Annotated in this window: 56 protein-coding genes and 3 riboswitches (2 of these 59 only partly in view); of the genes, 32 read left to right on the top strand and 24 right to left on the bottom strand. The window is 68.8% G+C overall.

Features of this window, described 5'->3' with window-relative positions; translation table 11 throughout:
* Positions 1-310, bottom strand: partial view of a penicillin-binding protein 1A gene (locus KZX46_RS05975; RefSeq protein WP_226896126.1) — the beginning only. 2105 nt of this gene lie to the left of the window's left edge; only the first 310 of its 2415 coding nucleotides appear in the window; its start codon is at positions 308-310; its stop codon lies off the left edge, out of view.
* A 53-nt stretch (positions 311-363) separates the two neighbouring features.
* Entirely contained in the window at positions 364-879 is a 516-nt protein-coding gene (gene cobU, locus KZX46_RS05970) for a bifunctional adenosylcobinamide kinase/adenosylcobinamide-phosphate guanylyltransferase (protein WP_216709568.1), read from the bottom strand.
* Between the two features lie 30 nt (positions 880-909).
* Positions 910-1111: riboswitch (cobalamin riboswitch) on the top strand.
* A gap of 151 nt (positions 1112-1262) precedes the next feature.
* On the opposite strand from cobU, the gene KZX46_RS05965 reads away from it, so the two are divergent.
* From KZX46_RS05965 to KZX46_RS05920, 10 genes are all read left to right on the top strand, one after another.
* The gene (locus KZX46_RS05965) at positions 1263-3170 is read left to right on the top strand and encodes a TonB-dependent siderophore receptor (RefSeq protein WP_219775879.1); all 1908 of its coding nucleotides are present in this window, start codon (positions 1263-1265) and stop codon (positions 3168-3170) included.
* Between the two features lie 90 nt (positions 3171-3260).
* A complete protein-coding gene (cobO, locus tag KZX46_RS05960; RefSeq protein WP_216709566.1) occupies positions 3261-3872 on the top strand; it encodes a cob(I)yrinic acid a,c-diamide adenosyltransferase in 612 nt (203 codons plus the stop codon).
* A gap of 5 nt (positions 3873-3877) precedes the next feature.
* Positions 3878-4666 carry an ABC transporter substrate-binding protein gene (locus KZX46_RS05955; protein ID WP_226896253.1) on the top strand — a complete coding sequence of 263 codons (789 nt, stop codon included), beginning with the start codon at positions 3878-3880 and terminating at the stop codon, positions 4664-4666.
* Positions 4663-5631 (top strand): iron ABC transporter permease, encoded by a 969-nt coding sequence (locus KZX46_RS05950; RefSeq protein ID WP_219775878.1) that lies wholly within the window; start codon positions 4663-4665, stop codon positions 5629-5631. Before KZX46_RS05955 ends, KZX46_RS05950 begins: the two co-directional genes overlap by 4 nt.
* Positions 5628-6404, top strand: coding sequence for an ABC transporter ATP-binding protein (locus tag KZX46_RS05945; RefSeq protein ID WP_219775877.1), 777 nt, complete (start codon positions 5628-5630; stop codon positions 6402-6404). The genes KZX46_RS05950 and KZX46_RS05945 overlap by 4 nt, the downstream gene beginning before the upstream one ends.
* 16 nt (positions 6405-6420) lie before the next feature.
* A complete protein-coding gene (gene bluB / locus KZX46_RS05940; RefSeq protein WP_219775876.1) occupies positions 6421-7053 on the top strand; it encodes a 5,6-dimethylbenzimidazole synthase in 633 nt (210 codons plus the stop codon).
* Positions 7050-8063 (top strand): nicotinate-nucleotide--dimethylbenzimidazole phosphoribosyltransferase, encoded by a 1014-nt coding sequence (gene cobT, locus KZX46_RS05935; RefSeq protein WP_219775875.1) that lies wholly within the window; start codon positions 7050-7052, stop codon positions 8061-8063. Before bluB ends, cobT begins: the two co-directional genes overlap by 4 nt.
* Positions 8053-8844 carry an adenosylcobinamide-GDP ribazoletransferase gene (locus KZX46_RS05930; RefSeq protein ID WP_226896125.1) on the top strand — a complete coding sequence of 264 codons (792 nt, stop codon included), beginning with the start codon at positions 8053-8055 and terminating at the stop codon, positions 8842-8844. Before cobT ends, KZX46_RS05930 begins: the two co-directional genes overlap by 11 nt.
* Positions 8845-8858: 14 nt before the next feature.
* On the top strand, positions 8859-9410 hold the full coding sequence (locus tag KZX46_RS05925; protein ID WP_255615292.1) for a histidine phosphatase family protein: 552 nt from the start codon (positions 8859-8861) through the stop codon (positions 9408-9410).
* A 98-nt stretch (positions 9411-9508) separates the two neighbouring features.
* Positions 9509-10753: an EAL domain-containing protein gene (locus KZX46_RS05920; protein WP_219775872.1), complete on the top strand. Its 1245-nt coding sequence runs from the start codon at positions 9509-9511 to the stop codon at positions 10751-10753.
* A gap of 85 nt (positions 10754-10838) precedes the next feature.
* Here the strand turns inward: KZX46_RS05920 and KZX46_RS05915 are convergent, their stop codons facing one another.
* The 7 genes from KZX46_RS05915 to KZX46_RS05885 form a co-directional block, all read right to left on the bottom strand.
* The gene (locus tag KZX46_RS05915; RefSeq protein WP_219775871.1) at positions 10839-11603 is read right to left on the bottom strand and encodes a Crp/Fnr family transcriptional regulator; all 765 of its coding nucleotides are present in this window, start codon (positions 11601-11603) and stop codon (positions 10839-10841) included.
* A gap of 296 nt (positions 11604-11899) precedes the next feature.
* Complete coding sequence (gcvPB, locus tag KZX46_RS05910; RefSeq protein WP_219775870.1) at positions 11900-13462, bottom strand: aminomethyl-transferring glycine dehydrogenase subunit GcvPB; 1563 nt, start codon at positions 13460-13462, stop codon at positions 11900-11902.
* Positions 13459-14817: an aminomethyl-transferring glycine dehydrogenase subunit GcvPA gene (gcvPA, locus tag KZX46_RS05905; RefSeq protein WP_219775869.1), complete on the bottom strand. Its 1359-nt coding sequence runs from the start codon at positions 14815-14817 to the stop codon at positions 13459-13461. The genes gcvPB and gcvPA overlap by 4 nt, the downstream gene beginning before the upstream one ends.
* Positions 14818-14826: 9 nt before the next feature.
* On the bottom strand, positions 14827-15597 hold the full coding sequence (locus tag KZX46_RS05900) for a trans-aconitate 2-methyltransferase (RefSeq protein WP_226896124.1): 771 nt from the start codon (positions 15595-15597) through the stop codon (positions 14827-14829).
* Entirely contained in the window at positions 15594-15965 is a 372-nt protein-coding gene (gene gcvH, locus KZX46_RS05895) for a glycine cleavage system protein GcvH (RefSeq protein ID WP_219775868.1), read from the bottom strand. The genes KZX46_RS05900 and gcvH overlap by 4 nt, the downstream gene beginning before the upstream one ends.
* On the bottom strand, positions 15962-17074 hold the full coding sequence (gcvT, locus tag KZX46_RS05890) for a glycine cleavage system aminomethyltransferase GcvT (protein ID WP_219775867.1): 1113 nt from the start codon (positions 17072-17074) through the stop codon (positions 15962-15964). The genes gcvH and gcvT overlap by 4 nt, the downstream gene beginning before the upstream one ends.
* A gap of 43 nt (positions 17075-17117) precedes the next feature.
* Positions 17118-17224, bottom strand: a riboswitch (glycine riboswitch).
* A 1-nt stretch (position 17225) separates the two neighbouring features.
* Positions 17226-17314, bottom strand: a riboswitch (glycine riboswitch).
* A gap of 56 nt (positions 17315-17370) precedes the next feature.
* Positions 17371-18018, bottom strand: coding sequence for a hypothetical protein (locus KZX46_RS05885; protein WP_216709553.1), 648 nt, complete (start codon positions 18016-18018; stop codon positions 17371-17373).
* Between the two features lie 66 nt (positions 18019-18084).
* Between KZX46_RS05885 and ispH the strand changes: the two genes are divergently transcribed.
* Genes ispH through KZX46_RS05865 form a run of 4 tightly spaced genes read left to right on the top strand, consistent with a single transcriptional unit; the run spans position 18085 to position 21412 of the window.
* Positions 18085-19047 (top strand): 4-hydroxy-3-methylbut-2-enyl diphosphate reductase, encoded by a 963-nt coding sequence (gene ispH / locus KZX46_RS05880; RefSeq protein WP_216709552.1) that lies wholly within the window; start codon positions 18085-18087, stop codon positions 19045-19047.
* Between the two features lie 27 nt (positions 19048-19074).
* A complete protein-coding gene (gene thrB / locus KZX46_RS05875; protein WP_219775866.1) occupies positions 19075-20040 on the top strand; it encodes a homoserine kinase in 966 nt (321 codons plus the stop codon).
* A 2-nt stretch (positions 20041-20042) separates the two neighbouring features.
* Positions 20043-20528: a ribonuclease HI gene (rnhA, locus tag KZX46_RS05870; protein ID WP_226896123.1), complete on the top strand. Its 486-nt coding sequence runs from the start codon at positions 20043-20045 to the stop codon at positions 20526-20528.
* A gap of 50 nt (positions 20529-20578) precedes the next feature.
* Positions 20579-21412, top strand: a complete 834-nt coding sequence (locus KZX46_RS05865) for a hypothetical protein (protein WP_219775864.1) — start codon at positions 20579-20581, stop codon at positions 21410-21412.
* Positions 21413-21649: 237 nt separating this feature from the next.
* Here the strand turns inward: KZX46_RS05865 and KZX46_RS05860 are convergent, their stop codons facing one another.
* The 3 genes from KZX46_RS05860 to KZX46_RS05850 are packed head-to-tail and all read right to left on the bottom strand — an operon-like array spanning position 21650 to position 25520.
* The gene (locus tag KZX46_RS05860; protein ID WP_219775863.1) at positions 21650-22924 is read right to left on the bottom strand and encodes an FAD-binding oxidoreductase; all 1275 of its coding nucleotides are present in this window, start codon (positions 22922-22924) and stop codon (positions 21650-21652) included.
* The gene (locus KZX46_RS05855) at positions 22921-23844 is read right to left on the bottom strand and encodes an alpha/beta fold hydrolase (protein WP_219775862.1); all 924 of its coding nucleotides are present in this window, start codon (positions 23842-23844) and stop codon (positions 22921-22923) included. The genes KZX46_RS05860 and KZX46_RS05855 overlap by 4 nt, the downstream gene beginning before the upstream one ends.
* Positions 23841-25520 (bottom strand): MDR family MFS transporter, encoded by a 1680-nt coding sequence (locus tag KZX46_RS05850; protein ID WP_219775861.1) that lies wholly within the window; start codon positions 25518-25520, stop codon positions 23841-23843. The genes KZX46_RS05855 and KZX46_RS05850 overlap by 4 nt, the downstream gene beginning before the upstream one ends.
* Before the next feature lie 108 nt (positions 25521-25628).
* Here KZX46_RS05850 and KZX46_RS05845 point away from each other — a divergent pair, with 108 nt between their 5' ends.
* Positions 25629-26243, top strand: a complete 615-nt coding sequence (locus tag KZX46_RS05845) for a hypothetical protein (RefSeq protein ID WP_219775860.1) — start codon at positions 25629-25631, stop codon at positions 26241-26243.
* A gap of 10 nt (positions 26244-26253) precedes the next feature.
* Here KZX46_RS05845 and hisN read toward each other — a convergent pair whose 3' ends face one another.
* Positions 26254-27012, bottom strand: coding sequence for a histidinol-phosphatase (hisN, locus tag KZX46_RS05840; RefSeq protein WP_219775859.1), 759 nt, complete (start codon positions 27010-27012; stop codon positions 26254-26256).
* On the bottom strand, positions 27009-28187 hold the full coding sequence (locus KZX46_RS05835) for a CaiB/BaiF CoA-transferase family protein (protein ID WP_219775858.1): 1179 nt from the start codon (positions 28185-28187) through the stop codon (positions 27009-27011). Before KZX46_RS05835 ends, hisN begins: the two co-directional genes overlap by 4 nt.
* Positions 28188-28746: 559 nt before the next feature.
* Between KZX46_RS05835 and KZX46_RS05830 the strand changes: the two genes are divergently transcribed.
* From KZX46_RS05830 to KZX46_RS05760, 15 genes are all read left to right on the top strand, one after another.
* Positions 28747-29292, top strand: coding sequence for an FxDxF family PEP-CTERM protein (locus KZX46_RS05830; RefSeq protein WP_216709542.1), 546 nt, complete (start codon positions 28747-28749; stop codon positions 29290-29292).
* A 134-nt stretch (positions 29293-29426) separates the two neighbouring features.
* Positions 29427-29615, top strand: a complete 189-nt coding sequence (locus tag KZX46_RS05825; RefSeq protein WP_219775857.1) for a hypothetical protein — start codon at positions 29427-29429, stop codon at positions 29613-29615.
* Between the two features lie 328 nt (positions 29616-29943).
* Complete coding sequence (locus KZX46_RS05820) at positions 29944-30483, top strand: FxDxF family PEP-CTERM protein (RefSeq protein WP_216709540.1); 540 nt, start codon at positions 29944-29946, stop codon at positions 30481-30483.
* 139 nt (positions 30484-30622) lie between these two features.
* A complete protein-coding gene (locus KZX46_RS05815; RefSeq protein ID WP_219775856.1) occupies positions 30623-32536 on the top strand; it encodes a S9 family peptidase in 1914 nt (637 codons plus the stop codon).
* A 1-nt stretch (position 32537) separates the two neighbouring features.
* The gene (locus KZX46_RS05810; protein ID WP_219775855.1) at positions 32538-33386 is read left to right on the top strand and encodes a glycosyltransferase; all 849 of its coding nucleotides are present in this window, start codon (positions 32538-32540) and stop codon (positions 33384-33386) included.
* Positions 33387-33437: 51 nt separating this feature from the next.
* Positions 33438-34445, top strand: coding sequence for an NAD(P)-dependent alcohol dehydrogenase (locus tag KZX46_RS05805; protein ID WP_219775854.1), 1008 nt, complete (start codon positions 33438-33440; stop codon positions 34443-34445).
* Positions 34446-34573: 128 nt separating this feature from the next.
* Entirely contained in the window at positions 34574-36211 is a 1638-nt protein-coding gene (locus KZX46_RS05800; protein WP_219775853.1) for a TldD/PmbA family protein, read from the top strand.
* A gap of 25 nt (positions 36212-36236) precedes the next feature.
* Positions 36237-37571: a TldD/PmbA family protein gene (locus KZX46_RS05795; RefSeq protein ID WP_219775852.1), complete on the top strand. Its 1335-nt coding sequence runs from the start codon at positions 36237-36239 to the stop codon at positions 37569-37571.
* Positions 37572-37576: 5 nt separating this feature from the next.
* Positions 37577-38293, top strand: a complete 717-nt coding sequence (locus tag KZX46_RS05790; RefSeq protein ID WP_219775851.1) for a DUF4159 domain-containing protein — start codon at positions 37577-37579, stop codon at positions 38291-38293.
* A gap of 22 nt (positions 38294-38315) precedes the next feature.
* The gene (locus KZX46_RS05785) at positions 38316-39305 is read left to right on the top strand and encodes a MoxR family ATPase (protein WP_219775850.1); all 990 of its coding nucleotides are present in this window, start codon (positions 38316-38318) and stop codon (positions 39303-39305) included.
* A gap of 6 nt (positions 39306-39311) precedes the next feature.
* Positions 39312-40202 (top strand): DUF58 domain-containing protein, encoded by an 891-nt coding sequence (locus tag KZX46_RS05780; protein ID WP_219775849.1) that lies wholly within the window; start codon positions 39312-39314, stop codon positions 40200-40202.
* Positions 40199-41341 carry a BatA domain-containing protein gene (locus tag KZX46_RS05775; protein ID WP_219775848.1) on the top strand — a complete coding sequence of 381 codons (1143 nt, stop codon included), beginning with the start codon at positions 40199-40201 and terminating at the stop codon, positions 41339-41341. The genes KZX46_RS05780 and KZX46_RS05775 overlap by 4 nt, the downstream gene beginning before the upstream one ends.
* Positions 41338-43488: a DUF4175 domain-containing protein gene (locus tag KZX46_RS05770; RefSeq protein WP_219775847.1), complete on the top strand. Its 2151-nt coding sequence runs from the start codon at positions 41338-41340 to the stop codon at positions 43486-43488. The genes KZX46_RS05775 and KZX46_RS05770 overlap by 4 nt, the downstream gene beginning before the upstream one ends.
* Before the next feature lie 65 nt (positions 43489-43553).
* Positions 43554-45290, top strand: a complete 1737-nt coding sequence (locus KZX46_RS05765; protein WP_219775846.1) for a carboxypeptidase regulatory-like domain-containing protein — start codon at positions 43554-43556, stop codon at positions 45288-45290.
* 77 nt (positions 45291-45367) lie between these two features.
* Positions 45368-46720, top strand: a complete 1353-nt coding sequence (locus tag KZX46_RS05760) for an MATE family efflux transporter (protein WP_219775845.1) — start codon at positions 45368-45370, stop codon at positions 46718-46720.
* A gap of 36 nt (positions 46721-46756) precedes the next feature.
* Here KZX46_RS05760 and KZX46_RS05755 read toward each other — a convergent pair whose 3' ends face one another.
* The 4 genes from KZX46_RS05755 to KZX46_RS05740 all read right to left on the bottom strand — a co-directional run bounded on the left by KZX46_RS05755 (position 46757) and on the right by KZX46_RS05740 (position 50191).
* Complete coding sequence (locus tag KZX46_RS05755) at positions 46757-47005, bottom strand: antibiotic biosynthesis monooxygenase (protein WP_219775844.1); 249 nt, start codon at positions 47003-47005, stop codon at positions 46757-46759.
* Positions 47002-48129, bottom strand: a complete 1128-nt coding sequence (locus tag KZX46_RS05750; protein ID WP_219775843.1) for an acyl-CoA dehydrogenase family protein — start codon at positions 48127-48129, stop codon at positions 47002-47004. Before KZX46_RS05750 ends, KZX46_RS05755 begins: the two co-directional genes overlap by 4 nt.
* A gap of 148 nt (positions 48130-48277) precedes the next feature.
* Positions 48278-49498, bottom strand: coding sequence for an acyl-CoA dehydrogenase family protein (locus tag KZX46_RS05745; RefSeq protein ID WP_219775842.1), 1221 nt, complete (start codon positions 49496-49498; stop codon positions 48278-48280).
* A 321-nt stretch (positions 49499-49819) separates the two neighbouring features.
* Positions 49820-50191 carry a hypothetical protein gene (locus KZX46_RS05740; RefSeq protein WP_219775841.1) on the bottom strand — a complete coding sequence of 124 codons (372 nt, stop codon included), beginning with the start codon at positions 50189-50191 and terminating at the stop codon, positions 49820-49822.
* A gap of 92 nt (positions 50192-50283) precedes the next feature.
* Here KZX46_RS05740 and KZX46_RS05735 point away from each other — a divergent pair, with 92 nt between their 5' ends.
* Both KZX46_RS05735 and KZX46_RS05730 read left to right on the top strand, forming a co-directional pair.
* Complete coding sequence (locus KZX46_RS05735; RefSeq protein WP_219775840.1) at positions 50284-51276, top strand: adenosine kinase; 993 nt, start codon at positions 50284-50286, stop codon at positions 51274-51276.
* On the top strand, positions 51269-51862 hold the full coding sequence (locus KZX46_RS05730; RefSeq protein WP_219775839.1) for a DUF1003 domain-containing protein: 594 nt from the start codon (positions 51269-51271) through the stop codon (positions 51860-51862). The genes KZX46_RS05735 and KZX46_RS05730 overlap by 8 nt, the downstream gene beginning before the upstream one ends.
* 27 nt (positions 51863-51889) lie before the next feature.
* On the opposite strand, the gene KZX46_RS05725 is transcribed toward KZX46_RS05730, so the two are convergent.
* From KZX46_RS05725 to hisA, 6 genes are all read right to left on the bottom strand, one after another.
* A complete protein-coding gene (locus KZX46_RS05725) occupies positions 51890-53386 on the bottom strand; it encodes an amino acid permease (protein WP_219775838.1) in 1497 nt (498 codons plus the stop codon).
* A 335-nt stretch (positions 53387-53721) separates the two neighbouring features.
* Positions 53722-54123, bottom strand: a complete 402-nt coding sequence (locus KZX46_RS05720; RefSeq protein WP_219775837.1) for a hypothetical protein — start codon at positions 54121-54123, stop codon at positions 53722-53724.
* Positions 54124-54231: 108 nt separating this feature from the next.
* Complete coding sequence (locus KZX46_RS05715) at positions 54232-54609, bottom strand: HIT domain-containing protein (protein ID WP_219775836.1); 378 nt, start codon at positions 54607-54609, stop codon at positions 54232-54234.
* Between the two features lie 39 nt (positions 54610-54648).
* Positions 54649-55011 carry a phosphoribosyl-ATP diphosphatase gene (locus KZX46_RS05710; RefSeq protein WP_219775835.1) on the bottom strand — a complete coding sequence of 121 codons (363 nt, stop codon included), beginning with the start codon at positions 55009-55011 and terminating at the stop codon, positions 54649-54651.
* Positions 55011-55775: an imidazole glycerol phosphate synthase subunit HisF gene (gene hisF / locus KZX46_RS05705; RefSeq protein ID WP_219775834.1), complete on the bottom strand. Its 765-nt coding sequence runs from the start codon at positions 55773-55775 to the stop codon at positions 55011-55013. The genes KZX46_RS05710 and hisF overlap by 1 nt, the downstream gene beginning before the upstream one ends.
* Positions 55776-55875: 100 nt before the next feature.
* Positions 55876-56212, bottom strand: the 3' end of a protein-coding gene (hisA, locus tag KZX46_RS05700) for a 1-(5-phosphoribosyl)-5-[(5-phosphoribosylamino)methylideneamino]imidazole-4-carboxamide isomerase (protein WP_219775833.1). Its footprint extends 389 nt past the window's final position; 337 of the gene's 726 nt are visible here — the last part of the coding sequence; its start codon lies off the right edge, out of view — the gene reads right to left on this strand; the stop codon is at positions 55876-55878.

The following is a 56212-nucleotide window of genomic DNA, read 5'->3' as shown; positions in this document are numbered from 1 at the left end:
TGCCGAGGAAGTCGATTCCGCCGTGGTGGAAGAAGTCCTTGTCCTCGGCCGAGATATACGCCTGGACCAGCCGCGGCGGCAGTTCGTCGTAGCTCAGGTACAGGCGACGCTCGCGGCTGAAGCTCGTTAGGATCGTGCCGTCGTTGCCGCGCACGGTCGACGGCAGCGGCGCGGCGTATTCGGCGAGTTTCGACGCATCGGGCAGCCCGGTCGTCACCCACGCATACAGTCCGACCGCGGCAGCCGCGCCGAGCAGGACGAGCACGCCGAGAATGATTGCGGCGGTGCGGAGACGGCGGGCGGTGGTCACGGGGCGGGGTATAGCATGGCCGCGCGCGGGTGAAAGCGTGGTCTGTCGCGCCGCTATTTCAGTCGCATCGCGATCCCGGCGACGACCAGCCGGACATCGTCGACAGCGGCGGCGACTTGCTGGTTCAGTCGCCCGGCGACGTCGCGGAACTGCCGTGCAAGCGCGTTGTCGGGGACGATTCCCCAGCCGACTTCGTTGGTGACGAGGACGATGATCCCTGCGGAGGACGCGATTGCCGCGACAAGCTCAGCGCCTGCCGCGTCGGCGTCGACCCCGGCAAGCATGGTGTTGCTTGCCCACAAGGTCAGGCAATCGACCAGAAGCGTGCGACCGGCACTCGCCTCGCGGACGATTGCCTCGGGGAGGTCGAGCGGGCTTTCGACCGTGCGCCAGCGGGCATCGCGGTCGCTGCGATGGCGGGCGATGCGGTCGCGCATCTCGTCGTCGAACGCCTGCGCGGTGGCGATGAAGACGAGCTCGCCGCCGGAGGATTCGGCCGCGCGTTGTGCCAGCCGGCTCTTGCCCGAACGCGCGCCGCCGATGAACAAGGTCGATCGTGTCTCGGTCAAACTTGCTTGCCCCCGCCGCCGCGCGCCGATAAGGCGTCGATCGTGACAGGTTCCCAGAGATGGGATGAAAAGGGAACCCGGAAGCAGACAGTCGGTCTGTAATCCGGGGCTGTGCCCGCAACTGTAACCGGCGAGCCTTCGCCCAAGTGCCACTGGAGTTTACGCTCCGGGAAGGCGGGATGAAGGTGCTGACCCGGGAGCCAGGAGACCTGCCTGTCGCGGTCGTACCTTCGCGTGGACGGGGTGTTCCAAGCGATCGAGGTGAAATCCTCGCGTGTCGACGTCGTCGGGGTCGTGCGCGCGGGAAAGCTCCCGTGTCTTCGCGAATGCTGATGCGTGCCACCGGTGCATGCGGCCCCTTGTTGTCGATCAAGGGGATACCAATGCGCTCATTTCATATTCTACTCGCCTCCACCGGCCTCGTCCTGACCGCCGCCGCCCGCGCCGACGATGCGCCCGATACGATCGTCGTCACCGCCGACCGCACGCCCGAGCCGCTGTCGCGGGTCGGCCAGTCGATCACCGTCATCGACGCCGCCGAGATCGCCCGCCGCCAGGACAACACGGTCGTCGATCTGCTCCGCACCGTTCCGGGGGTCAGCTTTGCCCGCAACGGCGGCATCGGCACCGCGACGTCGGTGTTCATCCGCGGCGCTGAAAGCGACCAGACCGTCGCGCTGATCGACGGCATCAAGCTCAACGACCCGTCGGCTCCCGGCGGCGGCTTTAACTTCGGCAACCTTCTCGTCGGCAACATCGCCCGCGTCGAAATCCTGCGTGGCCCGAGTTCGGTGCTGTGGGGCAGCCAGGCGATCGGCGGCGTCGTCAATTTGATCACCGTCCCGCCGACCGACGATCTCCACATCAACGCGCGCGGCGAATACGGCTACCGCAACACCGGGCAGGGCGTCGCCAACGTCTCGGACAAGTTCGGTCCGCTGTCGGCGAGCTTCGGCGGCGGCTATTTCCGCACCGACGGCATTTCGGCGTTCGACGAGCGCAAGGGCGGCAAGGAGAAGGATGGCTATCGCAACTACGGCGCGAACGCCAACTTGAACCTTGCACTGAACGACAACGTGTCGGTCGACCTTCGCGGCTGGTATTCGGATAGCCGCGTTGGGTTCGATGGCTTTCCGCCGCCGAATTTCAGCCTGGGCGACACCACCGACTATGGCACGACGCGCGAGATCGTCGGCTATACCGGGATCAACGCCGCGCTGTTCGACGGGCGGCTCCACAACCGGCTCGGCTTCGCGATCACCGACACCCGCCGTCACAATTATGACGGGACGGCCGCCAACGCCGAGACCTTCGCCGGTAATGGGCGCAACGAGCGCTTCGAATACCAGGGCGTCGCCAACATCGTCACCGGCGTCGATGCGACCTTCGGGGCCGAGCGCGAACGTTCGCACTTCACGACGTCGAGCTTCGGCGGACCGGTGACGATCGGGACGCAGACGTTGACCAGCGGCTACGGCCAGGTCGTCGTGACGCCCATCACCGGCCTTACCGCAACCGGCGGCGCGCGCTACGATAGCCACAGCCGCTTCGGCGGGACGACGACGCTCGCAGGCAGCGGCGTCTACACCCCGAACGACGGCGGCACGACCTTCCGCGCGAGCTATAGCGAGGGGTTCAAGGTGCCGTCGCTCTACCAGTTGCAGAGTGAATACGGGAACCAGCTGCTCCGCCCCGAACGCTCGCGCGGCTGGGACGCCGGGGTCACCCAGCGCGGCCTTGAAGGACGGATCGAGGCGAGCGCGACCTACTTCAGCCGCACCAGCAAGGACCTGATCAACTTCATCTCGTGCAACACGCCGCTGACCGGGATCTGCGTCAACCGCCCGTTCGGGACGTACGACAATGTCGCGCGGGCGGTGAGCAAGGGCGTCGAGCTGACATTGTTGGTCCGACCGATCGATGCGCTGACGCTCCAGGCGAACTACACCTCGCTCGACGCCGAGAACCGCTCGCCCGGCGACGTCAACTTCGGCAAGCAGTTGCTCCGGCGGCCGAGCCAGACCGTCAATGCGCTGCTTGACTATCATTGGAGCTTCGGGCTCGACACCGGCGCGACGGTCACCCACGTCGGACGCAGCTTCGACAATGCGTCGAATACCCGGCGGCTGCAGGGTTATGTCGTCGCCGACCTCCGCGCGGCGTATCCGCTGACGAAGCAGATCGCGGTCACCGCGCGCGTCGAGAACCTGTTCGACGAGAAGTATGAGACGACCTACGGTTATGGGACGACCGGGCGCGCGGCGTACGGCGGTATCCGGCTGAGCTACTAAAGCGATGACCGGACTCGCCGATCATGCCCTGAGTGCAGGTCGGCGGGTCCGGTGGCGTGACGTTGCAATTACCTTGCAGGAGAAGCCGTCGTGACCGAGACGCCCGAGGATCATGCCCGCCACAATGCGCGGATGGCGCGGGTCCAGGCGGCCCGCGCGCGGATGCAGGAGCGGCGGACGCTCGAACGCGGCCTGCTCATCGTCCACACCGGCAACGGCAAGGGCAAGTCGTCGTCGGCATTCGGCATGGCGATCCGCAGCCTCGGCTGGGGGATGAAGGTCGGCATCGTCCAATACGTGAAGGGCGGCTGGGAGACCGGCGAAAAGACCTTTTTCCACGCCTATCCCGACCTGCTGACCTTCGAAGTGATGGGCGAGGGCTTCACCTGGGACACGCAGGACCGCGCCCGCGACATCGCCGCCGCGCGCGCGGCGTGGGAGCGGTCGAAGGAATTGATCCTCGACCCGTCGTACGAGTTCGTCATCCTCGACGAGCTCAATATCGTCCTGCGCCACGACACGCTGCCGATCGCCGAGATCGTCGATTTCTTGCGCGACCGCCCGCTGACCAAGCATATCTGCATCACCGGGCGAAATGCGAAGCCCGAGCTGATCGAGCTCGCCGACCTCGTCACCGAGTTCGAGGAGGTCAAACACCCGTTCAAGGCAGGCTTCAAGGCGCAAAAGGGCGTCGAATATTGATCGGCGTGCTCGCCCTCGCGCTCGCCGCAGCAGCGCCCGGACCCCGGATCGTCTCGCTCAACCCGTGCGTCGACGCGGTGCTGATGCAGGTCGCCGATCCGGCGCAGATCGCCGGGATCAGCCATTATTCGCAGGACCCCGAGGCGACCTCGATTTCGCTCGACCTCGCCCGCCGCTTCAAGGCGACGTCGGGGACCGCCGAGGAGGTCGTCGCGCTCGCGCCCGACCTCGTCATCACCGGGTCGCACGTCGCCCCGTCGACGATCAATGCGCTGCGGCGGATGCACGTGCGGATGCTCAAACTGCCGGTGCCCGAGACGATTGCTGAGAGCGACGCACAGATCCGCACCATCGCCGCCGCGATCGGCCATGACGCGGCGGGCGCGGCGCTGGTCGCGCGGATCGACGCCGCCGTCGCGGCTGCCGTGCCGCCCCCTGGGCCGCCGGTCGACGCGCTGATCTGGCAGGGCGGCGGGCTGGTTCCGGGGTCCGGAACGCTCGCCGACGAACTGCTCCGGCGGACCGGGTTCCGCAACCTCAGCGCGAGCTACGGCCTGAAGAAATGGGACGTGCTTCCGGTCGAATATCTCGTCGACCGGCCCCCCGCGGTGCTGCTGTCGGTGACCAAGTCGCGCGGCCAGCCCGACCGGATGCTGTCGCACCCGGCGGTCGCGGCGCTGGCGAGCCATATCGCGGTGCGCCCGTACCCGTTCCGCCTGCTGCAATGCGCCGGGCCGACGATCATCACCGCGGTCGCGCAGCTGGCGGCGATCCGCGCCTCGGTGGCGCGATGAGCGTCGCGCGTTTCTCGCTGCTGCTCGTGCTGGCGATCATCGCAGCGGCGGCGCTGTCGCTGATCGCAGGCAAGGTGTGGGTGCCGTTCGACGCGTGGCGCGCGACCGATCCGCGCTGGCTGATCATCGCCGAGTTGCGGCTGCCGCGCACCGTCCTCGCAATCATCATCGGTGCCGCGCTCGGCCTGTCGGGCGCGGCGATGCAGGGCTACCTCCGCAACCCGCTTGCCGATCCCGGGCTGTTCGGCGTGTCGGCGGGGGCGGCGCTCGGTGCGGTGCTGTCGCTGTATTTCGGCTTTGCGGTGTCGGCGCTCGTCCTGCCGGCGTTCGCACTCGCCGGCGCGGCAGGAACGATGCTGATCCTTGCGCTCCTCGCCGGTCGCTCGGGCAGCCTGATCGTCTTCGCGCTCGCGGGCGTGATCGTGTCGAGCGTCGCCGGGTCGCTGACCGCACTGGCGATCAGTGTCGCGCCGACCCCGTTCGCGGTGACCGAGATCGTCACGTGGTTGATGGGGGCGCTGACCGACCGCAGCTGGGACGACGTCAGGATCGCGCTGCCGCTCGTCGGACTCGGTGCGGTGATGATCGCCGCGACCGCGCGGTCGCTCGATGCGCTGACATTGGGCGAGTCGGCGGCGCGGTCGATGGGGGTCGACCTCGCGCGGCTGCAATGGCTGATCGTCGGCGGCGTCGGACTGTGCATCGGCGCCTCGGTCGCCGCCGCCGGGATCATCGGCTTCGTTGGGCTGATGGTGCCGCACATGGTCCGCCGCGTCGTCGGCGGGCGGCCTTCGGCGACGTTGCTGCCATCGGCGCTCGGCGGCGCGTTGCTCCTGCTCCTCGCCGACGTCGCGTGCCGTGCGATCCCGACGGTCAGCGAGCTTCGCCTCGGGATCGCGATGGCGCTGCTCGGCGGGCCGTTTTTTCTCTGGCTGCTCGCCTCGATGCGGCGGTCGCTGGCATGACCGGGCTTGCCACCACCGGGCTGACCGTCTGCTTCGGCGGTCGCGCCATTCTCGATCGGGTAGATGTCGCCTGCAGCCCCGGCCGCGTCACTGCGCTCCTCGGGCCGAATGGCGCGGGGAAGAGCACGTTGCTTGCCTGCCTTGCCGGGCTGCGCGAACCCGACGAGGGCATCGCGACGCTCGACGGCACCGGCGTCCTTGCCCTCGAGCGCCGCGAGCGCGGGCGGAGGCTCGGGCTGTTGCCGCAGACCCCCGACGTCCACTGGGACGTCAACGTGGCAACGCTCGTTGAACTCGGCCGTTTCCCGCATCGCGCGGGATGGGGCCGAAGCCCCGCCGACATCGCCGCGGTCGAGCACGCCATCGCCGCGACCGACATCGCCGGGCTCCGCGACAGGGTGGTCAACACGCTGTCGGGGGGCGAGCGCAGCCGCGTCCTGCTCGCGCGCGTCCTCGCCGGGGAGCCCGCGTGGCTGCTCGCCGACGAACCGCTCGCCAGCCTCGACCCGGCGCACCAGCTCGACGTCCTCGCCGTCCTCAAGGCAGCAGCGTCTGCGGGCGCGGGGGTTGTCGTCGTCCTCCACGATCTCAACCACGCGCTCCACGTCGCCGACGAAGTCGTCCTCCTCCGCGACGGGTGCGTCGTCGCCGCCGGAGCGGTCGACGCGGTGCTAACCGAGGCGCGGATCGCCGAGACCTACGGCGTCGCCACCGAGATCGGCACCGCGCGCGACGGCAGCCGCTTCGTCGTCACGCTCGGCCGCATCGGGTGATGCGCGAGCGGCAGCGATGATGTTCGACCTTGCGTTCCGCGCCGATCTCGACCGTTTGCTCGCGTGGCGGCGCGACGTCCGGCACTTTACGACCGAGCCGCTACCGCCCGGCCTGATCGACACTTTGCTCGACCGGGCGGTGTGCGCGCCATCGGTCGGCAATGCCCAGCCGTGGCGCTTCGTCCGCGTGGTGACACCCGCGCTGCGGTCGGCGGTGATCGCGGCGGCCGACGCGGCGAACGCACAAGCCGCTGAGATATATGACGATGAGACCGAGCGCGCTGCCTACCGGGCGCTCAAGCTCCACGGCTTGCGCGAGGCGCCCGAACATATCGCGGTGTTCTGCGACGAGGCGACGGCGGACGGGCACGGCCTCGGGCGGCAGACGATGCCCGAGACGCTGCGCTATTCGGTGGTGCTCGCGATCCATACCTTATGGCTGGCGGCGCGGGCGCACGGAATCGGGCTTGGCTGGGTGTCGATCGTCGATCCGGCGGCGGTGACGCGGCTGCTCGAGGTGCCCCCGGCGTGGCATCTGGTGGGCTATCTGTGCCTCGGCACCCCGGTGGAGGATGCGATGACGCCCGAACTCGACCGCAAGGGCTGGCAGGCGCGGCTGGGTCCCGCCGCAACGCGGTTCGTCCGATGACGCGCGCACCGCAGGCGCACCTCGATGCACTCGCCAAGCCCCAGCGCAGCCTGGGAACGCTCGAAACGCTGGCGGTGCGGCTGATGACGATCCAGCGTCGGCTCGACCCGGTGACGCGACCGCGCGCCTTGGTCGTCTTTGCCGGCGACCACGGCGTCGTCGCGCAGGGTGTTTCGGCGTGGCCGTCGGCGGTGACGGGGATGATGGTCGCGACGATTGCGGCGGGCAAGGCAACGTCGAGCGCACTCGCGGCGGCGCATGGCTGCGATCTCCGCCTCGTCGACGCAGGCACGCTCGGACCGCCGCTCGCCGCACCGCCGCAATTCTACCGCGACGCTGCGGTTGCGCGCGGTACCGCCGACCTGTCGCAGGGCCCGGCGATGTCGGGCGCGCAATTCGCCGCCGCGTGGGCGATCGGTACCGGCGAAGCGGGCGAGGCCCTCGACCGCGGCGCGGTCGTCCTGATCGCGGGCGAGATGGGGATCGGCAATACGACGCCAGCGGCGTGCCTGACGATGCTGCTCGCGGGAGCGCCGCTCGCCGACGCGGTCGGGCGCGGCGCCGGAGCCGATGACGCGGTCCTGATCCGCAAGCGCGACGTCGTGCGCGACGCGGTCGAGCGGGCGCGGCTGCGACTCGCTGCCGACCCGGTCGCGGCGATCGCGGCGGTCGCGGGGTTCGAGATTGTTGCGATGGCGGGGTTTTTTGCGGAAGGCGCGCGGCGCGGGGCGACGTTGCTGCTCGACGGCTATGTCGCAACTGCGGCGGCGCTGATCGCCGAGCGGCTTTCCCCCGGGACCGCCGCGATGATGATCGCCGGGCATCGTTCGGCCGAGCCAGGGCACGGCGCGGCGCTCGCGCACCTCGGGCTCGCGCCGCTGCTCGATTGGGGGATGCGGCTCGGCGAGGGCAGCGGCGCGCTGGTGGCATTGCCGTTGCTCGACAGCGCGGCGGCGCTGGCGTGCGATGTCGCCCTGCTCGCCGACATCGGGGCGGCGCGTGCCGACTGACTGCCCGCGGGCGGTCCGATGCCCGGGCTGGGCCCCGCCGCTGCTCGCGGTCCAATTCCTGACGCGGGTGCCGGTGCCGGGGCTCGCGGCGTTGAGCGCCGAGCAGGTCTCGGTCGGGCTCGGCCGCGCGGTCGCGTGGTTTCCGCTCGTCGGGGCGTTGATCGGCGTGGTGACGGCGGCGGTGTTCGCCGGAGCCGGGGCGATCTGGCCGCGCGCGATCGCGGTGGTCATCGCGCTGATCGTCGAGGCGCGGCTGACGGGTGCGTTCCACGAGGACGCCGTCGCCGACTTCTGCGACGGCTTCGGCGGCGGGCGCGATGCCGGTCACGTCCGCGACATCATGAAGGACAGCCGGATCGGCACGTACGGCGCGCTCGGGCTCCTCCTCGCGGTCGGGCTGCGCGCGGCGGCGATCGTCGGCCTCGATCCGGTAATCGCGACCGCCGCGATCGTCGCATCGGCGACATTCGGGCGGCTGCTTGTCGTCGTCGTGATGGCGGTGATCCCTCCGGCGGCGGCGGGGACCGGTCTCGCCAAGGATATCGGCGCGGCGATCGGCGGGGGCGATGTCGCCGTCGCGGTCCTGCTCGCGCTGCCCGGGCTGGCGTGGTTCGCGGTGGAACGCCCGCTGGCGTTGGTTGCCGCGACCGCCGCCGCCGCGCTGTTCCTGATTTGGTTCAGGGCGCTCCTCCTGCGGCGGATCGGCGGCAGCACCGGGGACTGCCTCGGCTTCGCGGCGTACGCCGGTCAGCTCATGCTCCTCCTCGCGTCCGCCGCATGAGAGTGCGCCGCGTCGTGCTGGTTCGCCATACCGAGGTCGCGCGGGCGTGGCGCGGGCGCTGTTACGGGCGCAGCGACGTCGGGCTCAGCCGGGCCGGTACCCGCGCCGCGCGCGACCTCGTCGACCAATGGACGGGCCCGGTCGACGCAATCGTCCATTCGGGATCGCGGCGGGCAGCGATCCTCGCGGGCTGGCTCGGCGCGCGCCTCGGCATCGCCCCGGTCATCGATTTCGACTGGCGCGAGCGCGACTTCGGCGCGTGGGAAGGGCTGAGTTGGACCGCGATCTGGCGCGCAACCGGGCCGGCGATGGATGGGATGCTGACCGCGCCCGACACTTTTCGCCCCGGCGGCGGCGAGACGACGCGCAACCTCGTCGACCGGGCAGCGCGGGCTTGGGCACGACTCCCCGACGGCGACCGTGTCGTCGTCGTCGCGCACGGCGGCCCGATCGCCGCGGTTCGCCTGATGCAGGGGCGCGCCGCAATCGGCGAGATTGCCGCCTTTATCCCCGCGCCCGGGTCGATCACCGACCTGTGCCGCGACGCCGGAGCGGTCGTCGACTGACGCGGAAAATCGGCATCGATCGAGTCTTGCCCATCAAAAGTTCATTCCTCCATCCGGTACGATATTGTACACAAATTGGGGGCGCGGAGTCGAAACGAATGCCTGCTGAACTTGCCACGACGATCGCCGGCCTCATCAAGGCAGAACCACGCGGGGACGTCGTCGCGCGCGCGCTCGATTCGATCCGCACGCATCTCGGCATGGACGTTGCTTTTGTATCCGAAATCGTCGGCGACCGGGTCGTGTTTCGGACTGTCGACGCTCCGGGCCTCGGTGAATTTATCAAACCCGGCGATTCACACGCGCTCGACGACGTCTTTTGCGGCCACATCCTCGCCGGGCGCTTGCCCGAACTGATGCCCGACACCGCCGCCGAGCCGCTTGCCGCGGCAATGCCGGGGGCGTTGGCGATCCCGATCGGCAGGCATATGAGCGTCCCGCTGCGCCGCGCCGACGGCAGTACCTACGGCATGTTCTGTTGTCTCGGGCAGGTGGCCGACCCGACGCTGTCCGGGCGCGACCTCGCCATGATGCGCGTGTTCGCCGACCTCGCCGAGTTCGAGATCAACCGCGAGCATGCCGCACGGGCGATCGTCGACGACCGCCGCAACCGAATCACCAGCGTGATGTCCGACGACGCGATGACGATCGTCTACCAGCCGATCTGGAACCTCGTGACCATGGCACCCGTCGGTTGCGAATGCCTGAGCCGCTTCGCGTCGTGGCCGAGCTACGGCCCCGATCACTGGTTTGCCGAGGCAGCCGCCGCCGGGCTCGGCACCGCACTCGAAATCGCCGCGATCCACCGCGGCCTCGCCGGCCTCGCCGCGTTTCCGGACATGGCGTATCTTTCGGTTAACGCGTCGCCTGCCACCGTGCTCAGCGGCGAGCTCGACAGCGCGTTCGCGGGGGTCCCGGTCGACCGCATCGTCCTCGAGATCACCGAACACGACCTGATCGTCGACTATTCGGCGATGACGCAGGCGCTCCGCCCGCTGCGCCGCGCCGGTCTGCGGCTCGCGGTCGACGACGCCGGTGCCGGCTATGCCAGCCTCCACCACATCCTCGACCTGCGCCCCGACCTGATCAAGCTCGACATGCACCTGACGCGCGGGATCGACGAGGATCGGGCGCGACAGGCGCTGACCGGGGCGATCGCCGGATTTGCCCGCGACATCGGCAGCCTGTTGATCGCCGAGGGGGTCGAGACGTCCGCCGAACTCGCGACCTTGCGCGCGCTCGGGATCGAGCTGGCGCAGGGCTATCATCTCGGCCGTCCGATGCCGCTCGACCACGCTGCTGCGCTGTTCGAAAATGGGCGGCCGGCGCTCGCTGCAGCCTGACCGCCCACACCCCCCGACTCTTCAGGCTCCCTCACCCGGATGCGTGGCACCGCGCCCGATCGCCCGGCTCGCCCCTGCCGTGACGTCAGTCGCCGGTGAGCGAAACCACGGTTCGGGCGTCGAAATGCCCAGTCCGCTCGAGCGGCTCGCCGATCAGTCGCTCATATTCGCTTTCGGCGAGGCCATAGCCGTCGCCCGCGAGCAGCTTGAGCCCGGCACGGTCGCGGATGGCGATCACCGACCGGCTCGTCGCGATCATTCCGGCGGCGGTCAGCGTCTGCAGCGCGATGGTGACGCCGCCGCGGCGGACGCCGAGCATCATCGACAGGAATTCGTGGGTCAGTCCGATGTTATCGGCCGGAGCGCGGTCGTGCGCCATCAGCAGCCAGCGCGCGAGGCGCTGCGGGATCGTCAGCCCCGCCGCCGCGATCGAACTCGACAGCTGGATCATCATCGCCTGGCAATAGCGCAGTAAATGCCGCCGCAACGTCGGGCTCGCGTCGAACGCCTCGGTCAACGACTCGACCGGCAGGCTCAGCGCCGACACCCCGCCGACCTGGACGTACGCCTCGTACGGCGCATTGTCGGTTCCGAGCACCGTCGCGGTTTCCGACATGCCTTCGCGACCGAACACGCCGACCTCGCACTGCTTGCCGGCGGGCGTCACCGCGACAATCGAAACGAGGCCGTCTTCGGGGAAATAGACCCGGGTAATCGCCCGGTGCGCCTCGTGGAGGCGCAATCCGACCGGCAGCGGAATGCGAACGATATCGTTTTCGATCAGCGCATAGTCATCGGGGAGCATATTCCGCAGGAGCAGATTGCTCGCCGACGATTGAGTTATCTTCATCGGGTGGCACCTCTGCGCATCACTGTGCGCGTTCGTATTCCCATAAGATAGGGTAATCGCCGCATGGGGCGATTTGCGCGGGCATACTGTCGCCCGATTGACCCGCGTCAGCGCACTTACGACGCGACGAGGGGCGAGTTCGGATTTGTTCGGTACCGTACTGCGGTTTTTACACTGTGCCTGTCATATGCCGATTGATGCCGAAACGAACTTTTCCACATTCTGTCGTCGGTCGAGCAACTTAACCGCCATGCGACGCCTTCGAATGTTGGTTTCGTGCGCCGACAACGACCGCTTTACTCCGCCGCGATCGACGCCGCGGGCTCGCGCCATGTCAGCACCGGCTTGCGCGCGGCGGCGGTTTCGTCGAGGCGCCGACGCGGAGCGAGGTGCGGCGATTCCTTGAAGGTCGCGGCGGGTTCGCTGAGCATCCGCGTCGCGATCGACCGCATCGCGCCGATCAATTGATCGAGACTCGCCTTGCTCTCGGTCTCGGTCGGCTCGACGAGCATCGCGCCGTGGACGACGAGCGGGAAGTACATCGTCATCGGGTGGAAGCCCTCGTCGATCATCGCCTTGGCGAGGTCGAGCGTCGTCAGCCCCGTCCCGTCGAGAAAGTCGTCGCTGAACAGCGCCTCGTGCATGCACGGCCCGGCATCGGCGAACGGCGCGGTGTAGACGTCCTGAAGGCTGCGCAGGATGTAGTTCGCGTTGAGGACCGCGTCCTCGGCGACCTGGCGCAGCCCGTCGGCGCCGTGGCTGAGGATGTAGCTCAAGGCGCGGACGAACATACCCATCTGGCCATGAAACGCGACCATCCGTCCGAAGCTGTGATCGTGGTCGGCGGACGCGAGCGCCTGCGCTTCCTCGACGAGCTCGTATTTGTCGCGGACCTTGCGGACGAACGGCAGCGGCGCGAACGGGGCGAGCGCCGCCGAGAACACCACCGGCCCCGACCCCGGGCCGCCGCCGCCGTGGGGGGTCGAAAACGTCTTGTGGAGGTTGATGTGCATCGCATCGATGCCGAGGTCACCGGGGCGGACGCGCCCGACGATCGCGTTGAAGTTTGCCCCGTCGCAATAGACGTACGCCCCCGCCGCGTGGACCGCGTCGCAGATCGCGATCATGTCGGGTTCGAACAGCCCGCAGGTGTTGGGGTTGGTGATCATCAATGCGGCGATGTCGGGACCGAGGCGGGCGGTCAGCGCGGCGAGGTCGACGCGGCCGGCGGCGTTTGCCGGGATGTTTTCGACCGCATAGCCGCAGAAGGCCGCCGTCGCCGGGTTGGTGCCGTGGGCGCTCTCGGGGACCAGCACGGTTCGGCGTGGGGTGCGGGCCTGTGCGGCACTATGTGCGCCCGTAGCGGCAGCGAGATCGGCGGCATCGTGGGCGGCGCGGATGGCGAGCATCCCGCACAATTCGCCGTGTGCCCCGGCCTTCGGCGACATCGCCACCTCGGGCATATTTGTCAGCTTTTTCAACCACGTCGCCAGCTCGTCGATCAGCTGCAGCGCGCCCTGGACGGTGTCGACCGGCTGGAGCGGATGAATATCGGCGAACCCGGGAAGCCGCGCCATCTTCTCGTTCAACCGCGGGTTATGCTTCATCGTGCACGAACCAAGTGGGAATATTCCCATATCGATCGCGTAGTTCTGGCGGCTCAGCCGCGTGAAATGGCGGACTGTGTCGGGCTCGCTGAGGCCGGGCAGGCCGATCTCGCGGTGGCGTTCGAGCCCGCCGAGGCGCGTCGCGACGACGGGGACATCGGGCAGGTCGACCCCGCAGCGATCGACCGCGCCTTTCTCGAAAAGCAAGGGTTCCTCGAGGGTTAGCGCGCGATTACCGGTGAAAGTGGTCATGCCAGCACCTCGTCGAGAGCGTCTTCGAAAGCATCCATGTCGGCGTCGGTCGCGGTTTCGGTGACCGCGACGACGAGCCCGCGTTCGAGGTCGTGGACCCCCGGGAACAGCCGTCCGAGCGACACCCCGGCAAGGATGCCCTTGTCGGCGAGCTTGCGCACCACGGGCCGCGCCTCGACTGGGAGCCGGAGCGTGAACTCATTGAAAAAGTTGGTCGTTACGACTTCGACGCCGGGAATGCGCCCAAGCCGGTCGGCCAGCTGGACCGCCCGGGCATGGTTGAGCGCCGCAAGCTTGCGCAAACCGCTTTCACCAAGCAGGCTCATATGTACAGTGAACGCCAGTGCGCAGAGCCCCGAGTTGGTGCAGATGTTCGACGTCGCCTTCTCCCGCCGGATGTGCTGCTCGCGGGTCGACAGCGTCAGGACGAACCCGCGCCGTCCATCAGCATCGACCGTCTCGCCGCACAACCGCCCCGGCATCGCCCGGACATGCTTCTCGCGGCACGCGAACAATCCGAGGTAAGGCCCGCCGTAATTGAGCCCGTTGCCGATCGACTGGCCCTCGGCGACGACGATATCGGCGCCCATCTCGCCGGGCGAGCGGATCAGCCCGAGCGAAACGACCTCGGTAACAACGACGATCAGCAGCGCCCCGGCGGCATGGCACGCGGCGGCCAATGGCGACAGATCGGCGACGTGCCCAAAGATGTTCGGGTTCTGGACGACGACACAGCTCGTCTCGCCGTCGACCGCAGCGGCGAGCGCGGTGAAGTCGTCGTCGGGGGTGAAGTCGGGGGTGCGGGTGACCAGCTCATCGTCGGTGAAGCGGGTCAAGGTCTTCAGAACGCCGGTGTAATGCGGATGGACCCCGCTAGACACGCGCGCGACTTTCCGGCGCGTGATCCGCCGCGCCATAAACACCGCCTCGGTCATCGCGGTCGAGCCGTCGTACATCGAGGCGTTGGCGACCTCCATGCCCGTTAGCCGCGCGACCTGCGTCTGGAATTCGAACAGGACCTGGAGCGTCCCCTGCGCGATCTCGGGCTGGTACGGCGTGTAGCTCGTCAGGAACTCGCCACGCTGGATGATATGGTCGACGCTGGCGGGAACGTGGTGCTTGTACGCGCCGCAGCCGAGGAAGAACGGCCCGCCGCTCGCGGTCATGTTCTTCGCCGCCATCGCGCCGAGGTGCCGTTCGACCTGCATCTCGGGCATGTGGTGAGTCAGCCCGGCGATCGGGGCGTCGAGCCGCGCCGCGGCGGGGACATCGGCGAACAGCGCGTCGATGTCGGGCGCGCCGATGACGCGGAGCATGTCGCGCCGGTCGGCTTCGGTGTGGGGGAGGTAGCGCATCAGTTCACCTCAAGCTGGCTTGGACGCGTGGAATCGCAAGCGGATGTAGTCGCCGACCCAATTGCCGGCGTGGTCGCACAGCATCGGGCGGAGGAAATCCTCGACCTCCTCGGCAAACCCATCCTGATGCGCCCGGTCGATGCCGAAATTATCGAGGAAGCCCGACCGGAAGGTCTTGAGCCAGCCGGTGATGCCGGTGGCGAGCGGGGTCGGGCGCGGGATGATCTCGGCGTGGACCGCGGTGAAACCGGCGGCTTCGAGGACAGCGGTATATTCCGCTGCGGTTTGGTAGACCTGCGCCTCCGTCGGCGGCACGGCGTGGCCGTGGACAAACATCATCGCGCGGATGCCGGCTCGGATCGCAGCGATGTTACCGAAGCCGCCGCATTCGCCGACAAAGCGGCCGCCCGGCTTCAACGCCTTAAAGACGCCCGCCGCGACTGCCGCCTGGTCGGGCATCCAGTGAAGCGCGGCGTTGGTGAAGACGGCGTCGAACTCCGCCACGAAATCCAGCGCCTGCCCGTCGACCTGTTCGACATCCAGCCCGCGCGCCCGTGCTGCGTCGAGCATGTCCGGGTCGGCATCGACCCCGAGGACCGAGGCACCGGCGGCAACCAGTTTCTCGGTCAGCACGCCGTCGCCGCAGCCAAGATCGAGGATGCGCTCACCCGGTTGCGGGTTGAGCAGCGCAACAACCGGCGCGCCCAGTGCCGGGACGAAATGCGCGTTGGTCGCGTAGTCGGCGGCGCTCCACGGCTGCGCGGTGTCGGTTGCGATCACAGGCTGGCGACGAATGTCTTGTACGCTGCTTCGTCCATCAGCGCATTGAGCTCGGATGGGTCGGACAGCGTCAGCTTGAAGAACCAGCCTTCGGTCTCGGGGGCGGTGTTGACCAGCGCCGGATCCTCGGTCAGCGCGGCGTTCGCCTCGGTCACCGTTCCCGACACCGGGGTGAAGACGTCCGACGCCGCCTTGACCGATTCGACGACTGCGGCGGCGGTGCCCTTGGTCACGGTCGTGCCCGCCGCCGGGATCTCGACGAAAACGACGTCGCCGAGCTGGCCCTGCGCGTAATCGGTGACTCCGACGGTGCCGCTGTCGCCCTCAACCGAAACCCATTCGTGATCGGTGGTGAAGTACAGGGTCATTGCGCGGCTCCAGCTTTAGCAAGGGGTTGGCGGACGTAGGATTTGGGGAAGAACGGCATCGACACGACGGTCGCGGCGAGCAGGCGCCCGCGGACATCGACGTGGAGCGCGGTGCCGTCGGCGGCGAGCGCGGCGGGGACGTACGCCATCGCGATCGGCGCGCCCAGTGCCGGACCAAAGCCGCCGCTGGTGACCTGTCCGACCGTGACGCCATCGACGACGACGCCCGCGCCCTCGCGAACCGGCTGACGGCCTTCGATCCGGAGGCCGACGCGCTTCCGGGCGGCACCGTTGAACAATTGGTCGAGGACAATCGCCGCGCCGGGGAAGCCGCCCTCGGTCTTGCGGCGCTTCGAGATGGCGAAGGCGAGGTTCGCCTCGACCGGCGTGATGTCGGGGGTCAGGTCGTGGCCGTACAGCGGCAGCCCCGCCTCGAGCCGGAGCGAGTCGCGCGCGCCAAGCCCGACGGGCTTGACCTCGGGCTCGGCCAGGAGCGCTCGGGCAAGCGCCTCGACCGCGGTGGCTGGCACCGAAATCTCGAAGCCGTCCTCGCCCGTGTAGCCCGACCGGCTAATCCACAGCGGCACATCGCCCCAAGTGAAGCTGCCGGCGCGCATGAAGCTAAGCTCGGAAACGCCCGGCACCAGCCGCTCGAGCGCATCGACGGCTTTCGGTCCCTGCAGCGCGAGTAGCGCCAAGTCCTCGCGGTGGCTGACCGTCAGGCCGCTCATCGCCAGATGCGTGATGTCGGCGGTCTTGGTCGCGCCGTTGACGACGAGGTAAAGGTCACCGCTGCGCCGCGTCACCATCAGGTCGTCGAGGATGCCGCCGCGCGGGTTGAGCAGCATCGAATAGCGCAGGCAGCCCTCGCGCAGCCCGGTAATGTCACCGGGGAGGACGGTTTCGAGCGCGACGTCGGCATCGAGCGGGAGCGTCAGTTGGCCCATGTGGCTGACGTCGAACAGCCCGGCCGCGGTCCGCGTCCAGTTATGTTCAGCGATGATCCCGTCGTACTGGATCGGCATCGCATAGCCCGCGAACGCCACCATCCGCCCGCCGAGTTCGCGGTGGAGGGCATCGAGGGGCAAAAGGGCGACGGCTTCGTCCATGCAGCGGCTCGCGACAGAGTCCAGCCGGCGAAAACCGCCAGCCGTGCCCCCGTCTGTCACTTGCACCTGAGAGCTTTGACCGGGTCGGACCCGGCTTACCCCTTCGGTGGAACGCGCCCAAAGACACGTCCGCTTTCCAGATCGTCGCTAACGCACCCGCGCGGTCCGGGGGCCTGAGAGATTCCGGGGGCGGTTGCTCCTTCGGCGGTGGCCTGCGCCACACTCTCCCGCGCGTGTGCCGGGCCGAAACCCGACGACGCGCTAGATGTGCCGCAACGTGCTGCGGCGCACAACTGTTATTTGGCGGCGTTATACGCCAGCGCGTCGTCGCTCAGCTGGAAGCCGACGAGCACTTCGAAGGTCGTCGCGCGCACCGCCGCCTTGACCTCGGGATCGGCGAGCGGATCGGTCGCGGCATCGAGATCGCCGGGTTTACGGACGCGATTGATCTTCTTTTGCATCGCATCGTTCATCGTCGCAGCGGCGCGCGAGACGTCGGCGTGTGCTGCCGCCGACGTCTGGGCGCGAATCTGCCCATCGGCGAAGTTGATCGTGACCGCGCCGACCTGCTTCGAAACGATAAGGTTGCCGCCCTGGACGAAGCTGACGAAGAACGGCAGCGACACCGATCGCGCGCCAACCGGCGAACTGCGCCGGGCGAGGACGTCGAAGGTGACCGCGGTACCGAGCCGGTCGGCGGCCTCGTCGCAGACACCGCGAACGTTGGTGATCGCCGCGACGACGTCGATATCACTCGCCGCGGTACCGCCGTTGGCGAACATCGTGATGTCACCGGTGTAGTTGGGGACCGCGACCGCCGGGCAGATCGAACGCTTCACGAGGAGCTGGTTCTTCTGGCACCCTGCGAGCAGGACAAATGCGACAACGCCGGCAACACGCAGTTTGGACAAATGGAAACCCTTCGCGACGATTGGCCGTATCATAGAATTCGTCCCCTGCGTGTACAAGTTATGGTGCCGGGTCGGGCGATGGCGTAAAGGGCTTTCCCAATGAATATCGCGCCTTCGTTCCGGCGGCTGCCGCCTTTACGCGTCATTATCGCCGCTCCGCGCGGCTTTTGCGCCGGGGTCGACCGCGCCGTCACCATCGTCGAACGGGCGATCGCCCGCTTCGGCGCGCCAGTCTATGTCCGCCACGAGATCGTCCACAACGCCCATGTCGTCGACGCGTTGAAGCGGCAGGGCGCAATCTTCGTCGAGGAGCTGAGCGAGGTTCCCGACGGCGTGCCCGTCGTATTCTCGGCGCACGGCGTGCCCAAGGCGGTCCCCGCCGAGGCGGCGGCGCGCGGGCTCAACTATCTCGACGCGACGTGCCCGCTTGTCTCGAAGGTCCATCGCCAGGCTGAGCGACTCGTCGAGGCGGGACGGCATATCCTGTTTATCGGCCACTGTGGCCATCCCGAGGTGATCGGCACCTTCGGCCAGGTTCCCACGGGGACGATGACGCTGATCGAGACCCTCGACGCCGCCGCGACCGTCACCGTCGCCGATCCCGACAGCGTTGGCTTTCTCACCCAGACGACGTTGTCGGTCGACGATACCGCGGCGATCGTTGCCGAGCTCCAGCGGCGTTTTCCGGCGATCGTCGGGCCGAAGGGCGAGGATATCTGCTACGCAACGTCGAACCGGCAGGCGGCGGTCAAGGTGATCGCGCCGGATTGCGACCTCGTCCTCGTCATCGGCGCGGTCAACTCGTCGAACTCGCAGCGGCTGCGCGAAGTCGCCGAACGGTCGGGGGCGCGGGCATTCCTGATCCCGAGCGCCGCCGAACTCGACTGGACATGGTTCCAAGATGTTGCGACGGTTGGCGTAACGGCGGGGGCGTCGGCCCCCGAAGTGTTGGTTCAGGAGTTGATGACGTTGCTTGCAACCCGTTTTGAAACCTCGATCGAAGAGGTCACCAGCGCGGTCGAGGACGTCGTGTTCAAGCTGCCGCGAGCGCTGAATGCCTGACGCCGCCCCGGCGTCGGGGCACGGGTAATGGCAGTTTTCACTCCGGTTTCCGCCGAGGCGTTGGCCGGTTTCCTCGACCGCTACGACGTCGGCACCGCGACGAGCTTCAAGGGCATCGCCGAAGGCGTCCAGAATTCGAACTTCCTCCTCGATACCGACCGGGGCACCCGTTATTTCCTGACGCTGTACGAGGACCGGATCGACGCCGCCGACCTGCCGTACTTCCTCGCGCTGACGACTCACCTCGCCGACAAGGGGCTGCCGGTGCCGCGGCCGATCCCCGACCGCGGCGAGCGCATCCTGCAGATGCTGTGTGGCCGCCCGGCGTGCCTGATCGAATATGTCCCCGGCGTGTCGGTGACGATGCCGTCGCCGGTCGATGCCTTTGCCACCGCCGCGGCGATGGGGGCGATGCACCGGGCGCTGACCGACTTCACGCTGGTCCGCGACAACGAACACGGCCTGTCGGGCTGGCGGCGACTCACCGCCGCGATCGGCGACCGCTTCGGCGCGGTGTCGCCGGGCCTGTCGACGATCGTCGAGGAGGAGCTGGGCGCACTCGCGGCGCGCTGGCCCGGCTCGCTCGACCGCTCGACGGTCCACGCCGACCTGTTCGCCGACAACGTCCTGCTGCTCGGCGGCAAGGTCAGCGGGTTGATCGACTTCTATTTCGCCTGCACCGACATTCGGGCCTATGACCTCGCCGTCATGCACGCGGCGTGGTGCTTCTCCGCCGATGGCCGCCGCTATCATCCGGCGATCGCGGCGGCGTTGTTCGCCGGCTACCGCAGCGAGCACCCGCTGACCCCGGCCGAGGTCGCCGCCTTCGCCACCTTATGCCGCGGCGCGGCGCTGCGCTTCACGCTGAGCCGCGCCTACGACTGGATTACGACGCCCGCCGACGCGCTGGTGACCAAGAAGGACCCGATGGCGTTCGCCCGGCGGCTGATATGGTATCGCAGCGCGACCCACACCGAGCTGTTCGGGGCCTGAGCGTGGCGATTGGTGCAGGAACCAGCGACGAGCCCAGCGTCGTCATCGCCACCGATGGCGCGTGCAAGGGCAATCCTGGACGCGGCGGCTGGGGCGCGATCCTGCGGATGGGAACCGTCGAGCGCGAGCTGATGGGGGCGGAGACGCTGACCACCAACAACCGGATGGAGCTGACCGCAGCGATTCGCGCGCTCGAGGCGCTGACCAAGCCGTGCCGCGTGATCCTCACCACCGACTCGGCCTATGTCCGCGACGGCATCATGAAATGGGTCCACGGCTGGCAAAAGCGCGGCTGGCGGACCGCCGACGGCAGTGCGGTCAAGAACGTCGACCTGTGGCAGGCGCTGCTCGCCGCCGCCAAGCCGCACCAGGTCGACTGGCGCTGGGTAAAGGGCCACTCGGGCGACCCCGACAACGAGCGCGCCGACGCACTGGCGAACACGGCGATTGCGGCGGCGGCACGGTCGAAGGCGGCGCTTACCCCCTAGCGCGATCTCCCGGGAGCGCCATATGAGCGCAGCCAGCCGGGAGACGAACGATGCCGAAACGACCCAGCGTTTTGCTCCAGACGACGATCGCGCCGCCGACCGACGACTGGGGAATCGCGCGTTTCAGCAAACTCGCTGCCCTTCTCCGCAGCGAGGGCTTCGACGTCGTCACCCGCGATCGCGATCCGCTCCCCGCCCCCGACTCGGTCCTGTCGACCCTCGATACCAGCGACTTCGATGCCGCGTGGCTGTTCGCGGTCGACACCGGCGACGGGCTGACCACGGACGACTGCGCCGCGATCAGCCGCTTCCGCCGCAACGGGCGCGGGCTGTTCGTCACCCGCGACCACATGGATCTCGGCTCGTCGGTGTGCGACCTCGGCGGGGTCGGCAAGGCGCATTATTTCCACTCGAAGAACCTCGACCCCGACGCCGCGCGGCATGCCGCCGACGACACGGTGACGTCCGATATCCTGTGGCCGAACTATCATTCCGGGGCGAACGGCGACTGGCAGCAGATCGCGGTCGAGGGGCCGCGCCACCCGGTCCTCGACGGCGTCGACCGCCTGCCCGCGCATCCGCACGAAGGCGGGGTCGGGGCCCCCGCCGACGACCCGTCCGCCCGCGTCATTGCGACGGGCACCAGCCTGTCGACCGGTCGGCGCTTCAATCTCGCGGTCGCGTTCGAGCCTGACGACAGCGGCGGCCCGGCGATCGCGGCGAGTACCTTCCACCATTTCGCCGACTATAATTGGGACCCGGCGACAGGCAGCCCGAGCTTCGTCACCGAAGCCCCGGGCGACGGGCTGGCCACCGACCCGGCGGCGCTCGCGTCGGCGCATCGCTACGCGGTCAACATCGCGAATTGGCTCGTGAGCCGGTGAATGAATCGAGGGGCTTGACCCCAGGGGCTTTGTTTATGCGGGTTGAAAGGTCACACGAAGTTCACGGTATTGAACATTGATTTTTACCGGCAGGGCCACGCGTCAAACGGCATGTGCACGCCGAGGCATGTGCGTTCGATCGGCTGACGATGAGAAAGAGCGAACGCCGCCCGGTGGCGATTCGAGCCGCCGACGCTACGTGCGCGGCTGGGGTGTAGGACAGCGAATTCTCGCTCGCTACGCGCGTAGTCGCCCAGGGGCATATGCTGCCGGGTCGACCGATCCCGGCGGCAGGCCGAGCAGTGCCCGCGCGGCGAGGTCGCCCGCCGCCGGGGCGGTCTGGATGCCGAAGCCGCCCTGCCCGACGCACCAGAAGAAACCGGGGACGTCGGTGTCGAAGCCATAGACCGGGTTACGGTCGGGCGAGAAGGTCCGCAGCCCGGCCCAGCTTCGCTCGACCCGGCGAACGCGGGCGGTCGTCGCGTGCTCGAATCGGTCGATCGCGACGGCGATGTCGAGTTCCTCGGGCGCGGCGTCGCGGGCGACATCGGCGATCTCGTCGTGCGGCGACAGCCACAGGCGCCCGCCGTCGGGCTTGAAGTAGAAGCTCCCCGCGGCGTCGAACACGACCGGCAGGTCGGCGGGTGGGGCGGGGTCGACATCAAGGACGACCATCGTCCGCCGCAGTGGCGTCAGGCCGAGCGGCGCGACCCCGGCGAGCGCGGCGAGATGGTCGCCCCATGCTCCGGCGGCATCGACGAGGGTGGTCGCGGTGAAGTCACCCGCGGTTGTGGCGAGATGCCAGAGATCTTCGCTTCCCCTCCCCTTCAGGGGAGGGGCGAGAGACGGCGCCCTTGCGCCGGCCCGGGGGTGGGGAGCTTCGGTGTTGGAATACCGCGACTCCCCCACCCCCGGCCCCTCCCCTGAAGGGGAGGGGAGGCCCTCGTGGGGGGGGTCCGCTTCATCTGCGGCGCGGCGATCCGCCCTCTCGACCCGCGCGCTGCACACCAGCACCGCCCCGGCGCGCTTCGCTCCGCTGAGGAACCCCGCATGCAGCGCCGCGACATCGATGTCGTGGCAATCGGGTTCGAGCAGACCCGCGCGCTCCCAGCCGCCGCCGACGATCGGGTAGCGCGCCGCCATCGCCGCCGCATCGACGACCCGCGTCTCGACGCCGAAGCCGTCGAAGTCGGCGGCGATTGCAGCGAGCGCGCCATCTTCTCCCGGCGCGGAAATGTGGAGCGCGCCCCGCGGGGACAGCAGCGGGTGCGCCGCGAAGCCCGGCGGCGGCGTGTCGAAGAAGGCGCGGCTCGCCGCCGATAGCGGGACGACACCCGCGCCGCCGTAGGTCGGCTCCCAGAATGCTGCCGAGCGCCCGGTCGTGTGATAGCCCGGCGTGTCCTCGGCCTCGAGCAGGACGATCGACCCCGCGCCATGTGTTCCAAGAAAATAAGCGAGGCTCGCCCCGGCGATGCCCGCGCCGACGATGGCGATGTCGTAATGCGTGGTCATGCAATGAACCCATCGATGCGGGCGAGGACCGGGTTGCGGATCGCGTCGGCCTCGCGGAGCAGTTCGTGCGCGGCCGCGGCGATCGGTTCGACCTGCGCGTGCGGCAATCGCTTCGCCAGCCGCGCCGCCGCCGCGCTGTCGACGAGCCGGTCGTTCGCCGCGGTCAGGATCAGCAGCGGGGTCGTCACGGCTTCGAGGATGCCGGGTGCGGTCAGCGCATCGAGCGACGCGAACGCCGCAGCGATCCAGCCGTTGGTGACACCGGCGATCCGCAACCCGGGGTCGTGGTCGACCCAATACCCCTCGTCGGCGACGCGCTCGGGGTCGCTGCTCAGCCGGCGGGCGCGGATCGCATTGCCCGCCTGCGCCGCGCCCGCGCCCGGGGCATAGTCGCTCGCCTTGCCGCGCGCGACTTGGACCGTCGCGATAATGCGCGCGAGCCACGGGCCCACCGGCGCCGCAACCAGCCCAAGCAACGGCGACAGTAGCACCGCGCGGTCGATCGAGCCGGGCTGCGCGCTCAGGTGGCGGAGCAGCAGATGCCCGCCCATCGAATGCGCAACGGCGAAATACGGTGGCGGCAGACGCTCGCGAAACCACGCGACCTGCTCGCCGAGATCGGCCACGAGCGCGTTGAAGCCGGTCGAGTGCCCCTTATCCGGCGTGTCGCCGAGCCGCCCCGACAGGCCTTGCCCGCGCCAATCGAACGCCGCGACGCCGAAACCGCGGTCGTGCCAGTGCCAATAGCTTTCGGCGTATTTCTCGATGAAGTCGCCGCGCCCGCCGATGAACAGGATCGAGCCCCGCGTCGGTGACGCCGCCGCCCAGATCATCGACCGCAGCCGCCAGCCGTCGCGCATCGGCCGCAGTTCGGTCGCGGCACCGGGGGGAAGTGCGCGACGTCGCGCGAGGTCACTCATTCGGCGGGCGCACCGGCTTCGATCGCGACCATCTCGCCCGCCTCCTCGCGCCCGCGCAGCCGCCGTCCCGGAACCGCAAGGGTGACGATGAACGCGCCGAGGAACAGGATCGCGCTGATCGGGAACAGCCCGAGGATCGCCGCCGAGAAGCTCGCGCGGATGCCGTCGCCGGTCCGGGCAACGCGGTCGGGATCGGTCACGCCGTTCGCGGCGAGCGTGGTTTTCAGCGCCGCCGGGTCCATCGCCAATGCCTGCGCGTGGCTCATGTCGACCGACCCGGCGCGGACGAGGTCGGGCGCACGGCGCGGCAACTCGGCGGTCAGCGTATTGGTCAGGATCGCACCGAACAAGGCGACGCCGATCGTCGAGCCGATCTGTCGGAAGAACTGCGCGGATGCCGTGGCGACGCCGACACGCCGCGGCTCGACCGCGCTCTGGATCGCCAGCGTGAACATGCCCATCGCCGGGCCGAGCCCGAGGCCGAGGACTGCCAGGCGCAGCATCAGAGCATTGCGTGACGTCTCCGGCCCGACCTGCAGCATGAGTCCGACGCCGAGGAGGCTCAGGAGTCCACCCACCACGAGAACCGGCTTGTATTGCTTCGTCTTGCTCGCCGTCCGTCCGGAGACGACGCTGCCGACGAGCACGCCCCCCATCAACGGCAGGAGGGCAAACCCGCTCGCGGTCGCGGTGACGCCCCGCGCGACCTGCAAATAGAGCGGCAGGAACATGACGATGCCCATGAAGGCGACGTTGATGATGAACAGCGCGAGGTTGCCGCGCGCGAACACCGGGTTGGCGAACAGCCCGAGCGGGACGACGGCATGGTCCTTGTTCCGCGAATAGAGCAACAGCACGGCCAGCCCGGCGACCGCGCCGCCGAGCATCGCCACGATCACCGGCGACCCCCACGCATAAGCGTGGCCGCCCCACGTCAGCGCGAGCAGCAGCGGCACGAAGGTCATCAGGATCAGCGCGCTGCCAATCCAGTCGACCCGCCGCTCGCCGCCGACCTGCCCGCCGGTGTTCGGCAGACGGTTGAGCAGGATCCATAACGCCACCGCCCCAAGCGGGAGATTGACGTAGAAGACGAAGCGCCAGCCGCTGATGACATGGCCGAACAGCACCGTCGTCGCGTGTTCGGTCAGCGCGCCGCCGATCACCGGCCCGGCGACGCTCGCAAATCCGAACATCGCGCCGAACAACCCGGTGTACTTGCCGCGTTCGGCGGGGGGGACGATATCGGCGATCGTCGCGAACGCCCCCGTCGTCAGCGCGCCGGCACCGATCCCCTGGAGCGCGCGGCAGACGATCAACTGGTTCATGCCGTCGCCGACGATCGGCACCGAGCCGAACTCGCCCGCGAGCCCGCACAACATCGAGCCGATCAGGAAGACGACGACGCCGAAGACGAGGATCGGGCGTCGCCCGTACAGGTCGCCGAGCTTGCCGTAGATCGGCACGACGACGGTCGACGCGAGCAGGTACGACGTCCCGACCCACGCGATGCGTTCGAGCCCGTGGAGCTCGGCGATGATCCGCGGCATCGCCGTCGACACGATCGTCTGGTCGAGCGCCGACAGCAGCAGCACGATCAGCACCGCGCCGATCGCGAGGCGGCGTTCACCGGTTTCGAGACGATATTCGGGAGCCGGTGCAGCGACTGTCATGATCATCGATTAGCAGCCGGGGACTTGTCGAACCACCCCGTTCGCCGCATGTGCGGCGAGACGTGACACACTCTTGCCGCGCGTGCGGCGAGGCGCGACTGCGGAGCGAAGCCGATGGCCACGACGTACGAATTCAGCCTTGCCTATGCGCTCTGGGCGCTCGGGGGACTTGTCCTCGGCTTGCTCCTCGGACGAATTTTCCGGCGGACGGTGCGCGTTGCCGCGGTCGCCGATACGGCGGGGCTTGCCGCGGCGCGGACCGAGGCGGCGCAGGCGCAGCGCGAGCTCGCCGCGAGCCGCGAGGCGATGCGCCCGCTCGCCGACGAGGTCGACCGGCTCAAGCGTGAAAACGCCAAGCTGCGGCGGACCGCGCAGGAGCCGCTGCCGCTGACGACGCCGCTGGCAACTCCGGCGCTGGGTGCTTCAGTGCTTGGGGCCGAGCCGCTCGTTTCCGAACCGCTCGCCGGGACCGGGCCGATCGTCGCTGGGGTCCCCGGCATCCGCGCGCTCAAGGGAGTCGGCGACAAGTTTGCCGCCGCGCTCGAAACGATCGGCCTCGACTCGGTCGACAAAATCGCGCGGCTGAACGCCGACGAGGCGCTTGACGCCGACGCCCAGCTCGGCGCGTTTAACGGGCGGATCGCGCGCGACCGGCTGGTCGAACAGGCGACGTTGCTCGACGAGGGGCGGACGACCGAATACGCCGCGCGCTTCGGCACTCCGGGCTAGGCGGCCCCCACTAACCAGCCAGCGTCGCCAGCACTTCGGCGAGCAGCGCGGGATCGCCCGCCGCGACGACGCGGCCGTCGCTGCCGCGACGCAGCGGCGCGCCGGCCCAGTCGGTCATCACGCCGCCGGCACCGGTGACGACGGGAACGAGCGCCGCCCAGTCGTAGACCTTGAGTCCCGATTCGACGACGAGGTCGAGGCACCCGGTCGCGACCAGCCCGTAATTGTGATTGTCTCCGCCATATAGCACGTCGCGCGCCGCAGCGCGGACCCGCTGGAAGGCTTCAAGGTCGTCGAACATATACGGTGAGGTCGTCCCGACATGCGCCCCCGCCAATGCCGGGCAGACTCGCACCCGCACCGTCGCGCCGTTGAGCGTCGTTCCCTCCGGGGTGCCGATCCAGCGGTCGCGGGCGATGCACTGGTCGATCACGCCGAGTACCGGGATGCCGTCCTCGAGCAAGGCGATCAGCGTCCCGAACAGCGGCCGCCCGGCGATGAAGGCGCGGGTCCCGTCGATCGGGTCGATCACCCAGACCCGCGCCGCGTCGGGGCGGTCCTCGCCGTATTCCTCGCCGATGATGCCGTCACCGGGGCGTTCGGTGGACAGGATTTCGCGGATCGCGGCTTCGGCGGCGCGGTCGGCGACGGTGACCGGCGACGCGTCGTCCTTGGTTTCGACCGCAGCGAGGTTGCGGAAATGCGGGCGGATCACCGCTCCGGCAGCGTCGGCGAGGCGGTGGATCAGGGCGATGTCGGCGTCGTTCATAAACCTAGGTCCGCCAATATCATTGCGCGATGCTCGTCGAGCGCCGGGGCCTTCCCCCGCACCGCAGGGTCGGCATAGCCCGACAGCTTGACGGGATTGCCCGCCGCGAGCAGCGGCGAGCCGTCGGGGAAGCCGGTCGTGATCGCCATGTTCCGCGCCTGCACCTGCCGGTGGCCGAGCGCCTGCGCGACGTCGTGGAGGGGACCGCACGGCACGCCCGCCGCCTCGATCACGCCGAGCCAGTGCGCCGCATCGCCTTCCGCCAGCCGCGCTTCGAAGATCGTCGCGAGCGCGTCGGCATGGTCGGTCCGGCTGGCGTTGGTCGCGAAACGCGGATCGCTGAGCAGACCGGGGAGGTCAAGCGCGGCGGCAAGCGTCTTGAACAGTGAATTATTCCCAGCCGCGACGACGATATGCCCGCCCCGGCAGGCATAGGCCGCGAACGGCGTGATCGACGGGTGCCGCGCGCCGAGTGGCCCCGGGGCGACGCCGGTTACGGCATAGCGCGCGACGGCGTTCTCGAGGATCGCGATCTGCCCGTCGAGCATCGCGACGTCGACGAACAGTCCCTCGCCGGTACGCTCGCGGTGGTGCAGCGCGGCGAGGATGCCGGTGACGGTGAACAGCCCGGCGGTGATGTCGCCGATCGACGTGCCCACCCGCGTCGGCTTGCCTCCGGGCCAGCCGGTGACCGACATGATCCCGCCCATCGCCTGGACGATCATGTCGTACGCGGGCTTGTCGCGGTCGGGGCCGGTGTGGCCGAAGCCCGACGCGGCGGCATAGATCAGCCGCGGATGCTTGGCGTGGAGTGCGTCCCAGCCGAGCCCGAGCCGCTCCATGACACCCGGGCGGAAGTTCTCGACGAGGACGTCGGCGCGCGCGACCAGCGCGTCGAACACGACGCGGTCGCCGGGGTCGGCGAGGTCGAGCGCGATCGATTCCTTGCCGCGGTTGATGCTGGCGAAATATGCCGACTGGCTGGGGTCGCCCGCCTTGAACGGTCCGATGTGGCGGCTGTCGTCGCCGCCGGGGTTGCCCGCGGTTGCGGGCCGCTCGACCTTGACCACCCGCGCGCCGAGATCGCCGAGGACCATCGTCGCATACGGCCCGGCGAGAACGCGCGACAGGTCGACGATCAGCAGGTCGTCGAGCGGGCCGGAGGTGGAGGGCATGGCGGCGTCGTAGCCGGTCAGCCCGGCGGACGGAAGCGAAGGTTACGCCGCCGTCTCACTGTGCGGCGTTAACCAGTTGCGTTCTACCGCATCCGATTTGCCGTCCGTGCCCTCCGCCGATGTAATTCTGGAGTTAGCCAGTTGGCCACTGCTTTATTTTGCCGCGTGCCGGGCGAATCCGGTGCCCTACCGGGAACCCCGCTCAGGACGTGCGAATACTATCGCCCTGCCACGTCCAAGGCGGCAGAGCTGCTACGATCAATAGTATTGGATATCGGCAAATACTGATTTTGTAGATCGCTCGCGGCGCACTCTGACATTGTATTCTATTGCGGAAACGCAACGAACTTCGTCAAAAAATATCTTTAGGCCGCGGAACGAAACCCAGCATCGTAAACATGTCGGTCATCTTTACACTGACCTAGTAACCATTGAATTTGGGATGAGCGTAATCAATGGCTTATCCGGCCCCTAGGTTTTGGCACAACGTTTGCATGGTTAACAGCGCTGGTGTTGGGGGATCGGCGTATCTCGAACGCTTTCCGTGGAGCAGATTAACATGATCAAGATTCTTTCAATCGCCGCAGTTGCCCTGATGGCAACCCAGGCTTCGGCGCTGACGAAGATCGTTCCGCTGGGCTTGATCGTCGTTCCGCCGACGCAGACGTCTTCGCTCGGCACGACGTTCTTCACCAACGGCGACAATAGCGCGTATTACGAGTTCACGGTGTCGCAGCCGAACACGGCTGGCGTGAGCAGCTTTACGAACAGCGCGGTCGGCAAGACGGGCTTCTTCAACTTCTCGTCGATCGGCCTGTACGAGGGTCTCGGGACCAGCGGCACGCTGCTCCAGACCGGGACGATCGTCCCGCGCAATGACGGCGGCACGACGCAGGCGTACCTCGATGAGTACACCTTCACTGCAGGCAAGAGCTATACGATCGCCTACTCGGGCAAGGTCGTCGGCGAGCCCGCATCGGTCGGCAGCAGCATCACCTTCGCGCTTGCAGCCGTTCCCGAGCCGGCCTCGTGGGCGCTGATGATCGTCGGCTTCGGCATGGTCGGTTACTCGGCCCGCCGCCGCACTGCGGTCGTCACCGCTTAAGCGGACATCTACGGATCTTAAGGGGGGCGCGCTTCACGGCGCGCCCCCTTTTTTCGTCCCGGTTGGTTCGCACCTGGTTAATGAAGGGTTTGCGAAATGGCCGCCTCGGGCAAAGACGCCTGTGGAGGGGCGTGATGTCCGAAACCGTGCTGGATTATGTCGTCAAATCCCGGAACGGCACCTGGAGCGTTTTCAAGCGCACTCAGGATAGCCGACGGGGCTGGCTCAAGACGTACGAGCTGTCCTGCCATGCGACCCGCGAAACCGCGGTTGCCGAAATGCGCGCGCGCAATCTTGCTCATGTCGCGACCCAACCCGAATAGACACATCTGCGTGATGGCCGACGCGATGTCCGCCCGTCTGCCGTCGTCGGTGCAGTCGCCAGTCGATCGGCTCTTAATCGAGATAGAAATGCGCCGACGGGTGCCGCGTTAAGCACGTTCCGACCGTCAACCCATTTCGTTGTGTAAACGAAACGAAATTAAAGTGTCGGGTTAGTTTACACTTATGAAGGCGGCGATATTTCTTGCTTGAACGATATCAAGACGTTCGCCTGTCGGACGGGTTTGGCACGATGCTTGCGTAAGGGATTATGCTGGGCCTGGGGGGCTGGCGCCGACCCACGATTTTCGTCTCGAATGAGGACAATATATGATCAAGGTTATCTCAATCGCCGCATTCGCCCTGATGGCGGCCAAGGCGTCTGCAGTTACCATGCTCGTTTCGCTCGGCGCGATCGTTGTCCCGCCGACGCAGTCGTCGTCGTTCGGCATCACTTTCCAGAAGAATGGTGCGAACACCGGTCTGTACGAGTTCACGATCTCGCAGGCGAATACGGTTGGTGTCAGCAGCTTCACCAACAGCGCCGTCGGTAACATCGGTGTGTTTAATTTCGCGTCGCTCGATCTCTACAAGGGTACCGGCACGGCCGGATCGCTGCTCGCGACCGGCACGATCGTTCCGCGCGCCGGCGGCACGACGCAGGCCTATCTCGGTTCCTACACCTTCGATGTCGGCAGCTACACGATCGCCTACACCGGCACCGTCCGGGGCCGTCCGGCGAGCGTCGGCAGCAGCATCACCTTTGCGATGGCGGCGGTTCCCGAGCCCGCTTCGTGGGTCATGATGATCGCTGGTTTCGGCATGGTCGGCTTTGCGGCCCGCCGTCGCAACTCGGCCGTCACCGCCTAAATTTCGTTCAAGTCCGACACGAGGGGCGCGCCGTAAGGCGCGCCCCTTTTTCGTTGTGACTGCATGCTGCCCGGCGCGGGGGATGACGCCCCCTGCAGACCGGCTATAAGAATGCAGCTATCTTGGGGTCCGACCGATTATGCTGCTTGCGCTTGCCGCCGTTCTCGCCGCCGCCACGCCCGACGCCGGGCTCCACCGCTTCCGCGAGGTCGCCTTGTCTCCGGCCGGCGAAGTCGCCGCGGTCGAGAGCGTCGTGCCGATCGATACCGGCGCGACCGACCCGCACACCGCAATCGTCGTCCGGTCGGCAACCGGCAGCATTCTTCGCCGGATCGACCCGTGCCCGACGTGCGGCTACGGCGCGCCTGCCTGGTCTCCCGACGGTGCGTCGATCGCCTTCGTCGTCACCGACCGCGCGACGAGCACCGCGACGCTGACGGTTGCGAGCGGGGGCAAGCTGCGCTCGCTCGCCTCGGTTCGCGGCGTTGCCCAGACCCCGCGCTGGTCGCCCGACGGCAAGACGATCGCACTGCTCGCGACCGAGGGTGCGACCAAGGCGACCGGTGCGGTCGAGGCCGGCGCGGCGCAGGTCGGCGAGATCGGCGCGGCCGACGACGAGCAGCGGATCGCGGTCGTCCCCGCCGCCGGGGGACCGCTGCGGATGGTCTCGCCGTCCGACACCTTCGTCTACGAATACGACTGGACCCCCGATGGGCGCGGCTTCGTCGCGACGGCATCGAAGGGCAACGGCGACGATAATTGGTGGGTCGCGAAGCTGATCGCGGTCGATGCCGGCGGCAGCGCAGCGCGGGTGATCGCCTCGCCCAAGACCCAGCTCAATCTGCCGCGCGTGTCGCCCGACGGCAAGACGGTCGTCTATATCGGCGGGCTGATGAGCGACTTCGGTCCGGTCGGCGGTGACCTGTATGCGGTCCCGTTCGCGGGCGGCACCCCGGTCAACCTGACCCCGGGAATGAAGGCGACGGTCCGCTCGCTGGCGTGGAAGGGGGCCGACCCGGTCGCGGTCCGGCTTGTCGGCGACCAGAACGAGATCGACCGCGTCGCGCTGACCGCGACCTCGGCGAGCTTCACGCCGTTGTGGTCGTCGTCGGCGACCCCTGACGCTGCCGACGGCGACGTCGCGATCAGCCGTGACGGCACGCACTTCGCCGCCTCGATCGAGGATTTCGAACACGCGCCGGAGATCGCGACGGGGAGCCTGGCGGGCAGCACGCTCGCGCTGACGCCGATCACTCGTGAGAATGCGGCGCTCGGGTCGAACGCGGTTGCGACGAGCATCAAGTGGAAGAACGAAGGCTTCAACGTCCAGGGCTGGCTGCTCGCACCGAAGACGCTCGTGCCCGGGCGCAAATATCCGATGATCACGATCATTCACGGCGGCCCGTCGTCGGCGACGACCCCGTCGTATCTGTGGAACGGCACCGTCCGCCAGCTGATCGAGCGCGGCTATTATGTCTTCCAGCCGAACCCGCGCGGCAGCTATGGGCAGGGTGAGGCCTTTACCCGCGCCAACGTCCGCGACTTCGGCGGCGGCGACCTGCGCGACATCCTCGCCGGGGTGACCGCGGTCGAAAAGGCCGCCCCGGTCGACGACAAGCGGCTCGGCGTCTACGGCCACAGCTATGGCGGGTTCATGACGATGTGGACCGTGACGCACTCGACCCGCTTTAAGGCGGGCGTCGCGGGCGCGGGCATCGCCAACTGGATCAGCTATTACGGCCAGAATGGCATCGACAAATGGATGATCCCGTTCTTCGGCGCGAGCGCGTACGACGACCCGGCGATCTATACCAAGCTGTCGCCGCTGACGACGATCAAGGCGGCGAAGACCCCGACGCTGATCTATGTCGGTGAGCGCGATGTCGAATGCCCGCCCGCGCAGTCGGTCGAGTTCTGGCACGCGCTCAAGGAGGTCGGGGTGCCGACGAGCCTGATCATCTATGCGGGCGAGGGTCACCGCATTCGCAAGCCCGAGAATATCCACGACCGCGAGACGCGGACGATCGGCTGGTTCGACAAGTACCTCAAGTAACATGCCCGCGGTCAGCGTCATCGTCCCGCACTTCGAGGATCTCGCAAGCCTCGGCCTGTGCCTCGATGCGCTCGCTGCGCAGACGTTTCGCGATTTCGAGACAATCGTCGCCGACAATGCCTCGCCCGCCGGAACCGCTGCAGTCGAGGCGGTGATCGCGGGGCGGGCGACGCTCGTCATCGCGCACGAGCGCGGTGCGGGGGCTGCGCGCAATGCCGGGGTCGCGGCGGCAGGCGCAGAGATCCTCGCCTTCACCGATGCCGATTGCGTCCCCGCGCCGGGCTGGCTCGCTGCCGGGGTTACCGCGCTCACTCAGGCCGATCTCGTCGGCGGGGCGATGCGCGTCTCGTTCGCCGACGAAGCCGCGCCGACTGCGGTCGAGGCGTTCGAGCGCGTCTTCGCCTTCGACAATCGCGCCTACGTCGAGGGCAAGGGCTTCAGCGTCACCGCCAATTTGTTCACCCGCCGCGACGTCTTCGACAAGGTCGGCGGCTTCCGCGCGCATGTCTCGGAGGACGCCGACTGGTGCCTGCGCGCGCGCGATGCCGGCTACCGGATCGCTTATGCGGCCGCCGCCGTCGTCGCGCATCCGGCGCGGCGGACGTGGGAGCAACTGACGCGGAAATGGGAGCGGCTGGTTCGCGAGAGCGCGGCGCTGCACACGGCGCGCGGCGGGGGTTCGGCGGGGTGGCAGGTGCGGACGCTGCTGCTGCCGGTGTCGGCGGTTGCGCATCTGCCCAAGGTGCTCGGATCGGCGAAGCTGCCCCGCATCGCCGACCGCATCGCCGCCGCCGGGGTCCTGTTCAAGCTGCGGCTGTGGCGCTTCACCGCCGCGCGCCGCCTCGCCTGAAACGTGTAGAGCGTCCCGAACTTAATCCGTTCCCAGCCTCGAGGATTCACGATGCGCGCGATCGAACTTCAGGCGCCGATATCACTCGAGCGGCTGACCCTCGTCGACCGGCCCGACCCCGGCCAGCCAGGGCCCGGCGAGATCCGCGTCGCGCTTCACGGCAGCACCTTGAACTTCCATGATCTGGGCGTCGCGACAGGCCGGATGGGTGCCGCCGCTGGCCGCATCCCGCTCGCCGATGGCGCGGGCACAGTCGAGGCGGTCGGCCACGGCGTCACCGAATTCGCCGTCGGCGACATGGTCGTGTCGTGCTTCTTCCCCGACTGGCAGGATGGCACCGCCACCGTCGGCGACTTCAGCCGGACGCCGGGCGACGGCATCGACGGCTTCGCGCGCGACTTCGTCGTCCTCCCTGCAACAGAATTCACGCTCGCGCCGAAGGGTTACGACGCGGTCGAGGCAGCGGCGATCACCACCGCGGGGCTGACTGCGTGGCGTGCGCTCGTCGGCGACGGCGGCCTCAAGGCGGGCGACAGCGTGCTGCTCCTCGGCACCGGCGGCGTCTCGATCTGGGCGTTGCAGATCGCCAAGGCGATGGGTGCAACGGTCGCGATCACCTCGTCGTCGGGCGACAAGCTCGACCGCGCCCGGTCGATGGGAGCCGACTTCACGGTCAATTACCGCGAGCAGGCCAACTGGGGCGCGGTCGTCCGCGACTGGACCGGCGGGCGCGGCGTCGACCATGTCGTCGAGGTCGGTGGCCCGGGGACGCTTGCGCAGTCGATCGATGCGGTCCGCGTCGGCGGGCATATCTCGCTGATCGGCGTGTTGACCGGGATCAGCGGCGAGGTTCCGACCGCCGCGCTGATGGGCAAGCAGGCGCGGCTGCAGGGGCTGATCGTCGGCAGTCGCCGCCAGCAGCAGGATTTCGTCCGCGCGCTCGACGCCAGTGGCATCAAGCCGGTGATCGACCGCCGCTTCCCGCTCGAGCAGCTCGCCGACGCGTTTCGCCACGAGATGAGCGGCAGTCACTTCGGCAAGATCGGCGTCGAATGGTAGGCGCGGGGATCGGGTCGCAAGCAAAAGGCACCGCCTGATCGCCCCGTACGCGCGTCGTTAAATTTTGCCTTCCGTACCAACTACCCGTCGTGCATGATTGCGGGTAGACCTTCGTGCGGAGAGAGACCTTGCTGAGACGTGACTTCCTCACCGCATCCGGCTTCGGGCTCGGCGGTTTCGTACTCCCCGCGACGTTCGGCAAACTCATCGCCGCCGAGGCACTCCTCGACGGCGCAATCCCCGTCACGGTCAAGAAGACCCTCGCCGACGCCGCGCTCCAGGCGGCAACCGCGGCGGGGGCGAGCTACTGCGACGTTCGCGTCGGCCGCTACCTCCGCCAGTTCGTCATCACCCGCGACGCGCATGTCGAAAACGTCGTCAACACCGAATCGATCGGGGTCGGCGTCCGCGTCATCGCCGGCGGGGCGTGGGGCTTCGCCGCGACGAACGACATGACCACCGACGGTGTCGCCACCGCCGCGCGGCAGGCGGCGGCGATCGCCAAGGCCAATGCGCGCAACCAGACCGCCCCGGTCCAGCTCGCCCCGACCCCGGGGGTCGGCGAGGTGTCGTGGCGCGCGCCGATCCGGACCAACGCGATGTCGGTGCCGGTCAAGGAAAAGGCCGCGCTGCTGCTCGACGTCAATGCCGCGGCGCTCGCGAACGGTGCCGACTTCATCAACTCGGTCCTGTTCTCGGTCAACGAGCAGAAGTATTTCGCCTCGACCGACGGCTCGTACATCGATCAGGACGTCCACCGCATCTGGCCGCTGATGCGCGTCACCGCGGTCGACAAGGCAACCGGCAAGTTCCGCACCCGCTCCGAACTGTCGGCGCCGATGGGCCTCGGCTACGAATATCTCGACGGCAACAAGGCCGACCAGACCGTCCTGCCCAACGGCGTCGTCGTCTTCGGCAAGTCATACGACATGAAGGGCGACGCGATCGCGGCGGCGAAGCAGGCGCGCCAGAAGCTCAAGGCGCCGTCGGTCAAGCCGGGCAAGTACGATCTCGTCCTCGACCCGTCGCACACCTGGCTGACGATCCACGAATCGGTCGGCCACCCGACCGAACTCGACCGCGTCCTCGGGTACGAAGCCAATTACGCCGGGACGAGCTTCGCCACGCTCGACAAGCGCGCGAACCACTTCAAGTACGGCAGCGACCACGTCACGATCGTCGCCGACAAGATCCAGCCGGGCAGCCTCGGTGCGGTCGGCTACGACGACGAAGGCGTCAAGACCAAGCGCTGGGACCTGATCAAGGACGGCGTCCTCGTCGATTACCAGGTCATTCGCGACCAGGCACACATCATCGGCAAGACCGCGTCGGACGGCTGCTGCTACGCCGACTCGTGGTCGAGCGTGCAGTTCCAGCGGATGGCGAACGTCTCGCTGCTGCCGGGCAAGGCCAAGCTCAGCGTCCCCGACATGATCAAGGACGTCGAAAACGGCATCTACATCATCGGTGATGGCTCGTTCTCGATCGACCAGCAGCGCTACAACGCCCAGTTCGGCGGGCAGCTATTCTACGAGATCAAGAACGGCAAGGTCGGCGAGATGATCGAGGACGTCGCCTACCAAATCCGCACGCCCGAGTTCTGGAACGCGTGTGTCGGGGTCTGCGACGACCGCGACTATCGCCTCGGCGGCTCGTTCTTCGACGGCAAGGGCCAGCCGGCGCAGGTGTCGGCGGTCAGCCACGGGTCGTCGACCGCGCGCTTCAACGGCATCAACGTCATCAGCACCGCCCGCTCGCTCGGTTGATCCGCGCTCCAGGAGACATATTCAGATGAGTATCTTCACCGAGGCGCAGGCCAAGGCGATTCTCGACAAGGTCATCGCGCTGTCGAAGGCCGACCAGTGCACCGCCCAGCTCAAGGGCTCGATCGACGGCAACGTCCGCTTCGCGCTCAACAACGTCTCGACCAGCGGGATCGTCAGCAACGTCGACCTGTCGGTCGAGGTTGCATTCGGCAAGCGCGTCGGCATCGCGACGATCAACGAATTCGACGACGCCGCGCTCGAACGCTGCGTGCGTCGCGCCGAGGACCTCGCCAAGCTCGCCCCCGAAAACCCCGAGTTCGTCCCTGCGGTCGAGAAGCAGGCATACAAGCCGACCGCGACGTTCAGCCCGGCAACGGCGGCGATCACGCCCGAGTATCGCGCGCAGGTTGCCGCCGACTCGATCCAGCCGTGCAAGGCCGAGAAGCTCGTCGCCGCGGGCTTCCTCCAGGACGGCCAGAGCTTTGTCGCCTTCGCCAACAGCAAGGGCAACTTCGGCTACCAGCAGGCGACCAACGTCGATTATACCTGCACCGTCCGGACCGACGACGGTCGCGGTTCGGGCTGGGTCGGGCACAACCTGCAGGACGCCAAGGCGTTCGATGCCAGCGCCGACATCCGCATCGCGATGCGCAAGGCGAGCGCATCGGCCGATGCCAAGGCGATCGAGCCGGGCAAGTACACCGTCATCCTCGAGCCCGTCGCCGCGGCGGGGCTGCTCGCGTTCATGTTCAACGACTTCCGCGCACGCGAGGCCGACGAGGGGCGCAGCTTCCTGTCGAAGAAGGGCGGCGGCAACAAGCTCGGCGAACAGATCTTCGATCCGCGCGTCAATTTCACCGCCGACCCCGGCCACCCCGACGCGCTTGTCATGCCATGGGACGACGACGGCCTGCCGCGCGAACGAACGCCGATCGTGACCGACGGCAAGGTCGCCAACCTGCAATACACGCGCTTCTGGGCGCAGAAGCAGGGCAAGCGCGCGGTCGGCGAACCCGGCAACATCGTCATGGCGGGCGGCACCAAGACGACCGCCGAGCTGATCAAGACGACCGCCAAGGGCATCCTCGTCACGCGCACCTGGTATATCCGCATGGTCGATCCGCAGACCGTGCTGCTCACCGGGCTGACCCGCGACGGGACGTTCTACATCGAGAACGGGCAGATAAAATATCCGCTCAAGAACTTCCGCTTCAACGAATCCCCGGTGATCATGCTCAACAACATCGAGGAGCTGGGCAGGCCGGTCCGGGTCAAGGGCGACGAGTCCGACCTGATCATGGTCCTGCCGCCGATGAAGCTGCGCGACTTTACCTTCACCTCGCTGTCGGACGCGGTCTGAGCCGGATGCCGGGTCTAACCCGGGGGGACTTTCTGCGCCTGGCTGCCGGCGGCCTCGCCGGGGCATTGATCGAGGCTCCGCTGCGCGCGGCGGGCGCGGTCGCGCGCGGCTACGACTTCTGGTTCACCCGGCTCAAATACGAGTCGGGGGACTGGGATCTCGACCAGCGGATGCCGTCGAACCTGATCACCTCGCTGATCGACTACACCAGCCTGCGCGTCGACCCGAAGGAGCGGATCGTCGCGCTCGCCGACCCGGCGATGCTCGCCGCGCCATTCTGCTACATGACCGGGCACAAGCTCGTCGAGTTCAACGCCGCCGAGCGCCGCAACTTCGAGCGCTATGTGCGCAACGGTGGATTCGTCCTCGTCGACGACTGCAACCACGACATCGATGGCCTGTTCGCCAAGTCGTTCGAGCGGCAGATGGCGGCGATCTTCGGCCCCGCCGCGCTGAAGCGGCTCGCGCCAAATCACCCGGTCTTCCGCAGCTTCTTCAAGGTCGACGGGCCGCCGAACACCGCGTTCGAATTGAACGGCTGGGGCGACGACCTCATCCACGATTACCTGCGCGGGATCACGATCGATGGCCGCCTCGGCCTGCTCTACAGCAACAAGGATTACGGCTGCGAGTGGGACTACGACTGGCACAACAAGCGTTTCCTCGCCGAGGACAACACCAAATTCGGGGTCAACATCGTGATGTACGCCCTCACCTCGTGACCCTTCAGTTCGCGGAGCCGCAATGACGATTTCCGAAGCCGACGTCGAAGCGCGGCTGGCGCGGCTCGGCGACCTCAAACGCGCGATCGCGACCGCGATCGTCGGGCAGGACGAGGTTGTCGAGCAATTACTGATCAGCCTGCTCGCGGGCGGTCATTGCCTGCTCGAAGGCGTCCCCGGGCTCGGCAAGACGCTCCTCGTCCGCACGCTCGGCGCGGCGCTCGACCTCCAGTTCCGCCGCGTCCAGTTCACCCCCGACCTGATGCCGAGCGACATCCTCGGCACCGAACTGCTCGAGGAGGACCACGGCACCGGGCACCGCAGCTTCCGTTTCCAGCCGGGGCCGATCTTCACCAACCTGCTCCTCGCCGACGAGCTCAACCGGACCCCGCCGAAGACGCAGGCGGCGCTGCTCGAGGCGATGCAGGAGAAGACCGTCAGCTACGCCGGGGTGACCCACGTCCTGCCCGACCCGTTCTTCGTCCTCGCGACGCAGAACCCGATCGAACAGGCGGGCACCTATCCGCTCCCCGAGGCGCAGCTTGATCGCTTCCTGCTCAACATCCGCGTCGATTATCCGAGCGAGGCCGAGGAGCGCGATATCCTCGTCGCGACGACCGGCGGCGCGGGCGCGAAGGTGCCGAAGGTGATGGACGCCGCCGCCGTCGTCGAGCTCCAGGCGCTCGTCCGCGACGTCCATGTTGGCCCCGACCTGCTGCTGTGGGTGACGCGCATCGTCCGCGCCACCCGGCCCGCTGCCGGAGCGTCGGCCGAGGTCCGCAAATACATCCGCTGGGGCGCAGGCCCGCGCGCGGGCCAGTCGCTGATCCTCGCGGCGAAGGCGCGGGCGCTGCTGCGCGGGCGGCTGGCGGCGACGCGCGAGGATGTGACCGCGCTCGCCGCGCCGGTGATGCGCCACCGCCTGCTGCTGTCGTTCGCCGCCGAGGCCGACGGGCGCAGCGCCGATGATGTGATCGCCGAGGTACTGCGCGGTGTCGCGTTTCCAGCGTGACGTGACATGGTCGACCTGATCCCGCCCGAGGTCCGCAGCCGGTTGCGGGGCTTGCGCCTGTCGTCGCGCCGCGCCGCCGGGCAAAGCGGGATCGGCGCGCACGCCAGCCGCAGCCGCGGGTCGGGGCTGGAATTCGCCCAGTACCGCGCCTACGAACCCGGCGACGAGCTGCGCCAGATCGACTGGAAGCTCTACGCCCGCTCCGACCGCTTCTTCGTCCGCGAAGCCGAGCGCGAGAGCCCGCTGGCGCTGTGGATCGTGATCGACGCGAGCGCCTCGATGGCCCAAGCCGACGGTGCGCGCGACGGCTGGTCGCGCCTCGATGCGGCGAAGTCGCTCGCCGCGTGCCTCGCCGAACTCGCGTTGCGCGAGGGCGACCGCTTCGGCTGGATCGTCCTGCGCGACGACGGCGTCCGTCTTGCCGTCCCCGGAAACGGCCTGCGCCAGCGCGACCGGCTCCTCGTCGAGCTATCGGCGCTGACCGCTGGCGGTGGCTTCCCCGAGCCTGAAAAACTCGCGCCGTTGTGGGAGCGGATCGGCGCGCGCGACCTCGTCGTCGTCCTCAGCGACCTGTTCGACGACACCTGCGTCGCGCTGATCGAACGGCTCTCGGCGGCGCGGCGCGAGGTGCTCGCGGTCCAGCTGCTGACCGTCGAGGAGCGCGACTTCCCCTTCGCCGGGGGCCACCGCTTCGTCGATCCCGAGACCGGGGTCGAACTGCTCGGCGACGGCCCGGCGATGCGCGCCGACTTCGTCGCGCGGTTCGCTGCGGCGCGGGCCGCACTCGCGGCACGACTGGCAGCGAGCGGCATCGGCTTCGCAGCCCATGTCCTCGACGAGGCGATCGACGCGCCGCTGCGGATCCTGTTCGGCGCGCGCGAGGCGGCGGCGCGATGACCCCGATCCTGCTGTTTCCGCTCGGGCTGGCGGCGCTCGCCGCGCTCGCGGTGCCGCTGGCGATCCACCTCGCGCGGCGCAGCGAACTCGCGCGGATCGACTTCGCCGCGCTGCGCTGGCTTGCGGCGAAACCGCGCCCGCGCACCCGGCTGCGCTTCGACGAATGGCCGCTGCTGATCGCGCGCCTGCTCCTGTTCGCGCTCGTCGCACTGTGGCTGGCGCGCCCGACGGTCTTCGGGAGCAGCACGGGCGGGCAGTGGGTGGCGGTGGTTCCCGGCGCCGACCTTGCAGCGGTCCCGCACGACGCCAGTGCGCAGCGGCGCTGGCTCGCCCCCGGCTTTCCCGCGCTCGATAACAAGCGCCCCGACGGCGCGATCGCGGTCGCGAGCCTGCTCCGCCAGCTCGACGCCGAACTCCCGCCGGGGGCAAGCCTCCGCGTCGTCGTCCCGGCGCAGATCACCGGTGCCGACGCCGAGCGACCGCGCCTGTCACGCCCCGTTGCTTGGCAGATCACACCTGGAGCGATGACCGCCGCCCCCGCCCCCGCAGGCACACTGCCGCCCGTCTTGAGCGTGCGCTATCCGCCCGAGCGCCGCGACGCGCTCCGCTATCTCCGCGCCGCAGTGATCGGCTGGACCGCGCCAGGGAGAGCCCCGGTGTTCGATGCTGAGCCGCCGTCCGCGCCGTTGCCGCCATACCCCGCGAACCTCGTCTGGCTTGCGCCCGGAGACCTTCCGGCGGCGGTGCACGACTGGGTCGCCGGTGGCGGGACTGCGTTGCTCGCAGCCGACGCCGGCCCGGTCGCGGCGCACGTCGTCTGGCGCGACGCGGTCGGCGCAGCGCTCGCAACCGCCGAGCCGCTGGGCCGGGGCCGCATCATTCGCCTCACCCGCCCGCTCGATCCGGCGGCGATGCCGCAACTCCTCGAACCCGACTTCCCCGAGCGATTGCGCGCATTGTTCGATGCCCCCCGTCCGGCCCCGGCGCGGGTCGCGGCGATCGACTATGCCCCGCTGACCGGCGGCGCGATCTACCCGCCGCCCGCGCGCGACCTCCAGCCGTGGCTCGCGCTGGTCATCGCAGCGATCTTCGTCATCGAGCGCTGGCTGGCGACCGGGCGGCGGCGGGGGACCGCGTGACCGCTGCATTCCGCCCCGTCGATCTCGTTCGCCCGGCGCAACGGCGGCACATCACCGATGATGTGCTCGTCGGCGCTCCCGCCGCCGCGGTGGCCGCTGCGATCGCGTGGCGCGCCGTCGGACCGCTCCCGGCAGTCGCCGTCGCGGTCGTCGCGCTTGCGGTCGTCGTGGCGGTCGCCGTGCAGCGGGCGCAACGGCTCGATCGCGGCTGGCTGATTGGGCGGCTCGATGCGGCGCGGCCCGACCTCGACGACAGCGCCGACCTGTTGTTCGCCGACGACGGCGGGCTGACCCCGCTGGCGCGACTCCAGCGGAGCCGCATCGAACGCCGCATCGCCGCCGCGATGCCCGACCTCCGTCCGTCATGGTCGGCGCGACGGATCGGCCTCACATGGCTTTTGGCGCTTGTTGCGATCGCAGCGATCATCCTTATCCCTGATCGGCGATCGTCGACTATCCTCGCGCCGAGCAGCGAGGATGTACCGGCCATCCCCGGAGTCCCCCGCCTCGTCGGCCAGCGGCTGCGCATCATCCCGCCCGCTTACACCGGCCTCCCGCCACGCGATGCGGCGGCCCTCGATATCGCCGCGCCACAAGGATCGCGTCTCGACTGGACGCTGACCTTCGCGCCGGAGCCGCCCGCCGCCGATCTCGTTCTCGCCGACGGCAGCCGGACCCCGCTGACCCGCAACGGGGCGGTCTGGACCGCGCGGCGCACCCTCGACCGGTCGCTGCTGTATCGCGTCGTGCCGCGCGCGGCGGGGGCGGCGGTGCCGCGTCTTCACCGGCTCGACGCGGTCATCGACGCGCCGCCGCAGGTCAAGGTCGTCGCGCCCGACCGCAGCCTCAGCCTCGTCACCCCGGGGCAGCACAGTTGGCCGCTGGTATTCGCCGCAACCGACGATTACGGCGTCGCCGAATCGGCGCAACTCCACCTGACGATCGCCGAGGGTGACGGCGAGAACGTCAAGTTCCGCGAGCAGGTCGTTACCGTCCACGGCACCGCCAGCGCCAGCGCCAGCAGCACCGGCAGCGCGACCGCTCGGCGCTTCGCGGTCGCGGTCGACCTTGCGGCGCTCAAGTTCGTCGCGGGGAGCGATCTCGTCGCGCAGCTCGTCGTCACCGACAACCGGACGCCGGGGCCGCAGACCGCGCGCAGCTCCAGCCTCATCCTGCGCTGGCCCGCGAGCGAGGGCGAGGCGATGGGGATGGAGGGCGTCGTCACCCGCGCGCTCCCCGCCTATTTCCGCAGCGAGCGCCAGATCATCATCGACGCCGAGGCGCTGCTCGCCGCACGCCCGCGTCCCGCGCCGCCGCGTTTCCTCGCCAAGTCGGACAGTATCGGTGCCGATCAGCGGCTGCTGCGGCTGCGCTACGGCCAATTCCTCGGCGAGGAGCAGGAGGGGAAGACCCCGCCGCCGCCAACCGCCGATGCGGCTGCCCCAACCGCCGACGCGCCGACCACCCCGCCTCCCCCGACCGCCGAGGGCGATGGCAAGGTCACGCCGCCGCGCTTCGGCAGCGAGGCCGATACGCTCGCCGATTATGGTCACGTCCACGACGAGTCCGAGGCGGCGACGTTGCTCGATCCGGGGACGCGCAAATCGCTGAAAGGCGCGCTTGATGCGATGTGGCAGGCCGAACTCCATCTGCGGCAAGGTGATCCGGCGGCGGCGCTGCCGTTCGCTCACACCGCGCTCGGGCTGATCAAGCAGGTCCAGCAGGCGACGCGGCTGTTCGTCGCCAAGGTCGGGCCCGAGCTTCCCGCGATCGACGAGACGCGGCGGCTGACCGGCAAGCGCGACGGCCTCGCGCATCGCGACCTGCCGCCGGTGGCGGCGACCGCAGCCGATCCGGCCCCGGCGGCGATCTGGCGCGCGCTCGCCGCGACGGGCAGCGTCGACCCCGCGCAACTGGCAGCGCTCGAAGCATGGTTGCGGACCGATCCCGCGGGGGTCGACGACCGGCTCGCCTTCGCCGCGGCGATCGACGCGGTCCGCCGCGAGCCCGGCTGCAGCGACTGCCGCGAAGCGCTGCGCGGGCTGTTGTGGCGCGCGCAGGTCCGGCCCGCCGCCGCCGTCGCACCGCGCGCCGCCGCGACCGCCGAAGGCCGCCGCTACCTCGACGCGCTGCGAATCACCCCGTGACGATTGTGCTCGCATGGATCCTCATTGTGGCCGCTGTGTGCGGTGCTGTGCGGACCGGCGTGCGCGTGCGGAAAACACCGGTAGGAGAACGGGATAGACCGTGGCGGACGGCAATCCTGCTTGCCGCCCAGGCAATCTGTGCGGCGCTGCTCTACCTGACCCTGCAGCCCTTGACCGCGCTGCCGGGCGGCACATTGACCGTCCTCACCCGCCACGGCGGGACGATCCTCGGCGGCAAAAACCTCGTCGCGCTCCCGGAAGCACCGGCGATCGCTGGGGCCCAGCGGGTTCCCGACCTCGCCACCGCCCTGCGCCGCTTCGCACCCGCCCGCCTCAAGATCATCGGCGACGGCCTCGAACCCCGCGATATCGCGGCGGCAGCAGGCATTCCGGTCGATTTTTCTCCGCAAACCGCCACATTGGGGCTCGTCCGCGTCGATTTCCCGGCTCCGGTCGCCCCCGGGGCAAGTTTCGAGGTCGGCGGCCAGGTCCGCGGCATCACCCAGCCCGCAGTCGATCTCGTCGATCCCGCGGGCAGCCGCGTCGACACCGCAGTCCCCGATGCCGCCGGAAACTTCGTCGTCTCGGGCACCGCGCGCGCGCCCGGACCCGCTCGCTTCACGCTGCGGCTTCGCACCGGATCGCGCCTCGTCGAGGAGACCGCGGTTCCGGAATCGACTGTCGCCGTGCCCGCGATGCGCCTCCTCCTCCTCGCCGGCGCCCCGGGACCCGAGGTCAAATACCTCCGCCGCTGGGCGACCGAGGCTGGATTGGCCGTTCACACCCAGATCGCGACCGGCGGCGGCCTCGCGCTCGGCGACGCGCCGCTGGCGATCACGCCCGCGACGCTGGCGCGGTTCGACATCGCGGTGCTCGACGAGCGGAGCTGGTCCGGACTGACCCCCGGCGAGCGCAGCGCGATGCTCGCGGCGGTGCGCGCCGGGCTCGGGCTGCTCGTCCGCATCGACGGACCGCTGTCCGCGCCGGATCGTAATGCGCTGCAATCGCTTGGCTTTGCCGTTGCGGCGGGTGAGGGGAGCACCCCGGTCGCGCTCGCGGCACCAACGGCCGACGAGGCTGCCCGCCTTGCCCGCGATGGACCGGGGAGCAGCGACGCCCCGGCACGCATAAACCGCGACGCTGCGGTGCCGGCGCTGACGCGGTGGGGGGTGAGGATTGGCGCGGCTGCCGCGAGCCCGCTGGTCCGCGACGCGCACGGCGCGACGATCGCGGCGTGGCGGGCCGACGGCGAGGGACGCATCGCTCTGTGGCCGCTCGACGACAGCTTCCGGCTCGTGCTGGCGGGGTCCGACGCGCGCTATGGCGAGTTGTGGCGTGCCGCATTCGCCACACTCGGCCGCGGTGCAGGGCGCGCGACGACTAGGATCGAGCAGCCGGCGTGGGTCGGACAACGCATCGCGCTCTGCGGGCTGACCGGCACCGCGACCGTTACTGCACCCGATGGCGGCGTCGCGACGCTCGTCGACGAGCCCGCCGCCGGATGTGCCGCCTACTGGCCGCGGGTCGCGGGCTGGCACCAGCTTCGCCAGAGCGGCCAGTCCGCGCCGACGTCATTCGCGGTGGTCGCGGCTGCGGCGCTGCCGAACGTCCGCGCGGAGGCGACCCGCGACGCGACGCTGCGGCTCGCTTCGAGGCAGGGCTCTCTCTCTCCCGCGATGTCCCCGGGTTCGATCGGGCCATGGCCGTGGGCCTTCGCGTGGCTGGCGGTTTGCGCTGCGCTGTGGTGGTTCGAACGGTCGAAAATCGGGGTCGCGCGGCGAACTGTCCACGCGCAGCCGTAACCGGGTCGCAGCCGGACGCGGCGATTTCGAGCCGTTGCCGTGACTTGGCGCGCCCGACCGGCTAATGAGCCGCGGCCATGCACGACGTCACCCTCGACCAGAAAGACCATATTCCGATCCGCCTCCGCGATCTCCTGACCCTTGCCGGGCCGGTCGTTGCGTCGCGGCTCGGGATCATGGCGATGGGGTTGGTCGATACGCTCGTCGTCGGGCGCTATTCGGCGACCGAGCTCGGCTTCCTCGCGCTCGCCTGGGCGCCGACGTCGATCGTCCTGACCACCGGCATCGGGCTGTTGTCGGGGGTGCAAGTCCTGACCAGCCAGGCGATCGGGGCAGGGCGCGACGCCGAGACCGGGGCGATCCTGCGGCGCGGGCTGGTCTATGCCTTCTGGCTCGGCATCGCCGCGATCGTCGTCCTCGCCGGTCCGGGGGCGCTCCTCCTCCGCCACATCGGCCTCGACCCGGCGCTGTCGGCGGGGGCGGTACCGGCGCTGAGGATGCTCGCACTGTCGCTGCTGCCGATCCTGATCGTCGACTCAGGCATCTTCTGGCTCGAGGCGCACGGTCATCCGCTCCCCGGCACCGCGGCGATGTGGGCGGCGAATGCCGTCAACCTCGCGCTCAACCTATGGCTGGTCCCCGGGCATTCGGGGCTGCCGGTCGCGGGCGCGGTCGCCAGCGGCTGCGCGACGCTCGCCTCGCGGACCGCGCTGCTCGGCTTCGTCGCCGCGTACATCCTGTGGTGGAAGCGGTCGCCCGGCCTTGGCGTCTTCACCGCCCCAAGGCCCGACCGCGCCGCCGCCGGGGCGCTGCGCCGGGTCGGCTATGCCGCGTCGCTCAGCTATGCTGTCGAAAGCGGGGCCTTCGCCTCGATGACCATCGTCGCGGGCTGGCTTGGCGCGACCGCGGTGGCGAGCTGGGCGATTGTCATCAACCTCGCCGCGATCATCTTCATGGTCCCGCTTGGCCTTGCGACGGCGACGGCAGTGCTGGTCGGCCGAGCGTATGGCGCGGGCGACCTCGCCGGGGTCCGCCGAGCCGGGTTGCTCGGCTTCGGCACGGCGATTGCGGCGACGGCGCTGATCTGTGCCGCCGTCGGCATCGGTGCCCCGGCGATCGCGGGGTCGTACACCCACGACCCCGCCGTTGTCGCGATCACCGTCGGGGCTCTGTGGCTGTCGTGCCTGTTCTACGTCAGCGACGGGCTCCAGGTCGTCGGGGCGCAGGCGCTGCGGGCACGGGGCGACATCTGGACCCCGACCGCGACCCACTTCCTCAGCTACATCGGGGTGTTGATCCCGGTCGGCTATGTCGCTGCAATCCCGCTCGGCCTCGGCGTCCCCGGCATCGTCTGGGGGACAATCGCCGCGAGCGCGATGGCGGCGGCGTTGCTGGTCGGGCGCTTCTTCTGGCTCGGGCGATCAGCCTAGCGCGGGTCCATAATGCTCGACCACCGGCATCGGGTATTAGAAATGATGGAGCAAAGCTTGCCAATCGGCATAGCGCGCCGACCCTCGGAAGCCGATTTCGTGGTCCGCGACACTGTCCCAGCCGACGAGCAGGAGATAGCAACCGGGGCTCTCGATCCCGCGCCGGACCTCGATCGAGCGAAAGCCTGGGCTGGCGGCGATCAGCAGGCGCGCCCGGATCATTGCCGCCTCGAATGCCGCCGTCTCGCCCGGCCTGACCGACAGGACGGCGGCCTCGAGGATCAATCCATCAGGCTTTCGTAGCGGCGGAGGTGGTAGTCGGCGTCGCCGAACTGACTCTCGATCATGCTGGCGCGCTTGAAGTAATGGCCGATCGCGAGCTCGTTCGAGATGCCGATGCCGCCGTGGATCTGAACCGCGTTCTGGCCCACGAACCTTGCCCCGCGGGAGATCTTGTTCTTGGCCGACGAGACATGCTTGGCCCGGTCGCGCTCGTCGAGGCGGAGCGTCGCCATGAGGGTCATCGACACCGCCTGCTCGACCTCCATGAACATGTCGACCATGCGGTGCTGGAGGACCTGGAACTCGCCGATCGCCTTGCCGAACTGCTTGCGCTGGCGACTATAGTCGAGCGTCCCTTCGTGAAGCTTGCGGACGACCCCTGAGCCTTCGGCGCAGACCGCGGCGGTCGCCTCGTCGACGACCTGCTCGACCAGTGACAGGCCCTCGCCTTCGGCTCCGATCAGGGCATCCGCGCCGACCGCGACGTTCTCGAAATAGACCTCGGAGGCGCGGGCGCCGTCGACGGTCGGATAGTCGCGGCGGGTGATGCCGGCGGCGTTCGCCGGGATCAGGAACACCGACACGCCCGACCGTTCGCGGACCGAGCCGCCGGTCCGCGCGGTGACGATGAAGTGGGTCGCCCAGGGCGCGGCATAGACCACCGCCTTGTGGCCGTTGAGGACGTATCCCGCGCCGTCCTTCTTCGCCGTCGTCCGCAGGTCGGCAAGGTTGTAGCGCCCCTGCGGCTCGGCATAGGCGAAGGCGATGACCGCTGACCCGTCGATGATCTGGGGAATGACCGAGTCGGCGAGCGCGCCGCCGGCCGCCTTGAGGAAGCCGCCGCCGATGACGACGGTCTGGAGGTACGGCTCGATGACCAGCGCCTTGCCGATTTCCTCCATGACGATCATGTTCTCGATCGCCCCGCCGCCGAGCCCGCCATGGGCTTCGGCGAAGGGCGCGCCGAGGATGCCGAGCTCCTCGGCAAAGGCCTTCCACACGCCCGGGTTCCAGCCGCTGTCGCCGTTCACCGCCGTCATGCGGGCGTCGAAGGTGTAGGTGTCCGACAAATACCGCCCGACCGAGTCGCGCAGCATCGTCTGTTCGTCGGTGAAGTTGAAATCCATGGTCCGTCCCCGATCAGGTTCTTCCCTCTCCCCTTGAGGGAGAGGGACAGCCGCTCTTCAGCGGCAGGGTGAGGGTGAGGGCGGCGTACCCTCACCCTGGTCGCCAAGGGGCGACCTGTCCCTCTCCCTCAAGGGGAGAGGGAAGGCGTCAGAGCCCCAGCACCATCTTCGCGATGATGTTGCGCTGGATCTCGTTCGAGCCGCCGTAGATGCTCGTCTTGCGCATGTTGAAGTAGGTCGGCGCGGCGCGGTGGGCGTAGTCGGGGCCGATCGGATGCTCGTTGTCGCCCTCGCCGAAGCCGCGGAAGTACGGTGCGCCGTAATGGCCGACCGCCTCCAACGCCAGTTCGGTGATCCGCTGCTGGATCTCGGTGCCCTTGATCTTGAGCAGGCTCGACTCCGGCCCCGGACCCTTGCCCGATGACTCACCGGCGAGCGTCCGCAGCTCGGTGAACTCCAACGCCGTCAGGTCGATCTCGAGCTCGGCGACCTTGCGCTTGAAGAACGGGTTGGCGAGCAGCGGCTGGGCGTCGTCGCCGAAGCTGTCGATCTCGGTCCGGGCGATCGTCTTGATCCGCTCGACCCCGCGCTTCGACGCCGCGACCCCGGCGATGCCGGTCCGCTCGTGGGCAAGCAGGAACTTGGCGCAGGTCCAGCCCTTGTTCTCGTGGAAGACGCGGTTCTCGACGGGGACGATGACGTCCTCGAGCCAGACCTCGTTGACCTCGTGCTCGCCGCCGAGCGTGATGATCGGGCGGACGGTGATGCCCGGGGTCTTCATGTCGATCAGGAGGAAGCTGATGCCCTCCTGCGGCTTGACCGTCGGGTCGGTGCGGACGAGGCAGAAGATCCAGTCGGCGTGCTGGGCGAGGGTGGTCCACGTCTTCTGGCCGTTGACCCGATAATATTCCTTGCCGTCGTCGCCGATGAAGCGCTCGGCCTTGGTCCGCAAATTGGCGAGGTCGGACCCGGCGCCCGGCTCGCTATAGCCCTGGCACCACCAGTCGGCGCCCGACAGGATGCGCGGCAGGAACTTCGCTTTCTGCTCGGGGGTGCCGAAGGTGTAGATCACCGGTCCGACCATGTTGAGGCCGAAGGGGAGCAGCCGCATCGCGTCGCCGCGCGCGCTCTCCTCGGCGAAGATGTAGCGCTGGACGCTGGTCCAGCCGGTGCCGCCATATTCGACCGGCCATGCAATGCCGGCCCAGCCCTTCGCGGCGAGGACCTTGTGCCAGCTAAGGAAGTCCTCCTTCGACAGCTCCTCGCCTTCCTCCGACTTGGCCCGCAGCCCGGCGGGGTAATTGTCGGCGATGAAGGTCCGAACTTCGTCACGAAACGCGATGTCTTCAGCCGAGAAGTTGAGGTCCATGGTCGCTCTCCCAAGGGTTGCCGTCGCTGGGCGTGGTTGACGTAAGCGTTAACACACCCGCCGCGCGCCGGGCAAGCGGAGTGGTCACCCCCCGGTATTGCGTCGCGGACGACCGGGCAGGATTTCGCGCGAAGTTTTCGGTGTAAGTTCACGATTTGCCCGCGACCATGAGCTTTGGCGCGACGCTTCGGCGCAGCCGCGACGTTTCGACGATCCGACAATGAGAAAGAACCGTCGCCGGTAGAAAGCGACTCGACGTCGTTACGCTACCGCATCGCCTGATGTGTAGGACAGCGATACCTTCGCTTCACGTCGCCGGCGTCAGCCGTGGCCCTTCGCGGCGATCTGCGCGGCGAAGCAGCGCGCGGTCGTGTCAGGCTTGCCGTTGGGGAGCCGCGCCTCGGCGTAGCGCGCGGTCGGCTGCCCTGCGGCGGGGTCGGGATAGTAATAGACGTCGAGGATGCACCCGGCGGCGGCGAACTGGAGGCTGCGTCCCGGACCGTCGTGGCGGTCGAGGCCGGGCACGCCGAGCAATCCCGTCGCGGTCGTCGCGGGCTTGCCGATGATCCGCTCGAGACCGGGCACCGGCTTGAACGCGACCGGCGGCGCCGCGATCGGTTTCGGTGGCGGCGTCTCGCCGCAGCCGGCGACGGCGAGCAGGGCGGCGACGGTTATCGGCAGTATCGGGCGCATCGATTGGCTCCAGCGGCTTGCCCCGTGCGCTATAGCCGGGCTAGGCCAGCCGCGACCAGCGACCAAGCTAGCCGCCAGCGCCAAGGAACCCCATGACCAACTCGACCTACGACGTCCTCGCCGTCGGCAATGCCCTCGTCGACGTCATCACCACCGCCGAGGCCAGCTTCCTCGAGAGCCACGCAATCCCCAAGGGAACGATGCGGCTGATCGCGGCCGACGAGGCCGAGCGGCTGTACGGCATCATGGGTGCGGGCAAGGAAGTCTCGGGCGGGTCGGCCGCCAACACCGTCGCCGGAATCGCGGCGATGGGCGGGCGTCCGGCGTTCGTCGGTCGCGTCGCCGCCGACCAGCTCGGCGAGGTCTTCGCCCACGACATCCGCGCCGCCGGGGTCGCGTTCAGCACGCCCGCGATGGTCGACGGGCCGCCGACCGGGCGCTGCCTGATCGTCGTCACCCCCGACGGCGACCGGACGATGAGCACCTACCTCGGCGCGTGCCAGGAGCTGAGCGAGGCTGACATCGACCCCGAGGTCGTTCGCGCCAGCCAGATACTCTACCTCGAAGGCTATCTGTGGGATCCGATCGTCCCCCGCGCCGCGATGCGCAAGGCGATCGAGATTGCCCGGGCGGCGGGGCGCAAGGTCGCCTTTACCTTGTCCGACGTGTTCTGCGTCGAGGGCCACCGCGACGACTTCCTCGGCCTGCTTGGCGGCCACGTCGACGTCATGTTCGGCAACGAGAACGAGGTCCGCGCGCTGTACCGGACCGACGACCTCGACACCGCGATGAGCGAGCTGGCCCGCCATGCGACGATCGCCGTCGTCACCCGGTCGGACAAGGGCGCGGTCGTCATCGCCGGGGGTGAGCGCCACGCCGTTCCCGCCGAGCCGGTCGCCCGCGTCGTCGACACCACCGGGGCGGGCGACCTGTTCGCCGCCGGCTTCCTCAGCGCGCTTGCCGCGGGCCGGGCGTTGCCCGACTGCGCCCGGGCGGGCGGGGTCGCATCGGCGGAGATCATCAGCCACTACGGCGCGCGGTCGGAGGGTGACCTCAAGGCGCTCGTGGCGGCGCGGCTTGGCTGACGACCCGCCCTATCGCGCGCCGACGGCTGCCCCGCTGCGCCCGCCACGGGTGCCTCCGGGCGAGCCATCCTCTGAGGAACACGGGCTGTCGGCGGCGCTGGCGCGGAACATCGAGGCGGTCGCCCGCCGTCGGGCGGAGGACGCCGCCAGCCTCGGCTTCGACGTCCGGCTCGCTACCGGCATCGGCCGCCGGATCGGCCGGATGAGCTTCGTCTACCTCCACATCCTCTTCTACGGGACGTGGACGTTGCTCCAATACGGGGTCGTCGGGCACGTCGCGGGCTTCGACCCGGCGCTCGCGCTGATGGGGTCGATCGCGTCGGCGGAGGCGATCTTCCTGTCGCTGTTCATCCTGATCGCGCAGAACATCTTGACCGCTGCCGACAACCGCCGCGACGACCTCGCTCTCCAGGTCAGCCTGCTCGCCGAGCACGAGGTGACCCAGCTGATCAAGCTGACCCGGGCGGTGGCCGAAAAGCTCGGCATCGACACCACCGCCGACCACGGCGAGATCGCCGACCTGCAGGACGACGTCGCCCCCGAACGCGTCCTCGACCAGATCGCGGGAACCGAGAACGCCCCCTAAATCCTATTCGGTAACGTTCTTAGCGGGTTAGTGCTTGAGGCTCGCGGCTTCGGCGGAGTCGAGATCCTCGTCGTGACCGATAATCCCGCGCGCGACGTTCGACCGGGTGCGCCCGTAGAGGACGTAGAAAATCAACCCGATCACCGCCCAGCCGACGAACAATTCCTTCGTCAGCGTCGACAGCGAGAAGAACAGGAAGCCGCAGCCCGCCGCCGCGAGCGGAGCGGTGACCCACACCACCGGGGCGCGGAACGGACGGCGACGCTGCGGATCGCGGACGCGGAGGACAAGGACGCCGATCGCCACCGCGACAAAGGCGAGCAACGTTCCGGCGTTCGAGACGTCGGCGAGCAGGTCGATCGGGAAGAAGGCGGAGAACACCGCGACGAACACGCCCGTCGCGATCGTGATGACGTAAGGCGTGTGGAAGCGCGGGTGGATCCGCGACAGGACCGGCGGCAACAGGCCGTCGCGCGCCATGACGAAGAAGATGCGCGTCTGCCCGAACATCAGCGCGAGGATGACCGACGGCAGCGCGATGACCGCGGCGATCGACAACAGGTTGCCCGCCCATGGGAAGCCGATCGTGTGGAGGACATAGGCGAGCGCCTCGCTCGACTTGGCGAGCTCGCTGTCGGGCTGCGCGCCGACCGATCCGGTCGCGGCGATGCCGACGAGCATGTACAGGATCGTCGAGATGCCGAGCGCGCCGATCAGCCCGATCGGGATGTTGCGGTTGGGGTTGACCGTTTCCTCGGCGGCGGTTGAGACCGCGTCGAAGCCGACGAAGGCGAAGAAGATCGTCGCCGCTGCTGCCGAGACGCCGACCGACGCCATGATCCCGGGCTTGAAGGGGTCGGGAATCTCGTGCGCGAAGAAGCCGAGCGGCATGAACGGGTGGAAGTTCGCGGTGTGGATCAGCGGCAACGCCAGCGCGAGGAACATGCACAAGGTCAGGATCTTGATCATGACCAGCACCGAGTTGAAGCGCGCGCTTTCCTTGGTGCCGACGACGAGCAAAGTCGTCACCGCGAGCGCGATGAACATCGCCGGCAGGTTGATCAGTCCGGGGTCCTTGTCGAACGGCCCGTGGACCCACGTGCTGGGGATGGTGATGTTGAAGAAGCGGTTTGCCAGCCCGACCATATAGCCCGACCAACCGACCGCGACCGCGCTACTGGCGATCGCATATTCGAGGACCAGCGCCCAGCCGACGACCCACGCGGCGACCTCGCCGAAGGTCGCGTAGCTGAAGGTATACGCCGACCCCGACACCGGAATCATCGCCGCGAGTTCGGAATAGGCGAGCGCGGTCAGCAGGCAGACGACGCCGCAGATGATGAAGCTGATCATCATCGCCGGGCCGGCCTTCGACGCCGCGGTCGCGGTGAGGACGAAGATGCCGGTGCCGATCGTCCCGCCGATGCCGAGCATCGTGAGCTGGAACGCGCCGAGGCTGCGCGTCAGCGGTTTATGTCGCGCGGTCGCCAGGATCGAATCCAACGACTTGATACGCCAGTCCATTCAGAAATCCCCTCGACCGCCGCGCCCGATCTGGGGCTGCAGCGTGCTTCCGTTTGCTGGCGCACAAGGTGGCGTGGCGGGCGGGGCGCGGTCAAGCGCTAACATGGCGCGGCGGGGCCAAGGGTGCGCGCGGGCCGAGGACCGGCGCCGGAAGGTTACACAAGTCCGCGGAACGACCAGCTTTTGCGCAAGTCGCACACCGTGCCGGAAGGTTACACAAGTCCACGCAACGACCAGCCTTTGCGCAAGTCGCGCATCGCGCCGGAAAGTTACACAAGTCCACGGAACGACCGGCTTTTGAGCACCCGATGCGGTCGGAAGGTTACACAAGTCCACTAAACGACCAGCTTTTGCGCTGTCTTGGCGCGGCGAGCCGCAGCCCAGCCACGTCGTTTCGCGCGGCGGGTGGCGAGGCGAAGCGCGCGGATAATCCAGTCGCTTTTGCCGGTCGTATCGGCGGCTTCGGCGGCGGTGTGGGTCGCCTGGATGCTATCGAAAAGGGCGTCGAGCAAGTCGCCGCGCATCTCCGTCCGCGGTCCGCTCCACGCCGCTGCGGCCACAGCGCCGTCGGGACTTGCGCGCAACCGGTACGCCGACTGCCGCGACATGCCCGCCGAAGCGGCCGCCGCCGCGACCGTCCCACCGCTGCCGATCGCAGCGGTAAAAGCGGCCTTGCGCTCCTCGGTCCAGCCGTCGTGACGGGCGCGGCGGACGGGGGTGGGAGGGATGTTTGTCATTCCGGATGCGTAACCGAAAGGCCGCGAATTGTCAAGGTTGCGGTGCCAAATCCTACAGTCTGCGGTCGTCCTTATTCCTCCCCCGCAAGAGCGAAGGAGGATTGAGAGCTAGCGCGGGAGCATCGCGCCCATCTGCGTGCCGCCGAAGATGTGGACGTGGAGGTGCGGCACCTCCTGATGAGCGTGCACGCCGGAGTTCGCGAGGAGGCGATAGCCCGGTGCCTCGAGCCCCTGCTGCCGCGCGACCGTCCCGACCGCGCGGACGAACCCGGCGATCTCGGCATCCGACGCCTTCGCGCTGAAATCCGCCCACGACACGTACGGCCCGCGCGGGATGACGAGGATGTGGACCGGGGCCTGGGGCGCGAGGTCGTGGAAGGCGATCGCGAAGTCGTTCTCGTATACCCGCCGCGACGGGATCTCGTCGCGGAGGATGCGCGCGAAGACGTTGGTCGGGTCGTAGGGGGCGAGTGCATCGACGGGCATGATCTACTCCTGGCTTCCCCAACCCCGATCAGGAAAGGGTTAGGGTTTGCGTCCCGCTTTTTCCGCCAGCCCCGAGACGCCTTCGCGGCGGAGCAGTTCGGTACGGAGGTCGTCGAAGGTCAGGCCGGCGTCGGCGAGGAGGACGGCGAGGTGGAAGATCAGGTCGGTCGCTTCACCGACCAGCGCGACGCGGTCGTCCTGCATCGCGGCGATGACGGTTTCGACCGCCTCCTCGCCGAGTTTCTGCGCGATCTTGGCGCGACCCTTGGCGGTCAGCTTGGCGACGTAGGACGATGCCGGATCGCCCTCGCGGCGCTCGACGACGGCGGCGAGCAGGCGGTCGAATTGGTCGGCTGACGCCTTGGCGAACTGGTCGGCTGGCGCCTTGGCGAACTGATCCATCACACCGTCCGCACGCGGATGCCCGCGTCGGCCATCCGTGCCTTAGCGGCGGCAATCGTCGCCTCGCCGAAGTGGAAGATCGACGCGGCGAGGACCGCGCTGGCGTGGCCGTCGATGACGCCCTCGACGAGGTCGCCGACCCCGCCGACGCCGCCGCTCGCGATCACCGGCACCGGCACGGCGTCGGCGACCGCCCGGGTCAGCGCGATGTCGTAGCCGCACTTGGTGCCGTCGCGGTCCATGCTCGTCAGCAGGATTTCGCCCGCGCCGAGCTTCGCCGCCTCGATGCAATAGGCGACCGCGTCGATCCCCGTCGCGCGCCGTCCGCCGTGGGTGAACACCTCCCACCGGCCCGGCGAGACCGACTTGGCGTCGACCGCGACGGTGATGCATTGCTCGCCGAAATGCCGCGACAGCTCGCCGATCAGCGCGGGGCGGGCGACCGCAGCCGAGTTGACCCCGACCTTGTCGGCGCCGCTGAGCAGGAGCGCGCGAACGTCGTCGACGGTGCGGACGCCGCCGCCGACGGTCAGCGGCATGAAACACACCGACGCCGTGCGGCGGACGATGTCGAGGATCGTGCCGCGTTCCTCGTGGGTTGCGGTGATGTCGAGGAAGATCAGCTCGTCGGCCCCGGCGGCGTCGTACACCCGCGCCGCTTCGACCGGGTCGCCGGCATCGGTCAGCCGCGCGAAGTTGACGCCCTTGACCACGCGCCCGTCGGCGACGTCGAGGCACGGGATGACGCGGACCGAGAGGGTCATGCACGCACCAATTTGTCATCCCCGCGAACGCGGGTACCCAAGGTCGCGATGTGGTGACCTTGGGTACCCGCTTTCGCGGGGACGACAGGAGAAAGCGACATCATGCCGCCAGCCGCAGCGCATCGGGCAGCGTCAGCCGCCCGTCGTAGATCGCGCGGCCGACGATGACGCCCTCGATATTGGCATGGCGGCGCAGGGCAGTGATATCGCTCGGCCCTGCAACGCCGCCGCTAGCGATCACCGGCAGGCTGCACGCGGCGGCGAGCGCGGCGGTGGCCTCGACGTTGACCCCCTTGAGAAGCCCGTCGCGGCCGACGTCGGTGAACAGGACGGCGGCGACTCCCGCGTCCTCGAAGCGCAATGCGAGCTCGGCGACGGCGACGGTCGACACGCTCGCCCAGCCGCGCGTCGCGACCATGCCGCCTCGCGCGTCGACC

Source organism: Polymorphobacter sp. PAMC 29334 (assembly GCF_019431245.1).
Lineage (GTDB): Bacteria > Pseudomonadota > Alphaproteobacteria > Sphingomonadales > Sphingomonadaceae > Polymorphobacter_B > Polymorphobacter_B megasporae.
The sequence above is the reverse complement of the archived record's forward strand: the minus strand, read 5'-3'. Positions and strand labels throughout refer to the sequence as shown.

Coding starts and splice junctions, on each gene's coding strand:
- KZX46_RS05825 (WP_219775857.1), top strand. CDS start 29,427: ATGTCCGAAACCGTGCTGGATTATGTCGTCAAATCCCGGAACGGCACC.
- KZX46_RS05760 (WP_219775845.1), top strand. CDS start 45,368: ATGCACGACGTCACCCTCGACCAGAAAGACCATATTCCGATCCGCCTC.
- KZX46_RS05720 (WP_219775837.1), bottom strand. CDS start 54,123: ATGACAAACATCCCTCCCACCCCCGTCCGCCGCGCCCGTCACGACGGC.
- gcvPB (WP_219775870.1), bottom strand. CDS start 13,462: ATGACCACTTTCACCGGTAATCGCGCGCTAACCCTCGAGGAACCCTTG.
- hisN (WP_219775859.1), bottom strand. CDS start 27,012: ATGAACGACGCCGACATCGCCCTGATCCACCGCCTCGCCGACGCTGCC.
- ispH (WP_216709552.1), top strand. CDS start 18,085: ATGAATATCGCGCCTTCGTTCCGGCGGCTGCCGCCTTTACGCGTCATT.
- KZX46_RS05735 (WP_219775840.1), top strand. CDS start 50,284: ATGACCAACTCGACCTACGACGTCCTCGCCGTCGGCAATGCCCTCGTC.
- KZX46_RS05795 (WP_219775852.1), top strand. CDS start 36,237: ATGAGTATCTTCACCGAGGCGCAGGCCAAGGCGATTCTCGACAAGGTC.
- KZX46_RS05865 (WP_219775864.1), top strand. CDS start 20,579: ATGCCGAAACGACCCAGCGTTTTGCTCCAGACGACGATCGCGCCGCCG.
- KZX46_RS05805 (WP_219775854.1), top strand. CDS start 33,438: ATGCGCGCGATCGAACTTCAGGCGCCGATATCACTCGAGCGGCTGACC.
- hisF (WP_219775834.1), bottom strand. CDS start 55,775: ATGACCCTCTCGGTCCGCGTCATCCCGTGCCTCGACGTCGCCGACGGG.
- KZX46_RS05810 (WP_219775855.1), top strand. CDS start 32,538: ATGCCCGCGGTCAGCGTCATCGTCCCGCACTTCGAGGATCTCGCAAGC.
- KZX46_RS05745 (WP_219775842.1), bottom strand. CDS start 49,498: ATGGACCTCAACTTCTCGGCTGAAGACATCGCGTTTCGTGACGAAGTT.
- KZX46_RS05855 (WP_219775862.1), bottom strand. CDS start 23,844: ATGAGTGACCTCGCGCGACGTCGCGCACTTCCCCCCGGTGCCGCGACC.
- cobT (WP_219775875.1), top strand. CDS start 7,050: ATGACGCGCGCACCGCAGGCGCACCTCGATGCACTCGCCAAGCCCCAG.
- thrB (WP_219775866.1), top strand. CDS start 19,075: ATGGCAGTTTTCACTCCGGTTTCCGCCGAGGCGTTGGCCGGTTTCCTC.
- KZX46_RS05715 (WP_219775836.1), bottom strand. CDS start 54,609: ATGCCCGTCGATGCACTCGCCCCCTACGACCCGACCAACGTCTTCGCG.
- KZX46_RS05790 (WP_219775851.1), top strand. CDS start 37,577: ATGCCGGGTCTAACCCGGGGGGACTTTCTGCGCCTGGCTGCCGGCGGC.
- KZX46_RS05710 (WP_219775835.1), bottom strand. CDS start 55,011: ATGGATCAGTTCGCCAAGGCGCCAGCCGACCAGTTCGCCAAGGCGTCA.
- KZX46_RS05950 (WP_219775878.1), top strand. CDS start 4,663: ATGAGCGTCGCGCGTTTCTCGCTGCTGCTCGTGCTGGCGATCATCGCA.
- bluB (WP_219775876.1), top strand. CDS start 6,421: ATGATGTTCGACCTTGCGTTCCGCGCCGATCTCGACCGTTTGCTCGCG.
- KZX46_RS05945 (WP_219775877.1), top strand. CDS start 5,628: ATGACCGGGCTTGCCACCACCGGGCTGACCGTCTGCTTCGGCGGTCGC.
- KZX46_RS05740 (WP_219775841.1), bottom strand. CDS start 50,191: ATGCGCCCGATACTGCCGATAACCGTCGCCGCCCTGCTCGCCGTCGCC.
- KZX46_RS05835 (WP_219775858.1), bottom strand. CDS start 28,187: ATGCCCTCCACCTCCGGCCCGCTCGACGACCTGCTGATCGTCGACCTG.
- KZX46_RS05820 (WP_216709540.1), top strand. CDS start 29,944: ATGATCAAGGTTATCTCAATCGCCGCATTCGCCCTGATGGCGGCCAAG.
- KZX46_RS05845 (WP_219775860.1), top strand. CDS start 25,629: ATGGCCACGACGTACGAATTCAGCCTTGCCTATGCGCTCTGGGCGCTC.
- KZX46_RS05920 (WP_219775872.1), top strand. CDS start 9,509: ATGCCTGCTGAACTTGCCACGACGATCGCCGGCCTCATCAAGGCAGAA.
- gcvT (WP_219775867.1), bottom strand. CDS start 17,074: ATGGACGAAGCCGTCGCCCTTTTGCCCCTCGATGCCCTCCACCGCGAA.
- KZX46_RS05785 (WP_219775850.1), top strand. CDS start 38,316: ATGACGATTTCCGAAGCCGACGTCGAAGCGCGGCTGGCGCGGCTCGGC.
- KZX46_RS05885 (WP_216709553.1), bottom strand. CDS start 18,018: ATGATACGGCCAATCGTCGCGAAGGGTTTCCATTTGTCCAAACTGCGT.
- KZX46_RS05815 (WP_219775856.1), top strand. CDS start 30,623: ATGCTGCTTGCGCTTGCCGCCGTTCTCGCCGCCGCCACGCCCGACGCC.
- KZX46_RS05860 (WP_219775863.1), bottom strand. CDS start 22,924: ATGACCACGCATTACGACATCGCCATCGTCGGCGCGGGCATCGCCGGG.
- KZX46_RS05750 (WP_219775843.1), bottom strand. CDS start 48,129: ATGGATTTCAACTTCACCGACGAACAGACGATGCTGCGCGACTCGGTC.
- KZX46_RS05780 (WP_219775849.1), top strand. CDS start 39,312: ATGGTCGACCTGATCCCGCCCGAGGTCCGCAGCCGGTTGCGGGGCTTG.
- KZX46_RS05725 (WP_219775838.1), bottom strand. CDS start 53,386: ATGGACTGGCGTATCAAGTCGTTGGATTCGATCCTGGCGACCGCGCGA.
- gcvPA (WP_219775869.1), bottom strand. CDS start 14,817: ATGCGCTACCTCCCCCACACCGAAGCCGACCGGCGCGACATGCTCCGC.
- KZX46_RS05775 (WP_219775848.1), top strand. CDS start 40,199: ATGACCCCGATCCTGCTGTTTCCGCTCGGGCTGGCGGCGCTCGCCGCG.
- KZX46_RS05850 (WP_219775861.1), bottom strand. CDS start 25,520: ATGATCATGACAGTCGCTGCACCGGCTCCCGAATATCGTCTCGAAACC.
- gcvH (WP_219775868.1), bottom strand. CDS start 15,965: ATGACCCTGTACTTCACCACCGATCACGAATGGGTTTCGGTTGAGGGC.
- KZX46_RS05830 (WP_216709542.1), top strand. CDS start 28,747: ATGATCAAGATTCTTTCAATCGCCGCAGTTGCCCTGATGGCAACCCAG.
- KZX46_RS05965 (WP_219775879.1), top strand. CDS start 1,263: ATGCGCTCATTTCATATTCTACTCGCCTCCACCGGCCTCGTCCTGACC.
- KZX46_RS05915 (WP_219775871.1), bottom strand. CDS start 11,603: ATGAAGATAACTCAATCGTCGGCGAGCAATCTGCTCCTGCGGAATATG.